Consider the following 57671-nt stretch of genomic DNA (forward strand, 5'->3'; position numbering starts at 1 on the left):
ACGCCTGCACCGCCCTGGGGCTGACGTCCAAGGTGAAGGTGCTGTACGTGATCTTCCCTCAGGCCCTGTTGCGTGCCGTACCGCCACTGCTGTCGAACGTGGTCAGCCTGTTCAAGGAGAGCGCGCTGATCTCCTCGGTAGGCGTCGCCGACCTGATGTTCGTCGGCCAGAACATTTCCAACAGTACCGCACGCCCAGTCGAGTTTCTCTCGGCGGTGGCGGTCATTTACTTCCTCGTAGCCTTCCCACTGACCCGCTTGGTCGGTGTGGTCGAAGGGCGCCTGCTGCGCCGCTATGCCTACTGACGCGACCTGACCGGTCTTGACTACTGTAATAACCCTACGGAGATTCAACATGAAACTGAACGGTATCCTGCCAGCCCTGGTTACCCCATTCGACGCCGCAGGCAAAGTCGACCACGACACCCTGGCCTCGATCCTTGAGCATCAACTGAAGGCAGGCGTGAGCGGCTTCGTTCCGCTGGGCTCGACTGGTGAATACTACGCACTGGCCAACGAAGAACGCCGCCAGATCCTGGCGACCGTCAAGGAAGTGGTCGGTGACCGCGGCACCCTGATCGCCGGCGCCAACGGCTCGTGCACCCGTGAAGTGCTGGAGCAGATCAAGCAGACCGTCGACGCTGGCTACACCAACCTGCTGATCGCCCCGCCTTACTACGCACTGCCGTCCCAGGAAGAGCTGCTGGCCCACTACAACACCATTCTCGAAACCTTCCCCGAGATCAATGTTGTGCTCTACAACTACCCGATCCGCACCAACGTCGAGGTCGGCCTGGACGTGATTGCTGCGCTGCATGAGCACCCGCGTGTGATTGGCATCAAAGAGAGCAGCGGCAACTTGTTGCGCGCCATCGAAATCGGTGAAAAATACAAAGGCATCCAGCTGTCCTGCGGCTCCGACGACCAGGCCCTGGACTTCTACCTGTGGGGCGCCGACAGCTGGATCTGTGGCCCAGCCAACATCTTCCCGGAGAAGGTCGTTGCCTTCCACAAAGCCTTCACCAGCGGCGACATCCGTGGTGCCCAGCAAGTCATGCGCAGCCTGTTCCCGGCCATGGCCAACCTGGAAAGCGGCAAGTTCGTGCAGAAGGTCAAGTACGGCGCCGAACTGGCCGGCTTCAAGGTCGGCAACGCGCGTGCACCGCTGCTGCCGCTGACCGATGATGAAAAAGCCGAATTCCGTAAAGTGTTCGAAGCTTCGCAGCAGTAAAGCAACACGGGGCCGCCTGGCGGCCCCTTCGCAATCTCTCTTGATACGAGACAGACTCATGAACACCCCACAATCGTCATCGCAGAACGCCGTAGTCATCGGCGGCGGTATCGTCGGTGTCTGCTGCGCGCTGTACCTGCAGCGCGAAGGCCACAAGGTCACGCTCATCGACCCCGCCGCACCGGGCGACAGTACCGCCAAGTGGAGTTGCGGTCAGATGGCGGTCAGTGAAGTCATTCCACTGTCCAAGCCTGGCATCCTGATGAAGATCCCGGGCTGGCTGCTGGACCAGAAGGGCCCCCTGGCGCTGCGCCCGAGCGCGCTGCCGGGCATCCTGCCCTGGTTCCTGCGTTTTCTGGCCTGCGCACGTTCGTCGAAGATCAACGAGATCGCCGAGGACATGGCGCGCCTGACTCAACATGTCTACACCGACTACGCCCCGCTGCTGGATGCCTGCCCGGACAAATCCCTGCTCGGTGATCGGCCCATCCTCGAAGTGTTCGACTCGCCAGCTGGCCTGGCTCATGAACGCCCGCACCTGGAGCTGCGCAAACAACTGGGCTTCAAGTCCGAAGAACTGGACGGAGCCGCCATCGGCGACCTGGAGCCGGCACTGGCCGGCAAGTTCCAGCATGGGCTGATGTTCCCTGACTGGCGCGCCGTCAGCGACACCGAAGGTTTCATTGCCGCGCTGACCGAAAGCTTCATCGTCCAAGGTGGCGTGCGCCTGCGTCAGAAGGCCGTGAAAATCGATGAAAACCACGACCGTGCCACGGGTGTAACCCTAGACGACGGCACCCGCCTGCCAGCCGACCACGTGGTAGTCGCGGCGGGGACAGGCGCACGCCCGTTCTTCGACAGCCTTGGGGTGAACATCCCGCTGGCCGGCATTGCCGGCTACCAGGCCGTGTTGCCCACGCCCGATGTCGAAATCCGCCACTCGGTGATCTACGCCGACGGCGGCTTCTGCTTCGCCCCGATGACCCGCGGCCTGCAGATCGGCGGCACCATCGAGTTTGCTGCCCCTGGCGCCGAACCGAACTTCAAGCGCGCCGAAATAATCATGGAAAAGGCGCGTCGAGTACTGCCACAACTCAATACCCAGGGGATGGAGTTCGGCGTCGGCTACCGGCCGTTCCTGCCTGATACCAAACCGGTCATCGACCGCTCGCCCCGCCTGAAAAACGTGATCATGGCCTTCGGCCACGGCCAGCTCGGCCTGACCCTGGGGGCCACCACCGGCCGCCTGGTCGCCGACCTGGCTGCAAACCGTACACCGGCACAAAATCTGTCCGCATTTAGCGCTCGTCGCTTCGCCCTTATTGGAGGTACTGCATGAACCGCTACGACCAGTTCTATATCAATGGCCAATGGGTCAGCCCTGTCAAAGGTGGCAGCTTCAATTCGTATGACCCAAGCGACGAAAGCCTGATCACCAGCGTGGCATCGGGTACCGAAGAAGACATCGATATCGCGGTCAAGGCTGCCCGCGCCGCCTTCGACGAGGGCCCGTGGCCGCGCCTGAGCGGTGCTGAGCGTGGTGAGTACCTGCGCAAGATTGCCGACGGCATCCGCGCCCGCCAGGAAGAGCTGGCCGAACTTGAAGTGCGCGACAACGGCAAGCCGTTCCCGGAAGCCATGTGGGACATCGGCGACACTGCCGGCTGCTTCGACTTCTACGCCAAACTGGCCGAGGAACTCGACCGCCATCGCGAGAAAGACGTCGCGCTGTCCGATGACCGCTTCAGCTCCATCGCCCGCAAGGAGCCGATCGGTGTTGCCGGCGCCATCGTGCCGTGGAACTTCCCGATGCTGATGGCTTCGTGGAAAATCGCCCCTGCGCTGGCCGCCGGTTGCAGCATCATCCTCAAGCCCGCCGAGCAGACCTCGCTGACCGCCCTGGAACTGGCCCGCATCGCCGATGAAGCTGGCCTGCCACCGGGTGTGCTGAACATCGTTACCGGCCCAGGCTCCAAGGTCGGTGCCGCCCTGACCGCGCACCCTGGCGTGGACAAGCTGGCCTTCACCGGCAGCGTGCCGGTCGGCAGCCGCATCATGCAAGCCGCCGCGCAGGACATCAAGAATGTCACCCTGGAGCTGGGCGGCAAGTCGCCGTTCGTGATCTTCGCCGACAGCGACATCGAAAAAGCCGTCGAGTGGATCATGTTCGGCATCTTCTGGAACAAGGGCGAAGTCTGCTCCGCCACCTCCCGCGTGCTGGTCGAGCGCTCGGCCTATGAGCCGCTGCTCGCTCGCCTGGCCGAGGAAACCCGCAAGATCAAGATCGGCAACGGCATGGAAGAAGGCGTGCTGCTGGGCCCGCTGGTCAACCGCAGCCAATACGAAGGTACACTGAAAGCCATCTCCCGCGGCCAGGAAGAAGGCGCACGTCTGGTCTGCGGCGGCGAGCGCCCGGCGCACCTGGACAAAGGCTTCTACCTGCAACCGACCGTATTCGCCGATGTGCCGGAAGACAGCTGGATCTGGAACGAAGAGATCTTCGCCCCGGTCGTGTGCATCCGCCCGTTCGACACCGAAGAGGAAGCGGTCAAGTCGGCCAACAACTCTCGCTTCGGTCTGGGTGCCGCAGTCATGTCCAAAGACATCGAGCGCTGCGAACGCGTCGCACGCAAGTTCCGCGCCGGTATCGTCTGGATCAACTGCTCGCAACCAACCTTCACCGAAGCACCGTGGGGTGGTTACAAGACCAGCGGCATTGGTCGCGAGCTGGGCGAATGGGGCCTGAACAACTACCTGGAAACCAAGCAGATCACCCGCTACGACAGCGAACAGCCTTGGGGCTGGTACATCAAGTGAGGTAACACCCATGCGTTGGAAACAGACGCTTCAGCTGGCTGAGGTGCACTGCGAAGGCGAGATCGGCAAGGTCATCACCGGGGGCGTCATCGGCGTCCCGGGTGCCACCATGCTCGACAAGATGAACTACATCAACGAAGTCGACGACAGCCTGCGCCGCCTGGTCACCCTGGAGCCGCGCGGCTGCCTGCAGATGTCGGTCAACTTGCTGCTGCCGCCCACTCGACCCGAGGCCCACGCCGGCTTCATCGTGCTTCAGGCCGACAAGGCTCACCCTATGTCGGGTAGCAACTGCATCTGCGTCGTCACCGCCTTGCTCGAACTGGGCATGGTGCCGATGCAGGAGCCGGAGACCACGGTGGTTCTGGATACGCCGGCAGGCCTGGTTACCGCTCGCGCCCAGTGCGCGGACGGCCGCTGCCTGAACGTGTCGCTGGACATGGTGCCGGCCTTTGTCGAGCACCTAGACCTGGAGATTGAGACCGAAGCCTTCGGCACGATCAAGATCGATGTGGCGTTCGGCGGTGTGTATTACGCCCTGATCGACGTCGAGCAAGTCGGCCTCTCGATCGCACCGGAAAATGCCCGGCAGCTGGCTGATGCTGGCGTAGCGTTGAGGGCCGTGATCAACCGGCAACTGAACATCCAGCACCCCTTGCTTCCCTCTGTGAACGAGGTGGCGTATGTGATGTTCCGCAACCGCCTGGATGATCGCACCTACCAGACCTGCACCACCCTGCCCCCGGGCCGGGTTGACCGTTCGCCCTGCGGCACTGGCAGCTCGGCAAACCTGGCCACCCTGGCGGCACGCGGCAAAGTGAAGGCCGGGGACCATCTGGTGTCACGCTCGACCATCGGCGGTCAGTTCCAGGTGGCCCTGCTCGGCGACACGGAAGTCGCTGGCAAGCCGGCGGTACTGCCTCGCGTGACCGGGCGGGCCTGGTTGTATGGTCTTCAGCAGCTGGGCGTCGACCCAGATGACCCGCTCGGCGCAGGCTTCATGCTGAGTGATACTTGGGGAGAAGGTTTGCCCCAATGACCCTACAAACGAGCCTGGCCTATGGCCAGGCTCGTTAATAATGCCCAAAACAAACCGTAGCCATGCACAAATGAAGAGGGCTCCATACTGTCCATTACCTGGATGAAGGGTTTTTGATCCAGTGCCTACCAATTCATTAGGGCGGCCGACAGGAGTTGCCTCATGACAAGCCTTGGCCTGTATGATATGAGCCAAGCGCATACGAGACCTGATGATGACTAAAGATAACGATAAAGAAAGTGGCGTCCGCCGCCACAGTGGGCGCTACATCTACGAAGAGCTGCGCAAGCAGATTTTGACCCTGAAACTCAAACCCGGGGTGCAGCTGGACGAAGTGTCCCTTGCCGCTCAATTCGGCCTCTCCCGCTCCCCTGTGCGCGATGCACTGGCTCGGCTGATCACTGAAGGGCTGGTGGTCATCTTGCCAAACCGTACAACCTTGGTGACACCCTTCGAGATCGAAGAGTTTCCAAACTACATCTCGGCGCTGGACCTGATGCAACGTGCGGTCACTCGCCTGGCAGCCATTCAACATCGTGCGGAAGACCTCGAAAAAATTCGCAAAGCCGACGCCGATTACCTCAAAGCAGTAACAGCGGGTGACTTCCAGTCCATGTCGGAGTTGAACAAGGCTTTTCACATGGCCATTGCGCACGCAGGACGCAACCCTTATTTCATCAACTACTACGAACGTCTGTTGGGCGAAGGTCAGCGTTTGCTACACCTGCACTTCGACCATATCGTAAGTTCGGCCAGTACTCACAAACTGGGTCGTGACCATGATGAAATTATCGATGCTATTGCTGCACGTGATGCCGATGCCGCTGAAGCAGCTGCGCATGAGCACACCATGTTGTTCCAGCGGCGTTTTCTGGATTACATGCAGCAGAATCTCACTGCGCGCATGTCGGTTGCTTAAGGATGAATTCTTCAAGCGCGGACAGAAGGCTCAACTAATGAGCTGAAAACCGCGCGCTCCTACCCTGACGCAACCTTTCCCCATCGTCAGATGCTGTACACCCCACCTTTTCGCTTAACCGCTAATTGTCTGCGTCTGTATTGGCCATGTCATGCGATGCTGTCGACGTCGCCAACTCCGTTGCCCAATGATGGCCCCGCCAAAGACCTGCCGCTTTCTCGACAGCTCAACCTTTCTCTCCTTTGGCAATCCCCTATATAGAGATCATGTCAGTGGCCTGACGATGCTGCTGAAGTCAGCCATGGCGACAGTTCGGGGGCATGTCAAAAAATGGCAAGCTTCCGTTCATCCCAGGCTTTTTTCGGGCGACTCAGTTGATTGTACTTTGCCTGTTAACGGCGATTGACAGACTCTCGTATTACTCGATACTTTTTGCACGCAGCACTGCACACACAAAAATAATGTACCGATCACTGTTTACTGGGAGTTCAGAATGAACAGATTCGAGAACAAAGTAGCGATCGTAACTGGAGGCGCTGGCGGTATCGGCTCCGCAATCGCTACACGCCTTGCAAGCGAAGGCGCGACCGTCATAGTCAGTGACGTAAACGTGCTAGCAGCAGAAGGCGTTGTCAAAGCGATCGAGGGCTCCGGTGGCAAGGCAATTGCCATGGCAGCGGACATCGGTTCGGGTGAGGCTTGTCGTGGACTCGTTGAGTCGGTCGTTGCTAAATTCGGACGCATCGACATCCTGGTCAACAATGCCGGTGTCAATCGGCGCGGAAATCTCCTGGCGGTGAGTGAGGAGGATTGGCACACCAGTTTCGCCATTAATCTGGACTCGATGTTCCACCTCTGCCGCGCAGTGCTGCCCGTCATGATCCAGAATGGTGCCGGCGCGATCGTCAACACTGCCTCGCAGTGGGGCTTGTACCCTGCACCTGGCCACATCGCATACAACGTAACCAAAGCAGCTGTGGCTTCATTCACCCAGAACCTGGCGCGGGACTATGCGCCTCAGAACATTCGCGTAAACGCCGTGTGCCCGGGCGAGATACACACTCCAATGCTCGAAGCAGGTGTAGTCAGGTCAGGCCGGACCATCGCCGATCTGGACAAAATGGTACCGTTCGGACGCATCGGTAAGCCTGAGGAAGTCGCTGCATTGGTTGCCTTCCTGGCCTCCGACGAGGCGGCCTTCATGTGCGGCTCACTGGTTGAGATCACAGGCGCACAGGCCGTAGCCTAACTGAACTGCGCCCTGTCGCAATCAATGCGACAGGGCAAGCTTAGACAGCTCACAAACTATCGAAACGCATACTCAAACCCTGTCCCGGCATACCAGGAACGACCGGGCGCTGCCTCGTAATAGCGCCCGTTTCCGTCCCCGACAATTACCGAACCGACGTACTGCCGGTCAAGCAGGTTGTCCAGCCGCACCAGTTGGTGGAAGGTCCACGCCCCGACATGCTGCTCGAACCGCGTGCGCCAGTTGAACACGGCATACGCCGGCGCCGGCTTGGCGTTGTTGCTGTCGTCCACGTACACCTTACTGCGGTACTGCCCTTCAACCCCCATGCTGATGGACGACACAGGCTTCCACACCAGCTCGCCATACAGATTGTCGAGCGGCACACCTGGCAGCCGGTTACCACGTTCTATGGTCTGGCTGACGTCATCGGCATAGCGGGCGTCGGTGCGGGTATACACCCATGTGGTCTGCCACTGCTCGCTCAAGTCACTCTGCAGGCTTGCCTCAAAGCCGCGTCGTACTGTGCGCCCCGCATTGCGATAGCTGGTTCGCCCCGCGGTCGCGCTGGCCACGACGATTTCGTCACCGGTATGAATCTCATACACCGCCGCATTCAGGCGCGTGCGTTCGCCAAGCCGGTATTTCAAACCTATTTCGTACTGCATGCTGGTGGCTGGCTTCAAACCGAAGTTGAAGCTTTCGACCTCGCCTGGCGCATAGGCCATCTCGGCCTGCGTGGGGGTTTCGAAGCCTTTGCCAACGCTCACATAGCCGCGCAGGTCGGGTGTGAACGCGTACATCACCGACAAGGATGGCGACGCCTGCTGGTACTGCTTCGAGCCGCTGGAGTCGCCGTTGGCCAGGTAATGATCGTCAACACGCATTTCCATGGTGCTGTAGCGCAGCCCCAATTCGCTGGTCCAGTTGCCGATTTCCCAATGCGCCTGCAGGTACGGGTCCAGGCTGGTGGCGGTGTCCTGCTCGTCACGGCGCAGTTCGCCCTTCACGCCCAGTTGGTCGCCGCTGAAGTTCTGGTACCCGCGGCGGTCGTCTTTGCTCTGGTCATAGTCGACGCCCACGGTAAGGGTGAAGTTACCAGGCACGTCGGCAATCGGCTGGATCCACCGCAGCGTACCGCCGTGGAACTCACGGTCGAAGTCCACCACTCCGCCACCCCGCTGGCTGTTGGAGGCCACCGTTCGGGGGATGGACAAGTACTGCACCACGGTGCGCCGGCCCGCATACAGGTTGAACTGCAGCGTGGCATCGCCAAAGTAGCGCTCGTAGTTCATGCCCAGTTGCTGGTGGTCGATACTTTTGCGGGTGTTGTAGGTTTCAGCCACAGCCGCCGTGGAACGCGGGTCATGCTTGTAGGCCTCCCAGGTCTGCCCCAGCGGGTCCTGCGTATTGTTCTGCTCCAGGCTGCTGTAGATCAGCGCCATGCGCGAGTCTTCATCAGGCTTGAAATGGACCTTGGCAAAGGTCTGGTCACGGCGCGCGGCACTGTGGTCGCGGTAGCCATCGGTATCCAGGCGCGAGACATCCAGCACGAAACCGGCGGTATCGCTGCCACCCTCGGCAGACAAGTGGTTCTTGTTGAAACCGTCGCTGCCAAAGGTGGTTTCGGCACCCACATGGGCCGGCCCCTGCCCGTCCCGGCTGAACATCTGGATCACGCCGCCGGCGTTGCTGCCATACAGCGTCGCGGCCGGACCGCGCAGCACCTCAAGCCGGTCGGCCACATCCAGGTTGAGCGTGGCTGCCTGGCCTTGCCCGTCCGGCGTACTGGCTGGAATACCATCGCTCAGCAACTTGATGCCGCGCACCCCGAATGCTGAGCGAGCACCATAGCCCCGCGAGGATATCTGCAGGTCCTGGGCATAGTTCTGGCGATTCTGTACCACCAGCCCAGGTACTTTGGTCAATACTTCTGACAGATTGACGCCAAGCTGGCCACCCGTGCCTTGGGACAGGTCCACGGTATCGACTGAAAACGGCAAGTCGAAACTGGCGGTCGGCGCATATGACCCGGTAACTACGGTCGGCTCGACGACAACGCTTGTCGGGCTGTTCGAATCGGCGTGGACCTGGGCGCTCACGCTCCCGGCCAAGAGCACGGTGAGGCCTGCCCTGAGGCAGACAGGCAAAGATGAAGAAGTTTGGTGCATAAGACAGAATCGAATCGTTGGAAGAAGAAACGGCCCAGGTCGGTATGTCGCCGAGCCTGGGCCGTCCGTGACAATGCCGTTAGTCTTGCTTATGGCAAGGCGTAGGCAATCACGCTGTCGCTGCGTTTGTCAGAGTGCGGCGAACCACCGGCGAAGATAACCACGTACTGCTTGCCAGTCTTCTGCGAACGGTAAGTGATCGGGCCGCTCTGACTGCCAGCAGGCAGGCGCGACTTCCACACTTCATCACCGGTGCGGCTGTTGTAGGCGCGCAGGTAGAAGTCTTGGGTGCCAGCGAAGAACAGCAGACCGGATTTGGTGGCCAGCGATGGGCCGAGCGTCGGCATGCCGAGCGGCAATTGCAGGCCAGTGGCGATGTTCAGCGGACCGGTGTCCTGCACTGTACCTACCGGGACCTGCCAGACCAGTTTATGGGTCTTCAGGTTAATGGCCGACAGCGTGCCAAAAGGCGGTGCTTGGCAAGGTACGCCCAACGGCGACATGAAGCGTTCACGCCAGGTGCCGAACGGCGTCCCTTTCTGCACGATGATGCCCATGCCTTCACTGCTGCCGGTACCAGGCGGAATGTCCTTGGCCGGGACCATGTTGTAGTGCAGGCCCAGACGCAGGTCGTTGACGAACATCAGGTTGGTGGTCGGGTCGACCGATACGCCGCCCCAGTTCATGCCACCCAGCGAGCCTGGGTACTGGATTGCCCAATCTTCACCCGGCGGTGTGAAGATGCCGTCATACCGGCTCGACTTGAAGATGATGCGGCACATCAGCTGATCGAACGGCGTTGCGCCCCACATGTCGGACTCTTTGAGCGTTTCGTTGCCGATGTTCGGCATGCCCACGGAGTGCGGCTGAGTCGGCGAGTAACGCTCACCGGGCAGGTTGCCCTGCGGCACCGGAAGCTCTTTGATGTCGGCAAGCGGTTTACCGTTGGTACGGTCCAGCAGGTAGATCATGCCGGTCTTGGAAGTGACCGAAACTGCCTTGGACACGGAGCCATCGTCGTTCGGAATGTCATAGATCAGCGGCTGACCGGTGACGTCGAAGTCCCAGATGTCATGGTGAACGGTCTGGAAAGACCATACTGGGCGACCGGTGGCAACGTTGACCGCTACAATCGAGGAGCCATACTTATCGTCTGCTTCAGTGCGGAAGCCCGCCCAGAAGTCAGGCGTGGCGTTGCCGGTAGGCAGATACACCATGCCGAGCTCGGCATCGTACGAGGCTGCAACCCAGACGTTCGGCGTGCCACGGGTGTACCCTTCTGGCGACAGCGGTTCACGGGTCACTTCAGGATTGCCCGGATCCCATGCCCATACCAGGGTACCGGTGACAGCGTCATAGGCACGCACGACTCCCGGTGGCTCACCGGTCTCGAAGTTATCGATCACACGGCCACCGACGATGACCAGGTTGCCTGCCAGCAGAGGGGTAGACGACTGCTGGTAGTAACCAGGTTTGACTTCGCCCATGCCGACTTTCAGATCGACCGCGCCGTTGTCGCCGAAGTTGGCGACCGGTTTGCCGGTGTGAGCGTCGATGGCCATCAAACGACCATCACCCGTCGGGAAGATCAGACGCTGTGGGCTGACCGATGCGTCCAGCGCAGCACCTGGTTCAGCGCCTGGAACATCAACGACCTTCTTCGCGGTGGTGGCGTCGAAGTACGCCATCCCTCGGCAACGCTGGTAGGTCGAATTGCCTTTGCCGGCAGCGAAGCGCCAGTTTTCTTTACCCGTATCGATGTCGTAGGAGATGACAGTGCTGTAGGTCGTGCAGACATAGAGGCTGTCACCAATCTGGAGCGGCGTATTCTGGTCTTCTGCGTCACCAAGACCAGGTACTACAGCTTCGCCGGTGTGAGCAGTCCAGGCCACCTGCAAGTCCCTGACGTTCGCTGGCGTGATGTCACCCAGACGCGAGAAGCGCGAACCGTGAGTATCCCCCGCCCAGGCCTTCCAGTCGCCTGGTTCGCCTTCGGCCTTCTCTACTGCAACGTCCTGCGCAGCCGCGACCGACTCAGCATCACGAATGATGTTCTTGGGTTGGAAAGCGCTGAACGCCGTGATCACGATACCAACCGACGCGACGGCCCCTAGTGCCATGCCGGTAATTCGGGCTTTGCGGGCCCGCGTGAAAAGCGGTACCGAAAACGCTACGGCAGCACCAATGAACGCGAAAGCGAACACCCGCGAAAGAAGCGGCCAGAACTTCAGGCCGACATCAAGCAGAGCCCAGATAGCGGTGTACGAAACGACTATCGCAATTAGCAGTACGCCGAGGAAACGGCGTCGAATGATCATGGCACCTGCTGCAATCAACAGGACGCCGGCGATCATGAAGTACCAGCTACCGCCCAGCGACGCCAGCCACGCACCGCCACCGACAAAGTAAAGACCCGCCAGCAGAATTATCGCGCCGAGGGTCGCGAGCCACACGCGTCCCACGCGGCTCGGAATCACATCGTTTACCACGTTTAAAGTCCTTCCAAGGTTACCGAAGGACAGATTGTCGCATGCATGCAACACAGCATACAAACATGAAGACCCATTTGAGTGCAGAGATTTCAATTTATTACGCCGCTCACAATTACCCGCGCTAGCTGGGCTTTAGCGCCGGCCTGAGCACGAGACCTTGGAAGGTAGAGACGACATTTAGTCTGGACGCAGCAAAACGGTGCATCACGCTGAGGGCGCGATGCACACCTGTCATCCAGTTCTTCAGGAGAAGAGAATGCTTAAGCTTAGGCGGTCGTACGAAGGTCGCAGAGGTAACTCATCACGACGTTAGAGGCGTGCTTCAAACGAGATGCTTTTCGCTCAGGCGAATTGAGATCCACATCGAGAACGTAGGAAAGGGTGTAGCGATTTGTGATGGCGTAAGCACCAAGGCCGGAAATCGACACATAAAGGTCAACCCAATCCGCGTCTTGGCGGAATACCCCTTGGTCCTTGCCCTGCTGCAAAATCTCCGACAGTGCCGCCCGCAACGGGTTGAACATCTGCGAAATGACACTGGACTTGCGAATATGGGCCGCCTTGTGAAGGTTCTCGGTCGAAAGCAGCAGGTGAAAATCGGGTTGGTCGATGAAGTGCTGTACGGTCTTCTCGACCAGCTCGCGCATGTCGCGCACAGGATCGCCTGACAGAGTCAGCTGGTTCTGCCGCTCACGCATAGCACCGTAAGCCCGCTCCATGACTTCGATGAATAAGCCCTCCTTGCTATCGAAGTAGTGGTAGATCAGGTTTTTGCTGATCTTGCAGCACAAAACGATCGCTTCGATGCTGGCTCCGTCGTAGCCGCGCTCGGCAAATTCTTGGGTGGCGACCTTCAGAATGTTTTCCCGCGTCAGCGCGGCATTGCGAGTCCTTGGCTTGGCAGCCGTAGGGGCGTCATTTTTCATTGCCGATGAGGTCCTTGTTCTAGCCATACCTGGCGAGTGTACCAGCGCCAATCTTGATCATCCTTCATCAACGTTCCATTTGACAGCTCCGGAAATTGATCCTAGCTTACCACTAACTAACTGAACGTCCAGTTAGTTAGCACAAATGATCAACCAGCTGATGGAGCAATCATGAGCACTGCACCAAAAACAAAAAACAGCAGAGGCGTAAGGGTGGGATGCGATATCGGTGGTACGTTCACCGATGTTGTACTTGCAATGCCGGACGGCCGCCTGTTCGTGAACAAGACCTCGACCACCCCAGAGAACCTGGGCGAAGCGATCGTTCAAGGGCTGAGCGTGCTGCTCCAGCAAGCAGGCGTAGCGCCTGAAGAAATTACCGAAATCGTGCATGGCACGACCACTGCGTCGAACACCATCCTTCAGAAGGTTGGGGCGAAGACTGGTGTACTCACTACCGCGGGCTTCAGGGATGTGTTGGAAATCGGCCGCATCCGTACGCCCACGATGTTCGACTTGTCGTGGAGTAAGCCTGAACCCCTGGCTACTCGCCGCTGGAGGCGGGGTATTCACGAGCGAATGAGCGCCACCGGCGATGTGGTCACCGCACTGGACGAAGAACAGCTGCTGCGTGAAGCCAAATCATTGATCGACGAAGGCGTAACGGCAATCGCGATCGCCTTCATCAACAGCTACATCAACCCAGCGCACGAGCGCCGCGCCAAACAGCTCCTCCAACAGCACTTCCCACAGGTGTTAGTCAGCGCTTCATTCGAAGTACTCCCAGAAATCAAAGAGTATGAGCGCACCAGTACCACCGTGGTGAACGCCTACATTCTCCCAGCCATGCGAACCTATCTGGCCCGACTGCGCCAAGACCTGGAAGCGATGGGTGTCCGCGCCTCGTTGCAGGTTATGGCCTCCAACGGCGGCATGATGGGTATCGCTTCAGCGAGCGAAAAACCAGTATTCGCAGTTGCCTCCGGCCCCGCAGGTGGTGTGACTGGGGCAGCCCGTATCGGGGCACTGGCCGGCGACAGCAACCAGATCATCTTCGATATGGGCGGCACCACCGCCAAGGCAGCACTGGTAGTCGATGGCCAACCGTCGCTTACCAATGAGTACGAGTTCCGCGACGGCATCAGCGCCCCGAGTCGCTTTGTCAAAGGTGGCGGTTACGTGCTGAAAGTCCCGGCCATCGACATTGCCGAAGTGGGCGCAGGCGGCGGCTCCATTGCCTGGATCGACGCTGGCGGCCTGCTCTGCGTAGGCCCTGAGTCGGCAGGCTCGTCCCCAGGGCCGGCCTGCTACAACAAAGGTAACGCGCAACCAACGGTCACCGATGCCAACATGGTGCTGGGCTATCTCAATCCGGTCGCACTGGCCGGCGGCAGCCTGCCGGTGTTCCCGGATCTCTCCGCAAAGGCGGTCACCGATTACATCGCAACACCTCTGCAACTGGACCTCCTAAAGGCCGCACACGGTATTCGCCATCTAGCTAACGTCAACATGGCCCGGGCAATCCGTGCAGTGACTGTCGAGCGCGGCTTGGACCCACGTGAAATGTCGATGATGGCGTTTGGCGGCGGCGGCCCGCTGCATGCCGTAGCCGTGGCCCGCCTGCTGGGGATTCGACGCGTGGTGGCGCCAATCATGGCCGGTGTCTTCTGCTCTGCCGGCATGCTAACTGCCGATGCTGAGCACAACTTCGTCAAGGCGATCCTGAAACCCTTCGCTCAATGTGATCTCCCCACCCTGTCGAGCGAAGCTATTGCCCTTGGCGACCAAGGCTTCACGGTGCTGGCCAGCGAAGGCTACAGCGCCGAAGCCGCGGAAGTTGCCTATTCGGCCGATGTTCGTTACCTCGGGCAGAGCTCTGAACTGACCGTAGCCCTGCATAGCTCGCAACTCGACACCCTTGCGTTGCAACAACTAGCCAAAGATTTCAATGCGCAGTATTTGCAGACCTTCGGCTACAACAGCGACGAGCCACTGGAATTGGTCAACCTGCGCGTCAGCGCCCGTGGCCGCAGCGCGCATCGTTTGGAGTTCGCTAACTGCAAAGTCGACGTTACCGCGCTGCAAGGCACTCAGGGCGAGCGCTTGGTCAGCTTCGATGCCGACAAGCCTCACCAACCCACCCCTGTAGTGCCTCGGGCAAGTATCGGCGTCAATCCGGTACAGGGCCCGCTGATCATCGAATCCTACGACACCACCATCGTTGTCCCACCTGGCTGTAGCGCGCACGCCGACAGCATCGGAAACATCACCATCGACATCCAGGAGATCCGCGCATGAGCCAGGCCATCGACCCCATCACTTTTGCCGTCGTCAAAAACGCCATGGACTCGATCGTCGACGAAGTGGCTTACACGGTGCTGCGCACTGCCCGCTCGGAAATCGTCAAAGATGTCATGGACTACTCGGCGGCGATCTGTGACCGCCACGGCCAAATGATCGCCCAGGCCAAAACCATCGCCCTGCACCTGGGTGCCATCCCTGAGGCAATGGCTCAGGTCAAGCTGCAGTACGGCGACGACTTGCAGCCCGGCGATGCGGTAATCGTCAACGACCCGTACCAGGGCGGCATGCACTTGCCAGACATCTTCATGTTCGCGCCTTTCTTCTACAAAGGCGAAATCGAAGGCTACAGCGTGGTGATCTGCCACCACACTGACGTTGGGGGGCGCGTTCCAGGATCGAATGCCAGCGACTCAACCGAGATCTACCAGGAAGGTCTGCGAATCCCGGTGGTCAAGTTGTATGAAGCAGGCAAGATCAACGACATCATGGAGCGCATCATCGCGCAGAACGTACGAGTACCCGACCGAGTGCTCGGCGACCTACGCGCCCAATATGCCGCTTGCCAAGTGGGTAGCCGCGAACTGACCCGACTACTCGACCGCTATGGCCGTGACGATAGCCGCCGCTACTTCGCCGAACTACTGGACTACGCCGAACGTTTGACCCGCGAAGAAATCCGCAAGTGGCCGAAAGGCACCTTCGTGTTCGAGGACTTCATTGATGATGATGGGCTTTCGGAGGATCCGATCCCGCTGAAAGTCGCTGTCACAGTCCATGAGGACCGCGTCAGCGTCGACTACACCGGTAGCGCGCCGCAAGTGCGTGCTGCAATCAACTCAACACTGTCCTACACCAAGTCCTGTTCCTATCTCAGCGTGCGCTGTGCACTCAAAGGTGATGTGCCAAACAACGAAGGTTTGTTCCGCTGTGTCGATGTGTACGTCCCCGAAGGTACCGTACTCAACCCTGTGGAACCAGCGGCGGTGGCTGCGCGGGCACTGACCGGATACCGGGTATTCGACACTATGCTCGGGGCACTGGCGCAGGTTGTTCCGGACCGCATACCGGCCGCTGGCGAAGGCGGCAATACCGTCGTTTGCCTTTCAGGCAAGAAAGACAACGGCGAGGGTTACATCATCGTCGACATGATCTGCGGTTCTTGGGGTGCCAGGCCACACGCGGATGGTGTCGAGGCTATCACCAACGCATCTCAAAACCTTTCGAACACACCAGTTGAAACCCTGGAAGCGCAGCACCCAGTGCGGGTCGAGTCCTACGAACTGGTACCAGACAGCTGTGGCGCGGGGCGTTATCGCGGGGGACTAGGCGTGACCCGTAGCTACCGCGTGCTGGCCGATGATGTATTCCTTCAATTGCGCGCCGATCGCATGAAGTTCCGTCCATACGGGCTTCAAGGAGGCCTGCCCGCCAGTGCTGCGATCAACGCACTGGAGCATGGCGGGGAGACGCACTATCTGCCTAGCAAAGTCGGGATGACCATCCAACGCAGTGATGTTGTGTCGCACACCCAACCTGGCGGCGGCGGTTTCGGCAACCCGCTCGATCGCTCACTTTCGGCAATCGAGGAGGATGTGTGGAACCATAAACTCACGGCATCGTTTGTTCGAGAACACTATCGGGCGGTCGTCGACCCAGCTACGGGAAAAGTCGATGAGCTAGCCACCAGAGAGCTACGCGCAATGGCCAACTGATCGGTGGGGCGTTGGCCCCACTTCCCTTACCTAGCCACGCGAGTACAAGAAGATGAATAAGAACGTGCTAGATGTGCATACCTTTCTGGACAACCGTCCGATTGGAAAACAACAAAAAACCGTGATCATCCTCGGCCTGTTGATCCTGATGCTGGACGGCTTCGATACCATGATGATGGGGTTCGTGGCGCCTGCATTGTTGGCCGATTGGGGTATCGAACGATCAGAGCTGGGACCTCTGATGATGAGTGGAATCGTGGGACTTTCACTAGGGTCACTGATCGCAGGCCCGCTGGCAGATCGCTTCGGTCGTCGCTGGGTGATCATTGCTGCGGTTACATTCGTGGGCATTTTTTGTCTGGCATGCGCGTTTACCCATAACCTCTACACCCTGACCGCTGCACGCTTTCTCACCGGTGTGGCTCTGGGTGCAACCATGCCGAACATCACGACGCTTTTGGCAGAGTGCGCACCATTGCGCCGACGGTCTTTGCTCGTCACGTCAGCCTGGTGCGGCTTTGGGATGGGCGGCGCGTTGTGCGGGCTAGTCAGTGAGCATTTGATCCAGCTCTACAGTTGGCGCTCTGTATTCGTATCAGGGGGAGTACTTCCTCTGTTGCTGGTAATTGCACTGCTGCTGTGGTTACCAGAGTCCTTACGCTACCGGCTTCAAAGCAATCAGGACCATGACCGCCTGGTTGCCGCGGCGAATGCCCTGGTGCCGGATAGCGCCTCTGCTGCCACGCGGTTCATCAACAGCGAGCTAGACACTACAACGGAAGTTGCCCGCGGGCCCGCTGCACTACTCAGCCGGCGCTACAGAATTGGAACGATCACCATTTGGCTCGCAATGTTCATGGGTTTCTTCCATCTGTACTTCTTGAGTAATTGGTTACCGCTAACTGCACATGCGGCAGGCATGACCTTCGCACAGGCTGCGATGCTGGGCATTATCCTCCAGGTTGGCGGGGCAATCGGCAACTTCACGGTGGGCCTGAAGATGGATCGCTTCGAGCCAAACCGGATCGTGAGCTTGATGTTTGCCAGTTGTGCACTGTTCACCGTACTCATAGCAGCCTTCAGCAGCTCATTCGCCCTGGTCGGGACATTGGTATTTTTCATGGGTTATGTACTTATGTCGGCCAACGCAGGGTGCTTCGCACTTGGAGCCGCCCATTACCCAACGCCTATTCGTGCAACCGGTGTGAGCTGGGTGTTTGGCGTCGGCCGAGTGGGAGCGATTCTGGGGGCTGGTTCGGGGGCGATAATTACCAACTGGGCATGGTCATTTGCCGATATCTTTATGTTTTTGAGTGTGCCCGTTATAGCTGCCGCAGCGGCAATCCACCTTAAGAGGCGCGGAAAGGCCCATACGCTATCGCGCGTAGCGGACTAGCATTTTCGACATAGGGTCGGGGCGTAAAGGGTAACCAGATCGCCCTACCCTGCTTCAATGCTGGTAAGTGCGCTCGATGCGCTCTAAATAGGCGGCTAACGCAATGGGGGCCTCTGTCAGGACCAACGACTGCGCAAGCTCTTGACTCCCGTGCAGATCAGTCGTGAGAAAGCCAACCGGCAATTGATGGAGTGCAAGTGCATGCCGGGAGATGCTGGCATCATCTGCTTGTGGTAAGCGTATGCGCAGAATGGATTCATACAACGCGACGATGCCACGTTTCACTTTATTCGCCGCTTCATTCCGAAACCTTCCCTCGTTCCACAAAATCACCACATCAGGGTGCCCACGCACGTAGTTCACATTCAGTAGAAATAACTCAGTAATCACCTGATCTACCGACATGGCCGCCCACTGGTCAGCAGGGGTGCGTTCTAGCATTTCTAGTAGCGCAGCCCCCGCAGCAACGTGCCGACCTGCGAGGGCCTGGAGCACGCCGTCCTTATCAGCGAAGAAGTGATAGAGAGACCCTGTTGACGTCTTCGCTCGTTTCGCCAAACGTTGCATGGTAAAAGCCGAGCTCGAATCTTCGATCAACAATTGCGCGCATGCCTCGAGAATGCACTCCACCCGCTGTTTTCCGCGCGGTTGAGCGGGCAGCCTTTTTATTGCAGTTGTCAAATTGAACACTCCTCCCATCTTGCCGTGACAGCTTACTTACGCCTGCCGTAACGCCAATCTTCGATCATTGCGCTTGGCACACACAAGCCCTGATGCTACCGGCCAGCCTTACCGAAAAAACTAGACGAAATATTCTAGTTTTTTTACCCTGTCGGCCCCGGTAGGGACCTGAAGCCTGGTTCCACCCGAGCCACTCCCCAACCGAGCGTATGCGTACAATGCCGCACACCCGCACAGAGCTGATCATTTGCGAACACTGCGACAGTGTTTTCACCCGCATACCGCTTGACGCTGGACAAACGGCGTACTGCACCTGCTGCGATGGGGTATTGGCCAAGGGGTATCGTCTTGACTATCAGCAATTGTTGGCCTTGACGATTACGGCGGCGCTGCTACTGGTCTTCAGTAATGCGTTTCCGGTGATTCAGATCAGTTTCGAGGGGCTGGCGAACGAGACAACCTTGGCGGACTCGGTAAGAGTCCTGGCGCAGGGCGAGATCACACCTATCGCGGCGGTGGCTGGCCTAACAATCATCTTGGCGCCGGCCCTGCAAATTGGCGTACTCGGATGGCTCCTTGCGCATGCCATTCAAGGCCGCCGTGCGCCTGGGTTCAAACGCTGCATGAAAACGCTCGAACACATTCGCCCCTGGAGCATGCTTGAAGTCTGCCTGCTAGGCATCCTGGTCGCGATCGTCAAATTGGCGGGCATGCTTGAAGTGCATCCTGGCCTCGGCTTGTGGACGCTGGCGATGCTGACCGTGCTGATGATCTTGATGTCCGGCAAGAGCATCCGCCGGCTGTGGCGAGAACTGCCGGAGCCCGACGAGTGAATGCACGACGCGCCAGCGACATTGGGCTTGCCCTGTGTCACGTCTGCGAACAGGCCTGTCATCAGCAAATCAGTCACTGCCCACGTTGCGATTCGCCAGTGCATGTGCGCAAACCCAAGAGCCTGTCGCGAACATGGGCCCTGTTGATCGCCAGCCTGATCTGCTACCTCCCCGCCAACCTGCTACCGGTCATGCGCACCAACATGCTCGGAAGCGTCGAAGCCAACACCATCATGAGTGGTGTCATCGAGTTCTGGCACAGCGGCTCCTGGGACATCGCCGTGCTGATCTTCATCGCCAGCGTGGTAGTGCCATGCGGCAAATTCCTAGGCCTAAGTCTGCTTTTGGTGACCTGTCAAAACAACTGTGCCTGGAAAAGAAAGGAACGCGCGCGCCTTTACCGCTTTATCGAAGTGATCGGCTACTGGTCGATGCTCGATGTCATTGTCGTCGCCCTGGTGGCGGCACTTGTTCAATTCCGTGGTTTGAGCACCATCGAACCCTTGCCGGGCATCGTGTTCTTCGGCCTGGTCGTGGTGCTGACGATGTTCGCGGCCATGAGCTTCGACCCGCGGCTGATCTGGGATGCTGAGGAAATACATGCCTGATACTGGCAATACCGCACACTACGCAGATAGTCGCCCGGCGGTGCGAGCACGCAAGTTCAACATATCACTAGTATGGCTGGTACCCATTATCGCTGCACTGGTCGGCCTATCGATGGTCATCCATAACGCGATGAATGCCGGGCCGGTCATTCATATCAGCTTCCAGACTGCTGATGGCCTGGAGGCCAACAAGACGCAGGTCAAGTACAAAAACGTCGTCATCGGTGTAGTCACGGGCATCGCCTTGAGCCCCGATCGCAGCCAAGTAATCGCGTCCGTTGAACTCGACCACAACAGCGAGGCCTTCACCTCCGAGGACTCTAAGTTTTGGGTCGTTCGCCCTCGCATCGGCAGTGGTGGCGTGAGTGGCGTTGAGACCCTGCTGTCAGGCGCCTTCGTAGGCGCCGATCCCGGGCAGTCGGAACGCACCCAGCTCGATTTCACAGGCCTGGAATCACCGCCCCCGGTAACCATGGGTCAGGCGGGCACGCACTTTCAGTTGCACACAGAAGACCTCGGCTCGCTCGATGTCGGCTCGCCAGTGTCTTATCGACGCATGCAAGTCGGCCAAGTGGTGTCCTACAAGCTTGATGACGACGGCAAAGGGGTGCTGCTGGACATCTTCGTCAACGCACCGGTCGATCGATTCGTCAGCCACGATACCCGCTTCTGGAACGCCAGTGGTGTCGACGTCTCGCTCGACGCCAATGGTCTGAAGGTCAATACCCAATCGTTCTCGACGCTGTTGGCCGGGGGGATCGCGTTCGTCGAACCCAAGTACAGTCCTCAAAGCGTGCGGGCCGACGAAAACGCACGCTTCGAACTCTACAAGGATCAGGACAGCGCACTGGCCAGACCCGACGGCCAACCGCGTTACTTCCGTATGCGCTTCACTCAACCCTTGCGTGGTCTCGCGGTAGGCGCGCCGGTCGAGTTCATGGGCGTGAACCTGGGCAAGGTGGTGTCACTGGACCTCGATTATGACCCCGGTAAACGTACGTTTTCCAGCATGGTCGGCGCCGTCATTTACCCCGAGCGACTAGGTAAGGCGCACGAAAAGATCCTGGTACAGATGGCCGGCGACGATGACGCCAAGGTAGCCAGCATGATGGGTTTGCTGGTTCGCGAAGGCCTTAGGGCACAGGTGAGGACCGGCAACCTATTGACCGGGCAGTTGTACATTGCGCTTGATTTTATTGCCGATGCAACACCGGTGTCGTTCGATGTGGCGCAACGCCCGCTGCTCATTCCCACCGCACCTGGCGATTTCGACAAAATGCAAGAGCAGCTCAAGGCCGTGGTGAACAAGATAGCTGCACTGCCCCTGGACAGGATCGCCAACAACCTTGATCGGAATCTGGTGTCGCTGAACAACGTGCTTCGTCAGGTAGATGGCCAGGTGCTGCCGCACATGCAAGCGACTTTCACCCAAGCCGAACTCACGCTAAAAGCGGTAAACCGTAGCCTGTATGAAGACTCCCCAGAACGTCAGCAACTGGCCCAGGCGCTGCAGGAGTTTCAACGCACCGCCAGATCGATACGTCTTCTGACGGACTTCCTAGGCAGGCAACCTGAGTCTCTGGTTCGGGGTCGGCTCAAAGAGGGCCAACCGGACGTCCTGAGCCTGCACTCGAACCAATCCCGTGCAATCGCTGACGAGCCAATTCAATGAACATCCGCCCCCCCCTGCTGCTGTGCGCAGTTGCTTTGGCGAGCTGCAGCTCGCCACCGGTCAACTTCTACACGCTTTCGAGCCCCATGCTGTCTGAGACAACAAGCAGCATAAACATTATTCCTTTCGAACTGCGCCCTGTACGTGTCCCCTTACAAGTGGACCAGCCGCAACTGGTTCTGAATACCAGTAACACCACCCTCGCCGTGAGGGAAAATGACCGTTGGGGCGCACCGCTGGCTGACGAATTTCATGACGCACTGATGCAACGATTAGAACAAGGTTTCAACAGCCGCAACCTGTCTGGACTGCCCAAACCTAGCTCGACAGAAGTGCTAAGAGTGCAGGTAACGTTGCGTCGTTTCGAATCGGCGCCCACTCAGCATGCGGCGATTGATGCAGTCTGGAATCTGGCGCTGAGTCGCCAGCAGGAAACATCTCGAAGCCTAACCTGTTCCAGCCGGATCATCATGCCGGCCGGTGAAACACTGTCAGCACTTGTGCAGGCGCACCAGCAAGCACTGGATGAATTGGCCAAAGTCTTAACGCGCACGGGCTCGGCCTGGTACGTGAACGAACACACCTCGTGCCCGCCGAGTCGCCCTGCATGAGCGCACCTCCGCTATAGCACTTCTGGTGAAAAGGGATTCCGCCTCGCCATTTAATATACTACTCTTCGGGATGAGGATACGCGCCATGCATCCGCCAACCTAAGCACAAGCTATTGCCGCTATGAATCAAAACCGCCAAATGGATGACAAAAACAATGAAATACGTACGTCTTGGCAACACCGGACTCAAAGTCTCAAAGCTCTGCCTGGGCTGCATGAGCTATGGCAAAGGGAACTATCACGCTGGCTGGACCTTGGATGAAGAGCAAAGCGCGCCCTTGTTCAAGCGCGCTTTCGAGCACGGCATCAACTTCTTCGACACCGCCGATGCCTACGCCGAAGGGGCCAGCGAGGCGCTACTGGGCAAGATGATCAAAACCTACGCTCGCCGCGACGAGGTGGTCATTGCCAGCAAGTTTTTCGGCCCAATGGGCCCGGGTCAAAACGAACGGGGCGCCTCTCGCAAACACATCATGTCTGCGGTCGATGCCAGCCTGCGTAGACTTGGCACTGACCACATCGATCTTTACCAACTGCATCGTTGGGACTACGAAACGCCCTTCGAGGAGACCGCACAAGCTCTCGATGACCTGGTGCGGGCCGGTAAAGTGCTCTACCTAGGCGCATCGTCGATGCACACTTGGCAATTCGCCAAAGCGCTGGGCATCCAAGCGCAAAACGGCTTTGCCCGCTTCGTTTCAATGCAGCCTCAGTACAACCTCGTGTACCGCGAGGAAGAGCGCGAGATGCTGCCCTTCTGCCTTGATCAAGGCATCGGTGTCATTCCTTGGTCGCCGCTGGCCCGTGGTTTTCTTGCCGGCAACCGCAGCAAAGACGGTAGTGGCGAAACCGCCCGAGCAAAGGCTGACGACTTTGCGCGCGGCCTGTACTTCCGCGAGGACGACTTCGAGGTGCAGCAACGCCTCGCGCAAGTGGCTGCCGATAAGGGTATTCCCGCGATGCAGGTCGCGCTGGCATGGGTCGCCACTCGCGCAGCGGTCACCGCCCCAATCATTGGCGCCACACGTTTGGAACAACTCGACCAAGCCGTGGAATCGCTGGAAGTGGTACTGACCGACGAAGAAGTTACTCGGCTCGAGGCACCCTACAAACCGCACCCCGTGCTCGGTCACCAGTAGCGAAGTACGCTCGACGGGCTCAACGTCTATCGAGCGACCCATCATGCCCCACACCGCCCCAATAACGGCCAAAGCGCCGGGATGATGCCAACATGGTGAAACAACAGACCATCACCTTCGCTGCACTGCGGTCTCAGCAAGGTGAGCTCTCAGGTACCTCGCACTGGATCACCATCGACCAGCCCATGCTGAGTGCATTCGCCCAGATCACAGGGGACGATGCCTTCATTCATACCGATCCAGCACGTGCCGCCATGACTCGATTTGGCGGCACTATCGCCCACGGTCTACTCCTGCTCTCCCTGCTGCCCGCCATGTTACGCACGGCTCTGCCTGCCATTGCCGACAAGAAAATGGGCGTCAATTACGGGTACGATCGCGTGAGATTCACAGGTTCCGTCCCGGTTAACAGTCGGGTTCGAGGTAGCTTCACCTTTCAGCGCAGCACGGCGCGCAACCGTCGTTTCCATGTTCTGGATTACGACGTGCGCATAGAGATCGAAGGCAGCGACCAGCCCGTTCTGGTGGCCGCTTGGAAGCTCGGCGCGTGGATCGCTGCCGACCCCTGATCTACCCCCTTGGCATGCGACTACATAGCTGCCACCCGTCCCACACCGAATATTGGAGTCCGCAACAGGCTGAATGGGGCCTGGCAGTGGAGTGCACCCTGTTGGAAATGACCGTCAGAGGAGGGCCAGCACACAAGTTGACAAACTTAGGTATATAAGTTGACTATTATCCCCATCAACACCGTGGTGACCTGAACCATGGAAACATTCGAAAAAAAACCGGCGCCCATCCACAGACGTCCGGACTTAACAAGAAATCGAGGAGTAGGCAGCAATGGCCCGGATTACCTTCATTGAACACAATGGCAAGACCACCGAAGTGGAGGCTCAGCCTGGCGATTCGCTGATGAAAACAGCGCTAGCCAACGGCGTCGAAGGCCTCACCGCCGAGTGTGGGGGCTGCCTGAGCTGCGCTACTTGCCATTGCTACGTTGACGAAGAATGGACCAACCGCCTGCCCTCGCCGTCTGACGAGGAGCAGGTCATGGTGGAATGCGCGGTCGATGCGCGGCCGAACAGCCGGCTTTCCTGCCAAGTCGTGGTATCTGATGACATGGATGGCCTGGTCATCCATATCCCAGCATCCCAGTACTGATTGATCAGGAGGTGATGATGTCCAAGTCACTTGCGGGCTTGCGCGTGCTGGAAATGGGACGGATCGTCTCCGCGCCTTGGTGTGGCCAAACCCTGGGCGACCTGGGTGCTGACGTGATCAAGGTCGAGCGCCCCGGCATTGGCGATGACATGCGTAGCTATGGCCCCTCCTACGCCGTTAATGAGCAAGGCGAGCAGACTCCAGAGTCAGGCCATTACCTGTGCTCCAATCGCAACAAGCGCTCCGTCACCGTGGATATCACGACGCCAGAAGGCCAGGAAATCATCCGCAAGCTTGCGGCCGAGTCCGACGTGCTGATCGAGAACTACAAGGTTGGTGACCTGGCTCGCTATGGCCTGGACTACGACAGCCTGGCAAAGGTCAACCCCGAGCTCGTCTATTGCTCGATCACTGGCTTCGGGCAAAGCGGGCCATACGCCAAACGCCCCGGCTATGACGCCGCGTTCCAAGGCATGAGCGGCATGATGGCAGTCACCGGTGAGCCGGAGGGTGGACCTCAGCGAGTCGGGGTTTTCATCATCGATGAAATGACCGGGCTCTACGCCACAGTAGCCATCCTCGCAGCGTTGCGTCATCGCGACGCCGGAGGCGGCGGTCAGTACATTGACCTGGCACTGCTCGACGTTGGCATTGCGGCGATGGCGCCACGCACCATCGAGTGGACCTTGGAGGGCAAGATTCCCGAACGCCTCGGCACCAAATCTCCAGGCTCATGCCCGGCGCAAGTGTTCGAGTGCGCTGACGGTTACCTGAACATCCAGGCTGGCGCCGAGGTGCACTACCGCAAACTGTGCGATGCGCTGGGCCTTGAGGAGTTGAAGGAAGACCCCCGCTTCGCCGTGCGCAAAGACCGGGTGGTCAATCAGGACCTGCTGGTTTCGATACTTGAAGAAAAGATACGCCAGCGGGGTACACGGGAGCTGTTCGACGATCTGGTCGCTAGGGGGGTGGTAGTCGCCCCGATCTACCGAGCCAACGAAGTAGTAACGGACCCGCAGGTACTACACCGTGAACTCTTCTTCGAAGTACCCCACGCCACTGTCCGCAAGGTCCCACTGGTGAAGAGCCCTATGCGGCTGTCGAAGACACCGGTCGATAGCTACATGGCGCCGCCGACCATCGGTGAACACACACGAGAGGTGCTGGGCCAGGTTCTCGGCTACGACGACACGCAAATCGAGATGCTGTCGAGCAAAGGTGCGATCTGAGCGTCAACCCTGTAACTCCCCTGGCTTCTACTACAACAACTGACAACCGAGAAATCCAGATGACTTCAGCCTCACCTGAGAAGCAGCTTTATCGGACTTACCCGGAGCTGACCGACCCGCCACCCCACGTACCACCGGAACTGGTCTACGACGTGGACATTTTCAACTTGCCGGGCGCAAAAGACAGCCCGCACGCCGCTTGGAAGAAAATCCAGCAGGATAAGCCACGCATTTTCTGGACTCCCCGCCACGGCGGCTACTGGATGGTCACGCGCGGTGAAGACATCCTGGCAGTGCAAAATGACGCTGTCAGCTTCTCGATGCGTGCCGCCTTGGTGCCGAACAACCCGCGTCCCTTCCCTGCCCCGCCGATGGAGAAGGATCCACCCGAGCACGCAAAATGGCGGATCCTGATTTCTCCGGCCTTCTCGCCGAAGGTGGTGCAGGCGGCAGAGGAAATGGTGCGCAAGTTCGCGGTCGATCTGATCGAGGGTTTCAAGGATAAGGGCGAATGCGAATTCGTATCCGAATTCACCTCGGTCCTGCCAATCGTGGTGTTCCTGACGATGATGGACCTTCCGCTCGAAGACCGTGAGCGCCTGCTGCCACCGGCCAACGAAATCGCGCGCTCGCCGGACCCGACCAAGATCCACCACGCGCGCATGGCACTGAAGGCCTATATCGAAGACGCCGTTTCCGAGCGAGAAAAGAACCCGCGGGACGATCTGATCACCAAGATACTCAACTCGAAGGTAGACGGCGAACAGATCCCCCACGAGGTGGCGGTCGGCATGCTTACGTTGCTGCTGTCTGGCGGGCTGGACACAGTCAAGAACTTGATGGGTTTTTGCTGCCTGGCGCTGGCGAAGGAACCCGAACTCCAACGCCGCCTGCGTGAAGACCCCTCGATCATTCCCAACGCGGCAGAAGAACTGATCCGCCGCCATGGCGTATCGATGACTGCTCGTCTGGTCACCCGCGATATGGACTTCCTCGGCGTGCAACTCAAGGAAGGTGATCAGATACAGCAGTTCAGCTATCTCTATGGCCTGGACGACACCACTGTACCGAATCCGATGAAGATCGATTTTGATCGGCCGGCTCCGATCCCTCACGCGACCTTCGGCAATGGCCCACACCGCTGCCCGGGCTCGATTCTGGCCAAGAAAGAAATGCTGGTCTGGCTGGAGGAGTGGTTCAAGCGCATGCCTGAATTCTGCGTCAAGCCAGGTACCGTGCCACAGCAGGACTCCAGCATGGTACTGGTGCTGTCGGAGCTGTGGCTTTCCTGGAAAACGCAGTGAGCGCATGACCCGCTGGGCATCTGCTTGAGTTACCGGGCGCTCATGCTTCATCCAACGTTGCGCGCCAACGCCTGAGCGGCAGCTACCCAAGGTAGCTGCCGTCTTGCTTACGACCATCCGCGCGCCCAAATAAACTCTTTCCCTAAACCGCAACAAGGAATGCCAGGATGATCGACCCCGAGCGCATACCCGTGATAGTTGGCATCGGTGAATGCATCGATCGCGACAACCGCCACGAACCCCGTACTTTGCTGGCCAAAGCCGCGCATCTGGCTGGAGCAGAGGCGGCGGGACTGTTGCAATACGCCGACTCGATCGATGTGGTGTCGATCATCAGTTGCCAGTACGACGACATTGGCCAACTGCTCGCCCAGGATCTGGGCATTTCTCCTGAACGCACCAGGGAAAGCTTTGCTGGTGGCGAAAAACCGGTCCGTCTGCTGGGCGAAGCAGCGCAGCGAGTCGCATCGGGTGCCTCCCAAGTCGCCCTTGTATGCGGTGCGGAAGCACTCGGAACACTCGCACGCGCGACCAAAGAGAAAACGCCACTCGATTGGGGACCGGTAGCCCCCAACGCAAGGCAACTGACTGCATTGGACTTTGTTACGCCCCATGCCGCGCGCTATGGACTGGTGCAGCCTGCCCACGTCTATCCACTGTATGAGAATGCCACCCGCCATGCCTGGGGGCAGACCTTCGAGCAGGCCCAGCAAGAGTCGGGACAGATCTGGAGCCGGAACGCGGAAGTAGCGCAGCACAACCCCACCGCCTGGCTCGGCAAACCCCACAGTGCAGAACAAATCGTCGAGGACAGCCCTGGCAACCGTATGATCGCCTACCCCTATCGCAAGCTGATGGTGGCCAATCCGCTGGTTAACCAGGCCGGGGCGATCTTGATTACCAGCCTGGCGCGTGCGCGCACTGCGGGCATTCCAGCATCGCAGATCGTTTACATCTGGAGCGGTACCCATGCCGACGAGCCAAAAGATTTCCTGAAGCGTGACCGCTTCGATCGCAGCACAGCACAGCAGGTCGTTCTACAAAGCACCCTGGACCGATGCAAGCTGCCTCCCGCAGAGGTCGACCTGGTGGAATTCTACAGTTGCTTCCCTGTAGTTCCCAAAATGGCCCGCCGTACACTCGAGCTGCCCCCCGAGAAGCAGTTGAGTCTTGCCGGCGGCCTAACCTTTTATGGCGGCCCGGCAAACAACTACATGACCCATGCACTGGCTGCAGCTGTCCGCGAACTGCGTAACCGCACGGGACAGTCAGCACTTATCTATGGTCAAGGCGAGTTCGTAACCAAGCATGCAGCCATTGTACTCGCCACTACCCCACCATCAGTATCGCCACAGATGTGTGATGTCCAGGCATGTGTTGATGCCACCATGGGGGCGCAACCGCAACTGCTGGATAGCTACGAGGGTACCGCGACGATCGAGACCTTCACGGTCCTGTATGACCGTAACGCAGCAGCCACGCACGCGCCAGTAGTGGCTCGAACACCTGCCGGAGATCGAACCGTGGCACTGATACCTGGTCATGACTTAGCTGCTATAGCCTGGTTACTGCAAGGCGATGCCATTGGATGTACTGGCCATATCAGAACGGACGCGTCAGGCCTACTCCGCTTCTATGTCGACGCTTCCAGTTGAGCCATTCGCGAGCCAGTATGATGCTTGCCAACCAGCTGCTCGACAGCCATTGGGCAATGCCTGTCGAGCACAACACGAATGACACAGCGGCGCCATCACCACCATTTGCTAATATCGATTTCAATGCCAATGGCTTTTATCCCCTGGGTTGACGCCCTTCATGTTGCAGAAAAATCGAAGCTGGCGTAGCCACCGCGGGTCTCGGCATCACACTTGCTACGGAATGGCCCTACACCGCCGACGTACGGCATGAACACCCGCGGCTTGCCTGGAATGTTCGCTCCGACATACCAGGAATTGGCTTGCGGAATCAGCGTCGAGTTAGCTACCTGGTTGACGTGTTCCACCCAATCAACCACTGCCTGTTCCTTGACCTCCACTTGTGACCAGCCTGCGTCATGCATGTAGCGCATACAGTCGGTCACCCAATCCACATGCTGCTCGATCGACATCACGACGTTGGAAAAGACTGAAGGGCTGCCCGGCCCGGTGATCATGAAGAAGTTGGGGAACTCGGAAACACAAACACCCAGATAATTCAGCGGCCCGGCCGCCCACTTATCCGCCAAGCGCCGCCCGCGTCGCCCACGGATATCGACATCGAGCAGCGCGCCGGTCATGGCGTCATAGCCGGTAGCGAAGACGATGGCGTCGAGTGGGTAGAGCCCATCTTGAGTTCGAATGCCTTCAGGCTCGACAGCGGTGATGGGTGACTTGCGCACGTTGACCAACGTAACGTTGTCGCGGTTGTAGGTCTCGAAGTAATCGGTGCCTACACAGATGCGCTTGGCACCCACCGGATAATCATGGGCGCAAAGCTCGTCGGCGACCTCGGGCCGAGTGACGATGCTACGGATTTTTCCATGCAGGAAATCCACGGCATGCTGGTTAGCCTCCTTGCTGGTCAGCATATCCTGGTAGGTGAACATGAACTGCGGTCCACCCACAGTCCATTGATGTTCAAATGCCTGCTCCCGCGCTTCGGGCGTTACCTGCAAAGCCGACTCGGTCGGCCGCGGGTACAAGCCAAGCCCCTGTTGGCGCGCTGCGGCCCTGATCTCGGAGTAGTCGGCCTTGATCTTGCCGACGTACCCTGCGTCGAGCGGTGCGTTGCGCGCAGGCACCACGAAGGCCGGCGTCCGTTGAAACACATGCAGGTGTTCAGCCTTCTGGGCTAGCACGGGAATGAGCTGGACTCCCGTCGATCCCGTACCGATGATACCCACGCGCTTGCCGGTGAAATCGACACCTGCCTTGGGCCAGTCGACAGTGTGGTAGCAATCGCCTTCGAAGGTTTCCAGGCCCTCGAAGTTAGGCAGCCGCGCCGAGGACAGGCAACCGCCGGCCATGATGAAAAAGCGGGCGCTAACCACGTTGCCTTGGTCAGTCACGACCTGCCAACGACCTGTGGCCTCATCGAAGCTGGCCGATGTGACTCGTGTAGAAAATTGAATATGGCGGCGCAGGTCAAAACGCTCGGCCACATGGCGGATGTAGCTCAGAATCTCCGGCTGGGTCGCGAAGCGCTCGCTCCAGCACCATTCCTGCTGCAGCGCTTCGGACCAGGAATAGGAGTACTCCACACTCTCGGCATCACACCGTAAGCCGGGGTAGCGGTTCGCGTACCAGGTCCCGCCCACGTCGGCGTTCGTGTCGAATACCTGAACCTGCAGCCCGAGGGCTCGCAGCCTGTGCAGCATGTAAAGGCCGGCAAAACCGGCACCCACTACGACAGCATCGACTTCACCCGGTACATTCAACGGGAACATCGGACGGGAAGAAAGTTGTTCGGACATAGTCTGGAAACCCTGTTGGAGAGTTTTGAACAGCCGACGGCATACTGCCTCGGGCTACGCTTACAGCCAGGAATGGGTATCAGGTGCGTTAATGACTCTGGGTCGGCTGCTGCCTACACAGCGACTCCCGCCGACCGAACAGTCGAGTCAATCAGCCAATCGATCGTCAACGAATCGGCCAATGTGTTCGATGGCTACCGTGCTTGCTGGAAGCACGTTCACGAATGAGACAAAGCCATGGAACTGCCCCGCATAGCGCTCGAACGCTGTTGGCACCCCCGCCGCGACCAGTCGTGCTGCATAGGTCTCGCCTTCGTCACGCAGCGGGTCGTATTCTGCGGTAATCAATAAAGTCGCCGGCAGCCCCCGCAGATCCTTGGCCAGCAGCGGCGAAGCGTCTGGGTGTTGACGTTGAGCGGCGTCAGGTAGGTAGTGATGCCAGTACCAGCGCATCATCTCGCCTGTCAGCAGTGGCTGCAGTTGCGGATCGAGATAAGAGGGGCGCTCGAAGTTGGCATCAGTGACCGGGTAGAGCAACACCTGTGCTGCAATCTCTGGCTTACCTTGATCCCTCGCCTTACGCGCGACTACGGTGGCGATGTTGCCACCGGCACTGTCACCGGCCACGATCAATGGCAGCATCGTGCTCGCGCCAAGCAGCTCCCTGCCTTCGCGGGCGGCCCACTGCAGGGCAGTCATCGCATCATCGATTGCCGCAGGGAAAGGATGCTCAGGCGCAAGTCGATAGTTCACCAACAACACGGCACAGCAGCATCGCAGCACCAGTTTTCGAGCGAGCACATCGAAATCGTCAATGTGCCCGGTAACCCAGCCGCCACCGTGAAAATAGACGATCAACGCCTTCGGCTCCACCTGCGGTACCAGCAGGCGTGCCTCGAATGCCGCATTGCCGGTGCCCAGCACCAATGCATGGACATCACCAATTTCCGGCCCCTGCCCATACATTGACCTTAGCTTCGAGGCGCCTTCACGCACCTCAACTGCCGTCATCTCGCTTAATTGTCTGGTTCGGGCTTTTGCGAAGAGCGCCGCCAGTTCGGCACTCGCGTTATCTAGAGGCATCTGAGGCGATCCTTTTCAGCTGCGAAGGGCCTTGGCCGGAAGGCATCTACCGATCCGGCCGCTGGCCTACAGTGCTTTCAGCCAACGTAGCGAATGGCAAACACTGAGCCGTCTGGATACTTGAAGTTACCCGAGGAGTAGCTGTGCCCCATGTTGGTCACGATCATGCGATCCCCTGCGAAGCCAATCAGGTTCTGCCCAGCCTGAATATTGGACGCGAACACATGTTCCTTACCTTCACCATCGCGATGGATGATGGACGTGGTGTAAGGTAACGCCGCACTGGGATCACCTTCGGCCCAGTGGACCGAGGACATGAAACCCGCGTACTCGGGACGAAACGCCTCACCCGCCAGCGGCCCGAAACCCTTAGGTGCACGCAAGGTCGCGCCACCTTGCAACGCCTCAATCGGCTGCGGATGGATGGTGCCCCCGGCGATTCGGTAGTGGGCAGTGCGGAACTCATGGGTTTGCTCACCGCCGAAGTTGGTACTCCACTTACCCTCAAGCACCAATACGTTTTCCTCCCCCACTACCTGCGGATCAGCGTAGAAAAGGCGATACGGCATCACCGGGCCTGGTCCCTGCTCACCATCCATCACCAGCCAGGGAGTGACCGAACCATCCGGCCGCACGGCATAGATGGTGCTGTTATGCATGGAGAAGATCAGCAGAAGCCCTTCTTCCGCCGTACCCTCGCGCCCAAATACACCGGGCAGCAATGCGCCTGAGACCTGTTCCTTGCCTGAGCGTGGCGCAACGGCGAAAGGATAGGGAACGCTCTGGCCAGGTGCCAAGGCATAAATCATGTGGTCCATGACCGCGCCCCGGCGATGGGGAACGACTTGGCTGCAGAAGAAGATGTGGTTAGCCCAATCCCCCCAGTTGGCCGGCGCAATGATTGGGCGGAACACGCCTGCCTGACGCCCTACCCCCGGCGCCATCAGGGTTTCCCAGCGATTATCGGCATGCAGGCGATACAGACCGCCATGCCCCATCGACCAATCGGTTTCCGCTTGGGGCTGGCCACCGATTTCGGAGATGAGGATCGAGCCTTCGGGTTGCCCCCAAGCGCAGTCTTCACGCCAATCCCAGAAAACCTGCGGGTCGTAGAGAAATTCGCCGCCCGTGACGATGGGCTCGACAACATAGCGTGGGTCGTGAACCTGCACCTGAAAACGAGTCATTTCCCGCAGCTGCTCTGCGGTGAATCGAGCGTTGCTCATGGCCGTGCATCCTTTTCTTGTTGTAGCCATTGACGTTAACCCAACAAATTAAACCACGTCAACTTATATAACCATGTCGTTTCGGGCGTATTCGTCGCAGCTCCCCATGAGCTTTGGATGCTTGAAACGTAGATATAATAGTTATATAAGTTCAACAACGTAACAGCATCAAGGACCTGCAACGATGAGCAATGAAGTCAAGACCACGTTGGCCAGCGGAGCGCCCGAGGCCCCTGCCGCGCCGGTACAACTGAATAGCGTTCCCCACAGCATGACGCGCCTGACCATCGCCCGCCGACTCACCGAGTCCAAGCAGCAGGTGCCTCATTTTTACGTCAAGGGCGCTTGCCGAATCGACGCCCTGCTGTCTCTGCGCAAAAGGATCAACGAACAGGCGCCGATCAAGACATCCCTCAACGACCTCATCGTGCGCGCCGTTGCATTGGCGTTGCGTGAGGTTCCGGAGGCGAATGTATCCTGGGGGGACAAAGCCATGCTCAAACACCAGCAAGTCGATGTTGCCGTTGCCGTAGCGACGCCGCGCGGCCTGGTCACCCCTATCGTTCGCAATGTCGAGCAAAAAGGTGTACAGGAAATCGCCAGCGAAATTCAGGAGCTGGCCACCCGTGCGCGGACTGGTAGGTTAAAGCCGCACGAATACCAAGGTGGAACCGTGACCGTTTCCAACCTCGGTATGTTCGGTGTCGAGGAGTTCAGCGCAATCATCAACCCGCCACAATCCATGATTTTCGCGGTCGGAGCAGGCACTGAACAGGTCATCGCACAGGCCGGCCAGATCGAGATCGGCACCCTGATGAACGTCACCGTTTCTGTCGACCATCGCGCTGTGGATGGCGCCGTGGCCGCCCAGGTGTTCGCGGCTTTCAAACGCCTGATCGAATCACCTGAGACGTTGAACGCTGCTTGACTCTCAGTGTGCCCTGCATCGCATGCTGATACAGGGCACACTGCGCTCATGCTTCGAGCACTGAGCAAAGATCGCCAAATGCGTCGGCGAACTCGCGCTTGAAGGTTTCAACGACCTCGCGTGAAGATCGGATACCGTCCACCAGACCAACGCCTTGCCCCACAAAATACGTGACTAACTCGCGCGCCAGCAGGTTGCCCGCATCCGCAGCTCGGTCTACCGCTGCCAAGGGTTTAGTGCTGAGCATGGGCATGAGTGGCATGGGTAAGGCTCCTGGGCTGTCGGGAGCCTCCCAGGCGTCGTGCCAGGCCGAACGCAACTGCCTGCAGGGCTTGCCGGTTCGGGCGCTGGAGCGGACAGTATCCCGCGAAGTGGCCTGGACCATTTTCTCGCGGAAGGTCAAACCGGTTTCCGCCTCGGTGGTGGCCAACCAGATCGAACCTGTCCACGCGCCTTGCGCTCCCATGGCCATGCAGCCTGCCATCTGCTGACCGGTCATGATGCCGCCTGCAGCCAGTACCGGAACGTTGCGCACAGGCTTGATCGCACGAATCACTTCCGGTACCAGCACCAGGGTCGACACGTCTCCACAATGCCCTCCAGCCTCGCCGCCTTGCGCCACGATGATATCAACACCCGCATTGACCTGGCGGATGGCGTGCTCCTTTGCACCAACCAAGGCGGCTACCGGTACACCATACTGGCGCCCTCGCTCGATCATGGATTCTGGCGCGATCCCAAGCGCATTCGCGATGAGCCGGATCGGATGCTGGAAAGCGACGTCCATCAGCGCTTCACCCACATCTGACAGGGTCGGCGGTCGACGGCGATTGATGACGTTTTCCGGAGTGATTTTAACGTCGTGCCTGGCTAGCAACTTGACCACAAAATCACAATGTTCCGCGGGTATCTTCTCGACCAGCTCTTCGAAAGTGATCGTTGAGGACACCGCCTGGTGCTCGGGGATGAGGATGTCGATACCATAAGGTCTACCATCGACATGCGCATCAATCCAGTCGAGCTCCATCTTCAAGGTTTCTGGCGTGAAGCTGCTTCCGCCGAGCACCCCGAACCCGCCGGCACGACTAACGGCTGCAACGACATCGCGACAATGACTGAACGCAAACAGCGGGAACTGCGCACCGGTCATCTGACACAATTCATTGTTCATGAGCACCTCAACTCATTGATGGCCGGATTGCCAGATGGCGAGCGCATCCAGCGCTTCGACGTCAGCGCCGTCGACACGCAGTGGGTTGACTTCCAGCGCATCCAGATCCTCACCCAACGCAAGCGCCGCATCACCGATGCTGGCGATGACCCAGGCGAGCTTGTCCAGGTCCGCTGGCTTCGCGCCACGGTAGCCGGTCAGCAGCTTGCTGGCCTTCAGGCTGCAGAGCATTTGCCTGGCCTCAGCCACCGTCACGGGAAGCAGGCGCAGTTGAGTGTCGTCCAGTAATTCAACCCAGACACCGCCTAGTCCCACTGCCAGTACCGGCCCCCACACCGGATCACGGGCGACACCGACCAACAGCTCAATACCCCCCTCTCGCATGGGCGAGAGGATGATTCCTTCGATGCGTGCATCAGGCTTGGCTGCTTTTACGCTCTCCATGATGCGATCGAAGCCAGCGACGATTGCGTCGGGCCCGTGCAGATCAAGAATAACGCCACCAACCTCGGTCTTGTGCGCGATATCCGGAGAAAGAACCTTGAGCACCGCGCGGCCTTCGAACCTTTCAGCTAACTCCTGCGCCTCGCTTCGACTACTCACAACCTGTTGCGCAATAACCGGCACACCTAGCGATTGCAGAAATGCCAAAGTATCGCGCTCGGTTACAGGCTTGATCTTGCTCGCCACCAAAGCAGCACGCTCAGGTGGTAGCTCCCGACGCTGGTTGCGGGACCAGCGATACAAGTGACCGATGGCGCGTACAGCGTGATCGATCCCGCCAGTCAATGCAGGCAAGTTGTGGGATGCGAGCACTTCAAGGCCATAAGCGGTAACCGGCTTGAGCACTTGCTGAACGATGCACCCACGGGCCCCAGCAGCGCGCAAACCCGAGGACACCTCACGCATGTAGCCGGCTGCCATGGGGGATGCAGTTTCAGCAGATGCCGGAATTTCTGCGACCACGCCAATGAACCCGATCCCGGGGTCCTGGCTGATAGCCCTGATAGCACCGGAATAGATTTCGGGGTTGCGCATCACGGCCCCCGTCACATCCAGGGGATTATGTGCGGCACCGAAGTCCGGTAGTACACCCGAAAGTGCCTCCAGGGTCGCTGGCGCGAACTGCGGGAACGGTATGCCCGCTTCCTCACCACGGTCAGCGAAAAGTTCACACGCCCCACCGGACGGAGAAACCAATGCGAAGCCCTTGCTGGCATCGATAGGGCCGGTAGCAGCCAACAAATCGGCAGTAATGACCAAATCTTCGAGCGAGGACACCCGGACGATATTGTAGGCATCGCAGACTGCCTGGAATACCCGATCATCTCCGACCAAGGCTCCGGTATGCGCCTGAGCGACGGTAGCAGTGAGCTCACCAGTGCCTATTTTCACGATAACAATGGGTTTGCCGGCGTTAGCCGCCGAGCGTGCCGCCGCTTCGAAACGCCGAGGATCACGGATCGACTCTGCAAAAACCGCGATGGAGCGGGTCGCCTCGTCTTCCACCAGGTACTGAATGACGTCCGCCATATCCACCATGGCTTCATTACCCATGGCTACCGAGTACGTGAGGCTAACGCCCTGTTGATGGGCGAACGCGCTGATCATGGCCGCCGTCGCGCCACTCTGGCTGACCAGGCCCACCCGCGGATTGGGCAGGGCGGGCAGCTTGATAGGCATGCCGGACAACGAAACCTTGTCGACGAAATTGGAGAACCCAAGGCTGTTCGGCCCCAGCAACGTGACCCCAAGTTCTTTGGCGCGGCTGAACAATGCCTGCTGTTGCGCCGCCCCCTCGACACCGGTCTCGGCAAAGCCTGACGTGACCACTGCACCAAAACGGATACCCGCTGCGGCCATGTCTTCGATGGCATCGAGCAACGCAGCGGCAGGTACGGCAATGAACGCTGCATCGACATCAGCCAGCGCAGTACAGGAATGCACTGTTCTTTGCCCGAGCGCATCACTGCCGCGGCGATTCACCAAATGAACAGCCCCCTGAAACCCTAATGCCTGCAGGCTTCTAGCAACCAGCAAAGACCAGGGGTTCTTGTCCGATGCACCGATGATCGCGACTGCTCGCGGCCGAAAGAGCTTTGCCAACTCCATACGCACGCCTCTTATTATTAGATAAATTAGCTAACTAGGTTATAAGCGTGCTCGCGGCACAAATCAAGCGAAACGCTTTGACGCAGCCTGCTATTGCATCCACATACAATTAACACTACATTCCAGACATAGCTAACGAGGTTATCGACATAAACCATCTGCGAGATTCGCCCTCTACCACACCGATCAGGTCGTGGAGGCGTTTTCGCCAGCGCCTGAGGAACAGTGATGCCAGTAAACGTTCAACGCCACGGCGACGTAGTAGAGGTCACCCTCGACTGGCCTGAAGTGCGCAACGCGCTTGGTCCTGCTGAAGGGCGAGCCCTGCGCCTCGCGCTCGAAGCCTGTAACGTCGACGATAGCGTCGCTGCCGTAGTACTTACCGCCAACGGCAAGGCGTTTTGCGCCGGCGGCAATCTTCCGGAAATCGTCCGCTTGGCCCAGGAAGGAGCGGACACGGTAAAAACCGCCATCTACGGCGAGTTTCAAGGCGTGTTTCGGGCGATTGGAGAATGCCCGGTACCCTTCATCACTGCGGTCAACGGTGCGGCAGTCGGATTCGGCTGCGACCTCGCGCTGGCCGGTAATGCCACCTTCATCGGCAGCCACGGCTGGCTTGCCCAGGGCTGGATCAAAGCAGGGCTCATCCCGGCAACCGGTGGCACCCAGTACGTAGTTCGTCGCGGTGGTCAACAAGCCCTGTGGCGCCTGCTGCAAGCAGACAAGGTCGATGGCCCTACTGCAGAGCAGTGGGGGCTGGCAATCGCCTGTGAAGATGCGCGCAAGGCAGCGTTGGAAATGGCCACGAAATACGCCTCGTACGCCAGACCAGCACTTAGGGCGCTGACCCATCTAGCGAAAATCCCCGACACGCAGCAGCATCTGGCGACTGCGCTTGACTATCAGGTTGGCCTGCTGACCCATCCGCACTTCGCCGAGCAGGCACAGAAGCTGCTGAATCACTGAACCGGGTGATGACCGCGCCCGACGCGAAAATGATCCATACAACAACGACTAGACATGAGGATCAACTATGGAAAAGCAAAACACAGGCTGCCCGATCAGCATGACCGACCCCAAGGTCATGGGGTGTCCATTCAGCGCCTACGATGCCGTCCGCGAACAGCAGGAAATCTACGTGGACCCTGTCAGCGGTTTCTATGTCGTCACGCGCTACGACGACGTCAAAGCGATCGCCGACGATCCTCATACCTTCTCCAACAGCACCGGGCAGCTGGGTACACGCTCACAGCAGGCGAGCCAGAAAGTCGCGCAGTTGTATCGCAGCGAAGGCTTCCTGCATGTCGATACCCTGGTCACCAACGATCCACCCTCCCACACCCGCTACCGCTCGCTGGTGGACAAAGCGTTCAATGCCCTGCGTATTCGTTCTGCAGAGGGCACCATCTTGTCGGTCACCAACGGCTTGATTGAGAATTTTCCAGAAGGACCCTTCGACTTCGCCCAGGCATTTTCGATACCGCTTCCGGTACGGATGATTGCTGAACAGCTGGGTATCCCTGCGGAAAAAGGCGCTGACTTCAAGCGCTGGTCCGACGCGCTGCTGCAGCAATCCAACCCCGCGTTGAACGAGCAGCAGATGCTGGACGTTGCCAAAGTCGTGATCGAAATGCAGAACTTCTTTGCACAGATGATCCGTGCTACTCGTGAGCAGCCAACCGGTACACTGCTAAGCGACCTAGCCAACCTGGACATCGATGGCGAACCGCTGAGCGAAGGCGAACTGGTTTCGATCCTGATGCAGTTGCTGGTCGCCGGCAACGAAACCACCACCAATACCCTATCGGCAGCCGTGCTGCGTCTGGCGCAGGATCCCGACTTGCAAGACCACCTGCGCAAGAATCCGCAGCAGATCCGCAATTTCTACGAAGAAGTGCTGCGCCTCGATGCCCCACTGCAAGGCCTGTTCAGACGCGCGACCAAAGCCACCCAGGTAGGCACCACGGCGATCCCCGAGGGCGCAATTCTCAATCTGCGCTGGGGTGCAGGCAACCGCGACCCACAGCGCTACGAGAACCGAGATCAGCTTGACCTTGATCGCAAGGCTGTTACCCAGCACCTGGCCTTTGGTCACGGGATTCATTTCTGTCTCGGCAACCAGTTGGCGCGTGCCGAACTGCGGATTGGACTGACCCGCCTGTTGGAAGAAACCACCTCCATTCGGCTTGCCGATTGCGAAGACAACGTGGTGCGGCCGCCCCATTTCATCGCTTATGGCATCAGCAAACTGATGATCGAAGCGACCCGGGCTTAATTCGATTCCACCCTTCTTGAACAATAACAATCAAGCGCTCGAGCGAAGGTGTATGTGATGCTGAGTAACTACACGGACTTTTTCACCCTGGCCCACCCGGAAGCCTTCTATATCGATGGGCAATGGGTAAAACCGGCCGGCGACCAACGCCTGGAAGTCATCTATCCCGCCAATGAACAGATCATAGCCCGGCCACCAGAGGCCTCGGTTGCCGATATCAATAAAGCCGTAGAAGCCGCGCGACGCGCCTTCGAAATTGGCCCATGGGCGCGGATGAGCTATGCCGAACGTGGCGCCAAGCTGCTGGAGGCCGCACAAATAATGCACCGGCGTGCCGGTGAATTCAGCAAAAGCTGGACGGCCGAAATGGGCTGCGCAGTTAGCCTTGCCGGCCCCGGTGGCTTTTCCCCCTTCGGCCTGTTCAGCTATTACGCCAATCTGGCCATGAACGGCACCTTCGAAGACGTGCGACCACAAAGCCGAGGCAACGGTGTAGGCATCGTGGTCAAGGAGCCCGTTGGTGTGGTCGCGGCGATTACCCCGTGGAACGCGCCCGCGTCACTCTCCTGCAAGATCATCGCCCCGGCGCTCGCAGCTGGATGCTCGGTCATTCTCAAGCCAGCACCTGAAACCCCACTCTTCGCTTGGCAGATCGCAGAATGCCTGGAAGAAGCCGGCATTCCACCTGGGGTTTTCAACTTCGTACCAGCCGGCCGCGAGGTGGGAGATCACCTCGTCCGTCATCCACACGTCGACAAGGTGAGCCTGATCGGTTCAACCGCCGCCGGGCGACATATCGCGTCCGTATGCGGCGATCGCCTAGCACGCGTCAGCCTGGAGCTCGGCGGCAAGTCGCCTGCGGTCATTCTCGACGACATCGATCCGGAACAGGTAGTACCCAACCTGATCCCTCATTTCACGATGAACGCAGGCCAGATGTGTGCAGGCTTGACGCGCATCATCGTACCGGAACGCCGCCACGACGAGTTCGCCGAAGCTATTGCTGCGGGCTTGAGAAATTTGAAAGTCGGTGACCCGTTTGACCCGCAGACCGCCTATGGGCCAATCGCCATGAAACGCCAATATGACAAGGTGATGGGTTACCTCGAGCAAGGCAAGCGCGAAGGCGCGCGCCTGATTACCGGAGGCAGCCGCCCCAGCGACCTGGATCTTGGCTACTTCGTGGCGCCGACCTTGTTTTCCGGTGACAACGACATGGTCATCGCTCGCGAAGAAATCTTCGGCCCTGTCGCCGTCCTGATCAAGCACAAGGGCGAGGAAGATGCCGTCCGCATCGCCAACGACACAGCCTACGGCCTCAACGGCGCAGTCTACACGAGCGATGCCGAGCGGGCCTACCGTGTTTGCCGGCAAATTCGTGCAGGCAACATGACCCACAATACCTGGGTCAACGACCCGGCATTTCCTTTCGGCGGCTTCAAGCATTCCGGTATCGGTCGCGATGGCGGACCAGAAGGCTTGGCTTCCTACCAGGAAACCAAAGTCGTATTCATGGCCGAAGCGCCGAAGTCCATCACCGGCTAAGCCCAAGGAAGCCCAACGTGGAAAAGTATGATTACGTCATCGTTGGCGGGGGGTCGGCTGGTTGCGTACTGGCCAGCCGACTGAGCCAAGACCCCGACTGCAAGGTGCTACTACTGGAAGCAGGTGGTGATGCCGCCAGCCTGAAAGTGCGCCTGGCATTCGGGTTCGCCCTAATGCTCAACAAGCCCCGTTATGACTGGTGCTACCAAACCGAGAAAGAAGCTCATCTCAATGACCGTGCAATGCCCTACCCGCGCGGCAAGCTGATCGGCGGCTCAAGTTCGATCAACGCCATGCTTTATGTGCGCGGGTTGAAGGACGACTACGATGCCTGGGCCGCTGAAGGCCTGACTGGATGGGGCTGGGAAGGCGTTGAGCCTTACCTGCTCAAGCTCGAGCATTATCACGGCGCCTCCCCCTGGCAGCGCGGTGACTCAGGCCCGGTCAAGGTCAATCCAGCGCCTAACTTCCACCCGGTCAGCGCGCGAATCGTCAAGGCAGCTGGACAGTCAAGCGTTGGTAGCACCAGGGATTACAATGGCGTGGAGGCCTCCGGCATCGGCCAGGCTCAAGTCTTTTATCACAACGGTCGACGGTGTGGCTCTGCAGCTGCCTACCTAGAACCGGTCATGGACCGACCCAATCTCACGGTTGAAGTCCATGCCAGAGCCGAGCGAATAGTGTTCGAAGGCAAGCAGGCGGTCGGTGTTCAGTACCAGCACGATGGCCTCAGCAAGATCGTGCATGGCAAGGAAATCATCATCAGCGCCGGAGCCATTGGCTCACCCCAGCTCCTGGAGCTGTCAGGCGTGGGCCAGACCGCTCGGCTGCGCGACCTTGGCATCGAGATGGTCCACGACCTGCCAGCTGTCGGCGAGCACTTGCAAGACCACTTCCTGGTCTTCGTCGTCCAGGCCCTCAAGAATATTCGCGGCATGGGTGCCGAGTTGAATGGCTGGCGCGCCGCAGTGAACGCAGCCAACTACCTGTTCTTCAAACGTGGCCACATGAACGGGACGCCAACCCAGATCTGCGGCCACGGCAACGTGGAGGTGGATGGCCAAGAGGTAGGCATTCAGTTCATGGGCATGCCGCTGAGCTTCATCCGGGACCCAGTGCGCAAGACCGTGGTACAGAACCCGGACGCGGCGATGATGCTGGGCATGAATGTGTGCCGTCCGCATAGCCGCGGGCATGTGCATATTCGCAGCAGCCAAGCCGACGACACGCCCGAGATTGTCACCAATTTCCTGGCTGATGAGCGCGACGTCAAGGCGACCATCGCTGGACTTCGACTGTGCCGAGAAGTAATCGCACAACCTGCCCTCGATGACATACGTGGGGATGAAACCGCGCCCGGCGAAAAAGCTCAGAGCGATGAAGCCCTGATTGCCTATATTCGTGCAGCGGGAGCTTCGGCCTATCATCCAGTGGGCAGTTGCCGCATGGGGACTGATCCACTCACCAGCGTTGTCGACGGTACCTTGCGCGTTCACGGGCTCGAAGGGCTCAGGGTGGTCGATGCCTCTGTCATGCCACGTCTGGTTTCAGCAAACACTCATGCGCCGACGGTGATGATTGCCGAGAAAGCAGCAGACATCATCCGCACCCAGCGTAACAGCACCAAAGCTTGACGCACTGAACGGGGGAAGCGTTCGCTTCCCCCTCCGCCTCCTAATCAGCGTACACCACGCCCGGCCATGGTCTCCGGCGTGAACACATTGTTCGGCAATTTGTCCACAGGCAGGTAATACGCCTTCGGGTCACCCTGGCTGGCAACGAAGGTATAGCCGCCTCGAGCAAGATCATAGCCGGTCAACGATGATACGAAGTCCACACTGCCCATGCCGGACACGTAGTTGGACCCCATATGGCCCAGCAAAACACGGAAGACTTTACCGCCTTGGTCATAGCCTTCGCTGGCGACAATCGACCAGCTATCTTCCTCGATGTAGTACCGGCGCTTGGACGCCGCGTGGCGCATCCCATTCTTCAACGACGCCTCTACGACCCACACCCGGCGCAACTCCCAACGCATGTCATCAGGGTTCACATGTTGCTTCCCTATGACATGGTTGATCGGAGCGATGACTGTCTTGTAGGCATTGGCCGGCACATACATCTCCTGTTTGCCAACCAGTTTGAAGTCGAAACGATCCATCCGCCCCGCGAACATGTTCGCCTCATCGAAGAACAGCACACCCCCCAGCTGGGTGATCGGCGTGTCATAGGAAAACTCAGGGGCCAGACGCACACGGCGCTGGCCGGTGCTGTAGCTCCAGCTACGTTGATCCTTCTCGTCATAACGCAGTGGATACCAGATCAGCAATTTACCACCCGCATCGCGTGCGGGAGACAACGTCGTGGTCAGGCTGTAGTAGTAGTAATCATTCTTTCCTGACCAATAGGGTGAAGTGCCATAGAGACTAAAAACCTGAGGCGTGGCCAGATTGCCAGCCGCGTCGACGACCAGGTTGGTGCCGCGCCCCTCGAAGCCGCCTGGCATCCTCTCTCGCAAGGCATGATTCCACATCACTTGGTAACCGTCGCTGGGAATCGGGAATGGCACACCGTTGCTGCATCCGGCTATGCCCACCCCATTGGCGACCGTCTTGCACTCTGGGTTAGTCGCATTCTTCAACGTGGCGGCCGCACGTTCGGCGCTCATCTGCGGATAGGTGCGGTGGGTCGGATATATATCGACGCGATAGGTATCCGGCCAGCGCTTGATCAGCGTTTGTACTCCTGGTGTCAGCTTGTCTCCGTACTGGGCCATATTTTTCGCGTTAATCGAGAACAGCGGCTTTTCCTCGGCAAACGGGTCTACCCAGCGCCCTGACCCTTTCACGTAGTTGGCGGGAGGCTGTGTCATGCCACCTGTGTACTCGGGGATGGTGCCATCCGCGTTGCCCTTTTTTTCAGAGCCCCAAGGCGTCAAGGTGGTTCCCAGCTTTGCCGCTTCCTCGGCGCTGACGTTAGCCTGGGCGGTGCTGGCGAAGAGTGAAAGCAAGGCGAGCGATATCGTGACGTTGCTGTTCATGGGAATGCGTCCTCTTGTTGTTGTAGAACCACGATGTGAAGCAGACCAGCTCTGCCGCTTGCAGCCGGATGCACACCGGCAGGCACAGAGCAGCAGTTGGTCGCTGTGAGCGGTAGAGAGATGGAAAGCGCCGAATACCAAGACGCAGGTTTTGCCTTCAGCTTGCGCCGGACGGGCGCAGGCGGCGCCTGGCGGGTTTGTCTACCAAGAAGAGAAAGAAAGAGGCCGGAGGGTCACAGATCATGACTCCGAGCGAGGGAAGCGGGCGTGCGGTCATATTCATGTCGTCTCTGTTGTTATTGTACAAACATGCAAAGCGCAACCTATATAACTACGTTATCATAGTTATACTAAAAATAACCTTGTGTAAAATGATTTCGATGGCCGCCGGCGCCTTGCGGCACGCCTAGCGAGGCTCGATACCCAACATGCCAGAACGGTTGTTCAGGACCCGCATATCGCGTGGCATAGGCCTGCATGGGCGGCCTTGCAGCCACATGCGTAGCAGCAAGCGTTTTTGCCCAGGACCGTCTCCGTCGATAAATGCCGTGCGGCTATGGAGCATCTCCATGTTGTTGATGAACACCGCCTCTCCTGGCTCGAGCATCTGCTTGAGTCGAAGCTCCGGCCGCTGTAGCACCTCACCGAGATAGGTCAGTGCAGCCCTGTCCTTCTCGTCAAGCAATTCGCTGAACGAACGCTCGACACTAGGCAACATGGCGTTGCCCCCGAAGTAGCAAGAACGCACACCCTGAGCTTCACCGAAAATGGGTACCCGATAGGGTGTGACAGGGCTGTCGCCTTCCGGCTGTTCCCCGTTGCGGACTTGCGGAAATCCTTTGAGCAAGATCGGCAGCAGGTCAGGGCGCTCGGATTCAATGAGTTCCCACACCTTGAGCGAGCTGACAAATGCGTTTTCGCCGCCTTGTTTGGCGCGGTGAATACACAGCAGCGACAGTATGTCGATACGATCACTGTGCAAGGGCGCTTCGGACGCGACGCCATACACCCTTTCACCGACCACACCAGGTTGGACCGTCACGGTACCTTGCAACTGGCCTTGAAGATTCTGTGATACCCCGATGCCGAAATGCGCGCCGATGCCCCAATACATCCGCCAGATATCATCCAGCGGCAACTCGGCCACGGGGAAGCCTTTGATCACCAACAATCCCTGACCTTGCTTGAAGCGGCTGACCCAGCTGGCTAACGCCGCGTGCAGCACTGGATGGTCGAAGAATTCCCGGGTGATCTGCGTGACGGCCAGGTCTAGGCGCTTGCTGCGCTCAACCAGTTCCAGCATCACCGCCAGTTGCGTTGAGGTGAAACTGACCGTCGCAGCCGCGGTATCGAACTCGTCGGCCTGCCAGCCTTTTTTCGTGACCGCAGGCCAGCCATCCTCCCTCTGGTAATCCAATGCATCGCTGGGTTTGAGTTCAGGCATCATCGTTCTCCCCTGTTACGCCTGGCAGAACGTACCAGGCGGCCAGGCAGCGCTCCGGTCGGCAGATCATGCCGGTGCACGATCTGTCCACTGACCACCGTCGCCACATACCCAGTCGCACCCTGCACAAGACGTGCGCCTCCGGCCGGAAGGTCGTGGACCAGCCGTGGCAGGTGAAGCGACAGGCGCTCATAGTCGATGACATTGATGTCGGCCTTGAGGCCTTCCTTGATCAGCCCGCGGTCATCCAGACCGAGCGTGCGGCACGAGTCGCTGGTCAACCACTTGACCACCTGGGGCAGAGGCAGTTTCGGCCCTCGCGTGCGCTGCCGGGTCCAGTAGCTCAACATGTACGTCGATATGCTGCAGTCGCAGATGATGCTCGAGTGCGCCCCCGCATCGCCCAGGCCCGGCACACTGTATGGGTTTTCAAGCATCGCCCGTGCCGCCTCCAACGAGTAATCGGCGAAATTACCCCCAGCCAGCAGTAGCAATTGCTTGCCGTCTTTTTCCAGCAACAAATCGTAGATCAGTTCTGCTGCCGGTACGCCACAGGCTTCGGCTTGGGCCTGCAGGCTCTCGCTAGCTTTGGGTTCGTAATCAGGTGGATCATTGAAAGGGAACACGAAACGGTAACCGCGTACCCGTTCAGGACGCTTGAGCTGTGCCTCAGCCTCCTCGGCCAACAGTTTCCGGCGCAACTCGGAGGACTGCATGGCCTCAACCTTCTGTGTCAGCTCAAGGCCCTTGAGCGGGGCGAAGCTCGGGCAGCGGGAGAAAGGATGCATGGTCGTCTGCAAGCCCATGATCGCGCCCGTGGGGCGGCCGAGCACCTGTGGATACAAGGTGACCCCGTCGGCATTCGCACGGTCGCTGATTGCCAGCAACTCACGCCAACCATCAGGCGTTTTGTTGGTCTGTTTGAGCGAAAACATCACCGGTCGCCCACTGGCCTTCCCTACTCGAACGAACATTTCCAACTCTTCGCAGGCGAGCGGGAACTGGTTGAATTCCACCGCCGTCTGGATCACTCCGCGCCCCGCCTGCGCCATGCCTTGGGCAATGGCGGTGAATTCCGCTTCATCTGCATGCACACTCGGTATGTGGCGGCCATCGCTGGTTTTCTGGTCGCGCAGGGTAGAGGTGCCAAAGCCAAGCGCCCCTGCCTGTACAGCAGCCGCAGCCAACGCAGCCATCTGTTCGCGGTCAGCGGCACTTGCCGGTTCGCTCAGGCTGCGTTCCCCCATTACATAAGCACGCAACGTTGAATGCGGTAGCAATGTACCGACGTCCATGTTGAATTGCCGTTGCTCAAGGGTATCGAGGTATTCGGGAAAGGAAGACCAGGTCCAGGGTAATCCCTCGGCCAGGTCTGCGTAGTCGATGTCTTCCACCGTCTCCATTAAGCGGATGATGGTGTCATGGTCCTCTTTGCGGGCAGGTGCAAAACCCACACCGCAATTGCCCGTTACCACTGTAGTGACACCGTGACCTGTCACCGGATACAGCATCGACTCCCACGTCACATGGCCATCCAAGTGCGTGTGCAGATCAATGAAGCCGGGCGTCACGATCTTACCCTTCGCGTTGATTTCCTCATGGCCCGCTTGCGCGATGTAACCCACGGCTTCAATCCGCGAGCCACGCACACCCACGTCCGCCGTGTATGGCTGTCCGCCACTGCCATCGACAACAAGACCGCCTCGAATCACCAAGTCGTAACGTTGCATATCGCCCCCTTCGCAGGTGTGGTGCTTCGATCATTGGCCAATATATGTGACACGTCAACTAAATTACCGATACAAGAACGTAATATTTTGTTTTTAAAGCTTTTTATAAATCTGAATGCCGTTATTCAATCGAGAATAAACTGCACCAGGTCGGCGTGGGCGATACCCATAATGGAGGATGCCAACTCGCTGCTTCGCCGGGCGCCGACGATCTGGCTTGCCAAGCTGTCGAACTTTTTCAACAGGCCTTGCAGCAAGTGCGATGAGCAACCTTTGGCTGTCGAGGTCCCCGTCTCCAGGTACTCAAACTGGCGGGCCCTCACGACAAGCCTGCAGCCATTGAGGGGCAAACCTTCGTCGAGCAGGACACCTACCCGCGCTTGCAAGGCAAGATGCTCAACGGTGTTTACCGAGGCATCGCTGAAGGCCGCAGGAGCGGACATATCCACGCCTGAAAATGCCATCGCGACAGTTGCTCGCAGGCTGAATTTCGCCTGCAATCCTGTAAGCGGCGTGTCGATAGTGCATATGGTTTGCAGGCGTGGATTGACCCACACCTGTACCTGCTCGATATCCCGCTCTTGCAACGCATGGGTGGAACGTAGGTGCAAGGCGGCACGGATGGCTGGATGGGTCAATCCGCACGAAGCGAACTGTTTGAACGTTACCGCCATCATATGTGAGCCATCCACTGGTGGTGCCAGCGCCGAACGAACATCCAGCTCACCGGCCAATGCCTGCATGCCGCAGCGGTCGCCAAGGATGTCCAGTGGCCCATCGTAGCCACGTTGCGCCCATCGAGCTGCGGTATAACCATTGAGCGCAGCCCAACCTGCATGTAGCGCCTTGCCACCCGTGCCAAACGAAGCCCTAAGGCCTGCTGCACGGGTCGCCGCTAGACCGATGGCGATCAAGCTTTGCTGCTCCCCGAGGCGCAACAACCGCGCACAGCCGGCGGCGGCGGCGATCGCCCCAAGCGTACCGGTGGCATGGAACCCACGCTCATAGTGCTGTTCGCTCATCAGCAAACCCACGCGAGCAGCCATCTCGACACTGAGCACGATGGCGTCTAGCAATTCTGCACCGCTGCATGCCTGTCCAACGGCCACAGCCAGTAACGCCGGCAAGATGGCGACCGAGGGATGGCCCATCATCGGTGCAAGCCCATCGTCGTAATCGAGGACGTGGCCGGCCACACCACTGACCAGCACGAAATCGCGCAACCGGACCCGCTCAACACGTCCTGGCAACCGCCATTCGCCCACGCCGTGCTCGGCAATGGCATCGTTGGCCAGCACTGTGACCAACGCATGATCGCTGCCTGCCAAGGTCACACCAAGCCAATCGAGTAGACAACAAGCCGCCCGCTGCCGGGCATTGGGCAACGCCTGGTCGGCAATAGACCTGCTGGCGTCGAGCAGTGCTTGGGTAACAGGCCCTGTCCAGGTATTGTCGACGCTCACTAAGGCTGCACCTGACGGGTACTCACGTTGGCAGCATGTCGACGGGTTTTGTGCAGGATCAATGCGGCCAGCAGGCCAGTTCCGGCGAAAACGCCGAACAACAACTGATAGGCCTCAGCCGAGGGGTACTGGCGTCCACCCAGTGTGACTGCGGACATCATCAGCACGGCAACGGCAGCCTGAGCACCGACACCACCCGACAGATTACGCACCACGATGGAAAACCCTACCAGCTCCCCGGTGCGTGCAGCCGGGGCGTTCTCGATGATGAGGTTGGGGATGCTGGTCAATATTGCAGCGCCCATCATGGCAATCACAGCCATACTGCCGACGACCACCCACAACTGATCAGGCATTGCTGCCATCAGCAGCCAGCATGCCGCGTTAAGCAGGCAGGCACCGCGCAGCACTCCACGAGCTCCGAACTTGCCAGCCAGATGCCCTGCAATTGGCGAAGAGATGACGCCCAGCAATGTGCCTGGCATGTGCACCAACCCGTAGAAGGTCGCGCTCTTGCCGAAGCCGATACCCGTTTCAGCGGGCTGCTGGATCAGCAGCGAACCCAGCAGGCTTACCTGGAACACTGAAGTGGCAATCAACACCATTACCAGATTGGCCAAACCGACCTGCCCGCTGAACACCGTCCGCACATCGATCAATGGGCTGGCGTGCCGACGTTCATAGGCGTACCAAGATGCCAGGCACAGCATGCCAAGCGATAACGGCAGTAGTACTAGAGGATCGCTGACACTGTTTTCCTTGAGCGCGTTCAGCCCATAGAGCACGCCGCCGACGCCGGGTACGAAAAGTACACCACCCACGATGTCGAAAGACTCGCGCGATGCTGGCGTCAGCGATTTCGGTACGGCGATCGCCACGATGACCATGGCCAGCAGGGCCAATGCACCGCTGACATAGAAGAGGGTCGGCCAATCGAAGCGGTCGACGATATATCCCCCCAGGAACAAGCCTGCACCGGTACCGGTTGCGGCGCTGGCCAACAACAGACCAACCCCCAATGCCACGCGCTGCGGCGGCAAAGCCTCGCGAACCAATGCAATGCCCAATGGCAATACACAAGCTGCACAACCTTGCACCGTCCGCCCTATGAAAACGCCGACAAAATCGCTAGACAGCGCACTGATCGCAGACCCGATCACGGCCAGTGCCAGCGCATACTGCAGCACGCGACGTCTGCCATAAAGATCGCCAAGCCGCCCACCCACAGCCGCAGATGCAGCCGAGACCATCATGAAGCCAGTGATCAACCACCCGGCTTTGGCGTGATCGCCAAATACCTCGCTCAAACGTGGCACCGCCGCGAAAATCATTGAAATTTCATAGCTCAAGGCCAGCTCCGCCACAATCAATGCGGCGACCGCTGTCCATACGTGGCGCTGTGGGGTATTTGTCATTGTTTTTCTCCGCCTCTTTTTCAAGCCCTCAGGCTAACCCGATCAGGTTGGCTCAATGCATCCAGGGCCTGCGTTTTCTGAAAGCTTGTTCATGCTGCTCAATGACCGCGAGCGATTTGAGCGTGTAACCGATCTCATCCATCCCCTGAAGCATCAGCTGGCGACGGTGCTCATCCAGGCTGAATCCTTCGTGCAAGCCGCTCTCGGCAGTCACCTCAAGGGCCTGAAGGTCGACGCTGAAGCGCGTTTCAGGTTGGTCGGTAGCCTGCTGCAAGGCCGCTTTCGCGAACGCAAGGGATACGCGTACAGGCAGCAGACCATTGGCACAGGCATTGGAGAAGAAGATGTCGCCGAAACTGGGTGCAATCACACACCTGAAGCCCATGTCGAGCAATGCCCAGACGGCCATCTCACGAGAAGAGCCACAAGCAAAATTTTCCAACGCCAAAAGAATACGTGCGCCCTGGTAACACGGCAGGTTGAACAGGCATGTTGGGTCGACGCTGCCCTGTTTGTCATAACGCAGGTTGGCAAAACCATTTTCCTTGTAGAACGAGCTATTGCGCTCCAGCGTCAGGCTGTTCATCCGCTCGGCGCCCAGGCTGGGGAAAATCATGTCGGTATCGACATTGTTCAGCGCAAGCGGAACGGCAATCGAATCAACACGCACAAACCGCTCCATCATTCGTGCTCCCTGTCCAGGTGCCGAATATCGACGAAATGGCCGAACAACGCCGCAGCGGCTGCCATGGCGGGACTAACCAGATGCGTGCGGGCTCCTCGCCCTTGCCGATTCTCAAAGTTGCGGTTGGAAGTCGAGGCGATGCGCAGCACGGCATCGACTCGATCGGCCCCCCCGCAGCAAAGCGAGCAGCCCGGCCCCCGCCACTCGAAACCGGCTGCGATGAACAAACGATCGAGGCCCTCAGCCTCAGCAGCTTTCTTCACCAGCCCAGAACCCGGGACGACCATTGCTCGAACGCCTTGCGCGACGTGTCGACCAGCTATCACCTGGGCTGCCTCGCGAAGATCCGACAGTCTGGCGTTGGTGCAAGAACCAATGAATACCTGGTCGACTGCGATGTCCGTGATGGCCATTCCTGGACTAAGGCCCATGTAATCCAAGGCACGTTCGAAGGCTGGCGTCTCCTGCCCCTCGGCTCGACTGTGGCTAGGCACGTAGCCGTCAACCGGACTGACGTCCTGCGGTGAGGTACCCCAGGTCACCTGAGGCGCCAGCTGCGAGACATCGAGCGTAAACTCACGGTCGAACACCGCGTCTTCATCGGAAGCCAACGAACGCCACCAGGCGGCAGCCTGTTGCCAATGTCGGCCCTGTGGCGCAAGCGGACGCCCCTTCAGATAAGCCAACGTCTTGTGGTCCGGCGCAACCATCCCAGCGCGTGCACCCGCCTCGATCGACATGTTGCACAAGGTCATGCGCTGCTCCATCGACATCGCCGATACCGCTTCGCCTACGTACTCGATGACATGCCCGGTGGCGCCAGCGGTACCAATATGACCGATCAACGCCAAGATGCAGTCCTTGGCCGTCACACCAGGCGTCAGTCGGCCGGTCAGCACCACGCGATAGGTTTTTGCCGGCCACTGCACCACCGTGCTGCTCGCTAGCACGTGCTCCACTTCACTGGTGCCGATGCCGAATGCCAAAGAACCGAATGCACCCAAGGTCGAGGTATGGCTGTCGCCGCACACAAGGGTGGTACCTGGCAATGAAAAACCTTGTTCAGGAGCAATGACGTGACAAATTCCTTGCCGCTCGTCAAGGAATGGGATGTAGGGTATTCCGTGGAAGGCTGCGTTGCGCTCTAGTTGCTCCATCATGCGCTTGGCACGCTCAGGTGGGTCATGCCGCAGCGATGTCAGCGTCGGCGTTACATGATCAGCAACCGCCAGTATATTGCCAGGGTGACGTACCTTTCGACCCTGCGCCATCAGCCCAACGAAGGCCTGCACACTACTGCCCTCGTTGACGATATGCCGATCAATCGCCAGCAAGCAGGAGCCGTCAGGTCTGCGTTCGATCAGGTGATCATCCCAGATCTTCTGGAACAGCGTCCTGGCAGGCGTCACCGCTGACTCGTCACGCATCCGAAGTCAACACGCGAGTCCATTTCAACCGGACCCACCGTTCCTTGCCTTGCACTACGGCTTTGGGTGACACCAGCCACATGCAATCACCTTCCAGCTCGATGTAACGCACATAGTCGGATCCGACATCGTTCTCGAACGAGCTGACTTGCAGGTGATGCACCAGCTTCGCCCCTTCACGGGTGTAGCAACCGGCATAGGCGGTGAACGTCGCCGCCGCCTGAGCAAGCTCGGCTTGCGGAGAACGATAGCGATCGCCGGAGAGCAGAGCCCTACCATCGTGCGCGATCAATACCGCCATGCGTTGGCCGGAAAGGTAGTGAATCAGGCCATTTGGCTGGACGCCGTTGAGATGCGGGTCGGCCAGCTGGCCATCAACCCAGGCTTCAACGGCGAGCAGACGCCAGGTCCCCTCAATGTCGAACGTGCTGGCTGTAATGGGTGACGACGGTTGCAGTGAAGCGCTCATCTCGCTTGTATCCTCGTCCGCAGGGGGAAGTACGGCAGGCTTGCGGTGTCACTGCCCGGAGTATGTAGAGCAATATTTGACGCGTCAACTAAATCGCCTGACTTCTCGCGCCCTTGTTTCCCATGCCCGCCACTGCACTCACACGGCTTGCGATGATCTCCTGCACAAAACAGCCAGCGATCGTTGTATTCTCGATGCTAGGTAGAAAGGGTGAAATGCAGCCCGCCATCCAATACTCATTGATCGGAATCGTCGTGAACGAACACACAGCCAATGTGCGCAAGCGCCAAGCTTCTAAGCTGCATGCCGATAACGACCCGAGCCTGGCCAGCGGACCAAGCAGGCGTGCCGGCCGGGCGGAGCAAGCGGAGCTCGAGCTTTCCAGCCGCTTCTACGAAGCGTTCATCAGCAAACGACCCTCTCTCTTGAATGAGCAACAGCCGGACCGACGAAACGCAATCGCTCTGATCCAGAACATCGCCACCGACATTGGTCAGTTGGCGCAACGAAGTGCAGAACGTGTCGGCATCCATGTTTCCGACTTCTACGTGCTACTGCTGCTGGAAAACAACACCTCCAGCCCTCCATCACAGGTGGCCGACCTGCAAAAGGCATTGGGCTTTACGGCCGGAGGCATGAGTCGGCGCCTGGATCGGATGGAGGAGGCAGGGCTGGTCAAGCGCATCCGCGACCCCAAGGATGCGCGCGCCTGGCTTGCCAAGCTGACCCGAAAGGGCCAGATGCTCGCGACGCGCATTCGCAGCCAACGCAGCCCTCAACTAGAGGCCGCCTATGCCGAGCTTAGCCAGCAGGAATGGGCTGAACTCGCCAAGCTTTTGCGGCGACTGAACGTGGCCATGCAGCCATTGGCAGAGGACCTCTAGGCCGATGGCGAGCAGCTCTCTTTTGTCCTATCTGGAGTTTTACGGCAAAGCCCTGGCGGCACCCTCCTCCAAAATCAAGCTGGCAGAACGTATTGCCGGGCTCATCGAAGATCGGATCGTCGTCGAGGCATGGCCTGTCGGCTATCCGCTGGGGCGAGAAGCAGACTTGGCCGCCGCGGCCCAGGTCAGCCGATGGAGCCTACGCGAAGCCATTGCCCTACTGGAACAGATCGGCATGGTTGAGTCACGCCGTGGCCGCAACGGCGGTCTGTATGTCGCTTCGACCCTGTTCGACGCGGTGCGTACGGGTCTGAGTAACTATCTGGAATTCCTCGGGCCTAGCCCGGCCCAGATTCGTGCGGCACGCCGGGCACTGGAGTCGCTGTTGCTAAAACAGGCAGCCCGCCACCTCGACGAACATGCCCGACAACGCCTGACAGTTCAGCTCGCAGCGGTGGGAAACAGCTTCGGCAGCGAAATGCTGGCGGCAACTGCGCAGCTTCGCAGCACACTCATCGACCTGTCTGCCAACCCTGCATTGAGCCTGTTCATCCACGCCATGGGCCAAACCCTCATCCATGCTTGCTGGTATTCAACGCTGGATGACGTAGCGTTCCGCAAGCTGATGCACGCCATGTCGCGTTCGACCTGCAGTACTGTGGAGGCATTGCTAGACGGAGATCTTTTGCGAGCACAGGAGTGGGAAGACGAATTTTTGGAGCATTTCGAGCATGTCTTCCAACACTCGGCGATGATTACCCTGGCCTCTACCCGCGAAGGTGCCCTGGAACGGGTCGACACGCTTTTTCCTATAAGCCGGCCACCGAAAAAAGCCGAACATATCGCTCGCAGTCTTCGTCAGCAGATCCTCGAGGCTGGCTGGCCGGTTGGCCTGGTATTAGGCTCCGAAGCCGACCTGATGACGCGCTTCAAGGTGGGCAGAGCAGTCATCAGAGAAGCAATTCGGTCACTGGAGCGACTGGGCGTGGTCGAAATGGGACGTGGCGGCGCGAGCGGTTTACGCGTCGTCCAGCCCGACCCGGCACAGATGATCGGAGCCTGCTCACGTTACCTGCGTCGCGCTAGCCTATCCGTGGATGATCGCGCCGATATTCGTGAAGCCCTGCTGAAACCAGAATTAGCGACTGACAACCCGATTGCCCAGATCCTACTCAAAGTTCTCGAGCAACTATAATCCTCTTCCCTCCTTCAGCCCGCTCCTTCGCGATTCACGCAGACGGGCCAGGTGAGGGCGAAAAAATTATCGCCCTCATCAAAATCTATCCGATTGAAATATAAGGCTTTAAAGCCAAGTAGCCCACTTCCTGCTCCACGCCCCTCCGCCAGTACTTTATTTCGCCCATTGATTTCGCCAAGACTTTAATATACTACTCTTCGAAAGCGATGCAGCACCTGCCTGCTGATACCGCTGTCAAAACACAATAAAAAGCCGAGGCAACACCATGCAGATCGATGTGGAACACTTCATCCAGCTTGCCCAGCAGGATGCCGAGTTACGTTACAAATTTCGCGACTTGAGCGCTTCGATTCACCTGGCGCTTGGAGATGTGGCGATCCACCTGCAGGTGGCAGACGGCATGCTGACGACCCGCAAAGATGTGAGTTCGCAAGCGGATATCGAAATCAAAGGCCCTGACAGCTTCTGGACTCAGGCACTGGTCGTTCAACCCTCGGTCGGTTACGAGAGCCTGTCGATGGTGCAGATGCATGGCGGTACTCTGGAGGGCGATTTCGAACGCCATCTGGCCCCCTATCAGGGTGCACTGCAACGCCTGTTCATCGTTCTGCGCCACGCCGTTGCCGGCGCTGCCCAACGCCCCGACCCCGCGTTCGAGCCCTACTGGGAAACCGACTGCGCCATCGGTCGTTATGTATTCGTTCGCAAAGGCGATGCCAAAGCACGGGTGTACTACGAAGAGGCTGGCCATGGCCCGGTGACCCTGGTTTTGCAGCACACCGCCGGGGCTGACAGCCGCCAGTACCGTCACATGCTGGCCAATCCTGAGCTGCAAAAGCGTTTTCACATGATTGCCTGGGACCTGCCCAGCCACGGCAAATCCTTACCACCCACCGGTGAGCGTTGGTGGGAACAGGACTACCGACCGTCCAAGCAAGAACTGCTGGAGTGGAGCACAGCCATCGTCAACACCCTGGAGCTGGATCGCCCCATCTATCTGGGCTGCTCAGTCGGCGGGCAACTGGCTTTGGACCTTGCCGCGCACCATGCCGATCACTACCGAGCATTCGTGGCACTGAACGGTTGGTATGAAATCCGCTCGAGGGGGCGCTACAACAACGACATTCATCGCAAGCCCACTACTTCGACAGATTTTTTCGCCTCCAAGATCCTCGCTGCCACAGCGCCTGAAGCCCCGGAGTATTCGGCACAGGAAGTGTACTGGGTGTATCGCTCCAACTACCCGGGCGTCTACGCCGGGGACAACGACTACTTCATGAACGAACACGATTTGCGCGAAGACGGGCACCTGATCGACACCCGCAAGACACCCGTAGTGGTGGTTACTGGAGAGTACGACGGCAGCCAACTGTACCCAGAAAACGGAGGTGCCGCGGTAGCAAGGCATATCCCCGGCGTGGATCACATCGTACTCCCAGGCCTGGGACATTTCGCCCCGTCGGATGACCCTGTCCGATTCTGCGAAGCCATCCTTCCAATCCTCGACGACCTCGTGCAACGGAGCCGGTAAGCCATGGTCAAGCTCATCCTGTTGGTCAAGCGCAAACCCTCGCTTAGCTTCGAGGCCTTCCGCGAGTATTACGAGTTGACGCATGCGCCACTGGCGGCAAGCAAACTCAAACACTTGCGTCACTACTGTCGCAACTTCCTGACTTCGTTCCCTGGCCAGCCTGAACCTGCCTACGACTGCGTGACCGAGTTCTGGTTCGACGACCACGACGCACTTGCGCAGACCATGGCATTTGCCCGCTCCTCTGAAGGCCAGGTGCTGGCCGAAGATGAGGAGCGCTTCATGGACCGAGCGTCCATGCGCACGTACATCGCTGATGAACACACAACAACAATCGACCGGTAAGCCGCCATGACCGATAAATGCATCATCAACTTCGACCATCACACTCCCCAATACCGTGACGACTGGGACGTCAAGGCTCAAGAGCGCGCCAGCAAATGTCCGGTCGCCTGGTCCGAAGCCCATGGCGGTTACTGGATCCTCAGCAGCCATGAAGACGTCAAACGTGCTGCCGGCGACCCTGATAGCTTCTCCTCCGCGCACAACTCGCCAGAAAAGCCGTGGTCGAAGGGCATTCTGATCCCTGAACTGCCCTACACCCTGGCGCTGTCCGAGTCGGACCCGCCCATCCACCCGGCTCGACGCCTGATCGAGGCACCGTTTTTCGCCCCCATGGCCGTGCGGCAGTTGGCGGATGTAGCCAAACGTCATGTCGAGGAGGCCATTACCCGCATTATCGACCGCGGTGAACTGGACTTTGCCTATGACTTCGCAATGCGAGTGGCGGCGAAGACCACCATGGAGCTGGTGGGCATCGACCCTGAGCGCTGGGAAGAATTCATGCTTTCAGCGCACAAGGCATCGCTGCTGCCATCGGACCACCCCGATTACCCGATAGAAGAAATTCGTCAGGTACAGACCAAGATGCGTGAGCTGTTGACCGAGCGCAAGGCCAACCCGCGCAAGGACATCCTCAGTGCCTTGGCAACCAAAAAAGCGCTGGGCGAACCGCTGACGATGGATGTGCAAGTTGGCATGCTATCAGCGGCCATCTTCGGCGGCTTCGGCACGGTGATGTCAGCGACGTTGAGCGTG

48 protein-coding genes (2 of these 48 running past the window's edge) are annotated in these 57671 nt (G+C 58.9%); 31 read left to right on the forward strand and 17 right to left on the reverse strand.

Going from position 1 to position 57671, the window contains the following annotated elements; all coding sequences use genetic code 11:
• The 7 genes from ACKLLE_RS02960 to ACKLLE_RS02990 form a co-directional block, all read left to right on the forward strand.
• Positions 1-305 carry the end of an amino acid ABC transporter permease gene (locus tag ACKLLE_RS02960; RefSeq protein ID WP_420056744.1) on the forward strand. 361 nt of this gene lie to the left of the window's left edge, so the window shows 305 of its 666 coding nt (coding positions 362-666); its start codon lies off the left edge, out of view; its stop codon occupies positions 303-305.
• Between the two features lie 49 nt (positions 306-354).
• Positions 355-1230 (forward strand): 4-hydroxy-tetrahydrodipicolinate synthase, encoded by an 876-nt coding sequence (dapA, locus tag ACKLLE_RS02965; protein WP_420056745.1) that lies wholly within the window; start codon positions 355-357, stop codon positions 1228-1230.
• A gap of 58 nt (positions 1231-1288) precedes the next feature.
• Positions 1289-2569 carry an NAD(P)/FAD-dependent oxidoreductase gene (locus ACKLLE_RS02970; RefSeq protein WP_420056746.1) on the forward strand — a complete coding sequence of 427 codons (1281 nt, stop codon included), beginning with the start codon at positions 1289-1291 and terminating at the stop codon, positions 2567-2569.
• A complete protein-coding gene (locus ACKLLE_RS02975; RefSeq protein WP_420056747.1) occupies positions 2566-4047 on the forward strand; it encodes an aldehyde dehydrogenase family protein in 1482 nt (493 codons plus the stop codon). The genes ACKLLE_RS02970 and ACKLLE_RS02975 overlap by 4 nt, the downstream gene beginning before the upstream one ends.
• A 10-nt stretch (positions 4048-4057) precedes the next feature.
• Positions 4058-5086, forward strand: a complete 1029-nt coding sequence (locus ACKLLE_RS02980; RefSeq protein WP_420056748.1) for a proline racemase family protein — start codon at positions 4058-4060, stop codon at positions 5084-5086.
• A 214-nt stretch (positions 5087-5300) separates the two neighbouring features.
• Positions 5301-6005: a GntR family transcriptional regulator gene (locus tag ACKLLE_RS02985; protein WP_420056749.1), complete on the forward strand. Its 705-nt coding sequence runs from the start codon at positions 5301-5303 to the stop codon at positions 6003-6005.
• 493 nt (positions 6006-6498) lie between these two features.
• Positions 6499-7254, forward strand: a complete 756-nt coding sequence (locus ACKLLE_RS02990; RefSeq protein ID WP_420056750.1) for an SDR family NAD(P)-dependent oxidoreductase — start codon at positions 6499-6501, stop codon at positions 7252-7254.
• 56 nt (positions 7255-7310) lie between these two features.
• On the opposite strand, the gene ACKLLE_RS02995 is transcribed toward ACKLLE_RS02990, so the two are convergent.
• From ACKLLE_RS02995 to ACKLLE_RS03005, 3 genes are all read right to left on the reverse strand, one after another.
• Positions 7311-9425: a TonB-dependent receptor family protein gene (locus ACKLLE_RS02995; RefSeq protein WP_420056751.1), complete on the reverse strand. Its 2115-nt coding sequence runs from the start codon at positions 9423-9425 to the stop codon at positions 7311-7313.
• 89 nt (positions 9426-9514) lie between these two features.
• On the reverse strand, positions 9515-11914 hold the full coding sequence (locus tag ACKLLE_RS03000) for a membrane-bound PQQ-dependent dehydrogenase, glucose/quinate/shikimate family (protein WP_420056752.1): 2400 nt from the start codon (positions 11912-11914) through the stop codon (positions 9515-9517).
• A gap of 269 nt (positions 11915-12183) precedes the next feature.
• A complete protein-coding gene (locus tag ACKLLE_RS03005) occupies positions 12184-12843 on the reverse strand; it encodes a TetR/AcrR family transcriptional regulator (protein ID WP_420056753.1) in 660 nt (219 codons plus the stop codon).
• 171 nt (positions 12844-13014) lie between these two features.
• Here ACKLLE_RS03005 and ACKLLE_RS03010 point away from each other — a divergent pair, with 171 nt between their 5' ends.
• The 3 genes from ACKLLE_RS03010 to ACKLLE_RS03020 are packed head-to-tail and all read left to right on the forward strand — an operon-like array spanning position 13015 to position 18255.
• Entirely contained in the window at positions 13015-15141 is a 2127-nt protein-coding gene (locus ACKLLE_RS03010) for a hydantoinase/oxoprolinase family protein (protein WP_420056754.1), read from the forward strand.
• Entirely contained in the window at positions 15138-16859 is a 1722-nt protein-coding gene (locus ACKLLE_RS03015; protein ID WP_420056755.1) for a hydantoinase B/oxoprolinase family protein, read from the forward strand. The genes ACKLLE_RS03010 and ACKLLE_RS03015 overlap by 4 nt, the downstream gene beginning before the upstream one ends.
• A gap of 52 nt (positions 16860-16911) precedes the next feature.
• Entirely contained in the window at positions 16912-18255 is a 1344-nt protein-coding gene (locus ACKLLE_RS03020) for an MFS transporter (RefSeq protein WP_420056756.1), read from the forward strand.
• Between the two features lie 54 nt (positions 18256-18309).
• Here the strand turns inward: ACKLLE_RS03020 and ACKLLE_RS03025 are convergent, their stop codons facing one another.
• A complete protein-coding gene (locus ACKLLE_RS03025) occupies positions 18310-18936 on the reverse strand; it encodes a TetR/AcrR family transcriptional regulator (RefSeq protein ID WP_420056757.1) in 627 nt (208 codons plus the stop codon).
• Between the two features lie 218 nt (positions 18937-19154).
• Here ACKLLE_RS03025 and ACKLLE_RS03030 point away from each other — a divergent pair, with 218 nt between their 5' ends.
• The 11 genes from ACKLLE_RS03030 to ACKLLE_RS03080 all read left to right on the forward strand — a co-directional run bounded on the left by ACKLLE_RS03030 (position 19155) and on the right by ACKLLE_RS03080 (position 29303).
• Positions 19155-19769 (forward strand): paraquat-inducible protein A, encoded by a 615-nt coding sequence (locus ACKLLE_RS03030; protein WP_420056758.1) that lies wholly within the window; start codon positions 19155-19157, stop codon positions 19767-19769.
• The gene (locus ACKLLE_RS03035) at positions 19766-20377 is read left to right on the forward strand and encodes a paraquat-inducible protein A (RefSeq protein WP_420056759.1); all 612 of its coding nucleotides are present in this window, start codon (positions 19766-19768) and stop codon (positions 20375-20377) included. The genes ACKLLE_RS03030 and ACKLLE_RS03035 overlap by 4 nt, the downstream gene beginning before the upstream one ends.
• A complete protein-coding gene (locus ACKLLE_RS03040; protein WP_420056760.1) occupies positions 20370-22049 on the forward strand; it encodes a PqiB family protein in 1680 nt (559 codons plus the stop codon). The genes ACKLLE_RS03035 and ACKLLE_RS03040 overlap by 8 nt, the downstream gene beginning before the upstream one ends.
• Complete coding sequence (locus ACKLLE_RS03045) at positions 22046-22660, forward strand: PqiC family protein (protein ID WP_420056761.1); 615 nt, start codon at positions 22046-22048, stop codon at positions 22658-22660. Before ACKLLE_RS03040 ends, ACKLLE_RS03045 begins: the two co-directional genes overlap by 4 nt.
• Before the next feature lie 155 nt (positions 22661-22815).
• Entirely contained in the window at positions 22816-23799 is a 984-nt protein-coding gene (locus ACKLLE_RS03050) for an aldo/keto reductase (RefSeq protein WP_420056762.1), read from the forward strand.
• A gap of 92 nt (positions 23800-23891) precedes the next feature.
• On the forward strand, positions 23892-24368 hold the full coding sequence (locus tag ACKLLE_RS03055) for a MaoC family dehydratase (RefSeq protein WP_420056763.1): 477 nt from the start codon (positions 23892-23894) through the stop codon (positions 24366-24368).
• 274 nt (positions 24369-24642) lie between these two features.
• Complete coding sequence (locus tag ACKLLE_RS03060; protein ID WP_420056764.1) at positions 24643-24963, forward strand: 2Fe-2S iron-sulfur cluster-binding protein; 321 nt, start codon at positions 24643-24645, stop codon at positions 24961-24963.
• A gap of 17 nt (positions 24964-24980) precedes the next feature.
• Positions 24981-26192 (forward strand): CaiB/BaiF CoA transferase family protein, encoded by a 1212-nt coding sequence (locus ACKLLE_RS03065; protein ID WP_420056765.1) that lies wholly within the window; start codon positions 24981-24983, stop codon positions 26190-26192.
• 59 nt (positions 26193-26251) lie between these two features.
• Entirely contained in the window at positions 26252-27496 is a 1245-nt protein-coding gene (locus tag ACKLLE_RS03070) for a cytochrome P450 (RefSeq protein ID WP_420056766.1), read from the forward strand.
• Positions 27497-27663: 167 nt separating this feature from the next.
• Positions 27664-29151, forward strand: a complete 1488-nt coding sequence (locus ACKLLE_RS03075; RefSeq protein WP_420056767.1) for a hypothetical protein — start codon at positions 27664-27666, stop codon at positions 29149-29151.
• A 17-nt stretch (positions 29152-29168) separates the two neighbouring features.
• Positions 29169-29303 (forward strand): hypothetical protein, encoded by a 135-nt coding sequence (locus tag ACKLLE_RS03080; protein WP_420056768.1) that lies wholly within the window; start codon positions 29169-29171, stop codon positions 29301-29303.
• A gap of 6 nt (positions 29304-29309) precedes the next feature.
• On the opposite strand, the gene ACKLLE_RS03085 is transcribed toward ACKLLE_RS03080, so the two are convergent.
• The 3 genes from ACKLLE_RS03085 to ACKLLE_RS03095 form a co-directional block, all read right to left on the reverse strand.
• A complete protein-coding gene (locus tag ACKLLE_RS03085) occupies positions 29310-30947 on the reverse strand; it encodes a flavin-containing monooxygenase (protein WP_420056769.1) in 1638 nt (545 codons plus the stop codon).
• A gap of 147 nt (positions 30948-31094) precedes the next feature.
• Positions 31095-32030, reverse strand: a complete 936-nt coding sequence (locus ACKLLE_RS03090; RefSeq protein ID WP_420056770.1) for an alpha/beta hydrolase — start codon at positions 32028-32030, stop codon at positions 31095-31097.
• Positions 32031-32107: 77 nt separating this feature from the next.
• Positions 32108-33256 carry a hypothetical protein gene (locus ACKLLE_RS03095; RefSeq protein ID WP_420056771.1) on the reverse strand — a complete coding sequence of 383 codons (1149 nt, stop codon included), beginning with the start codon at positions 33254-33256 and terminating at the stop codon, positions 32108-32110.
• Positions 33257-33440: 184 nt separating this feature from the next.
• Between ACKLLE_RS03095 and ACKLLE_RS03100 the strand changes: the two genes are divergently transcribed.
• Positions 33441-34184, forward strand: a complete 744-nt coding sequence (locus ACKLLE_RS03100; protein ID WP_420056772.1) for a 2-oxo acid dehydrogenase subunit E2 — start codon at positions 33441-33443, stop codon at positions 34182-34184.
• A gap of 46 nt (positions 34185-34230) precedes the next feature.
• Here ACKLLE_RS03100 and ACKLLE_RS03105 read toward each other — a convergent pair whose 3' ends face one another.
• Positions 34231-35355: a nitronate monooxygenase gene (locus tag ACKLLE_RS03105; RefSeq protein ID WP_420056773.1), complete on the reverse strand. Its 1125-nt coding sequence runs from the start codon at positions 35353-35355 to the stop codon at positions 34231-34233.
• 12 nt (positions 35356-35367) lie between these two features.
• Positions 35368-37467: an acetate--CoA ligase family protein gene (locus ACKLLE_RS03110; protein ID WP_420056774.1), complete on the reverse strand. Its 2100-nt coding sequence runs from the start codon at positions 37465-37467 to the stop codon at positions 35368-35370.
• A 228-nt stretch (positions 37468-37695) separates the two neighbouring features.
• Between ACKLLE_RS03110 and ACKLLE_RS03115 the strand changes: the two genes are divergently transcribed.
• The 4 genes from ACKLLE_RS03115 to ACKLLE_RS03130 all read left to right on the forward strand — a co-directional run bounded on the left by ACKLLE_RS03115 (position 37696) and on the right by ACKLLE_RS03130 (position 42921).
• Positions 37696-38433 carry an enoyl-CoA hydratase/isomerase family protein gene (locus tag ACKLLE_RS03115; RefSeq protein WP_420056775.1) on the forward strand — a complete coding sequence of 246 codons (738 nt, stop codon included), beginning with the start codon at positions 37696-37698 and terminating at the stop codon, positions 38431-38433.
• A gap of 67 nt (positions 38434-38500) precedes the next feature.
• Positions 38501-39742, forward strand: a complete 1242-nt coding sequence (locus ACKLLE_RS03120) for a cytochrome P450 (RefSeq protein ID WP_420056776.1) — start codon at positions 38501-38503, stop codon at positions 39740-39742.
• Positions 39743-39799: 57 nt separating this feature from the next.
• A complete protein-coding gene (locus ACKLLE_RS03125; protein WP_420056777.1) occupies positions 39800-41287 on the forward strand; it encodes an aldehyde dehydrogenase in 1488 nt (495 codons plus the stop codon).
• A 17-nt stretch (positions 41288-41304) separates the two neighbouring features.
• On the forward strand, positions 41305-42921 hold the full coding sequence (locus ACKLLE_RS03130; RefSeq protein WP_420056778.1) for a GMC family oxidoreductase: 1617 nt from the start codon (positions 41305-41307) through the stop codon (positions 42919-42921).
• 44 nt (positions 42922-42965) lie between these two features.
• Here the strand turns inward: ACKLLE_RS03130 and ACKLLE_RS03135 are convergent, their stop codons facing one another.
• The 8 genes from ACKLLE_RS03135 to ACKLLE_RS03170 form a co-directional block, all read right to left on the reverse strand.
• Positions 42966-44327 (reverse strand): DUF1329 domain-containing protein, encoded by a 1362-nt coding sequence (locus ACKLLE_RS03135; RefSeq protein WP_420056779.1) that lies wholly within the window; start codon positions 44325-44327, stop codon positions 42966-42968.
• A 406-nt stretch (positions 44328-44733) separates the two neighbouring features.
• Positions 44734-45771 (reverse strand): TauD/TfdA family dioxygenase, encoded by a 1038-nt coding sequence (locus tag ACKLLE_RS03140; RefSeq protein WP_420056780.1) that lies wholly within the window; start codon positions 45769-45771, stop codon positions 44734-44736.
• Complete coding sequence (locus tag ACKLLE_RS03145) at positions 45771-47501, reverse strand: N-acyl-D-amino-acid deacylase family protein (RefSeq protein WP_420056781.1); 1731 nt, start codon at positions 47499-47501, stop codon at positions 45771-45773. Before ACKLLE_RS03145 ends, ACKLLE_RS03140 begins: the two co-directional genes overlap by 1 nt.
• 125 nt (positions 47502-47626) lie before the next feature.
• The gene (locus tag ACKLLE_RS03150; protein ID WP_420056782.1) at positions 47627-48964 is read right to left on the reverse strand and encodes an MmgE/PrpD family protein; all 1338 of its coding nucleotides are present in this window, start codon (positions 48962-48964) and stop codon (positions 47627-47629) included.
• Entirely contained in the window at positions 48964-50379 is a 1416-nt protein-coding gene (locus tag ACKLLE_RS03155; RefSeq protein WP_420056783.1) for an MFS transporter, read from the reverse strand. Before ACKLLE_RS03155 ends, ACKLLE_RS03150 begins: the two co-directional genes overlap by 1 nt.
• A 52-nt stretch (positions 50380-50431) precedes the next feature.
• A complete protein-coding gene (gene leuD / locus ACKLLE_RS03160; protein WP_420056784.1) occupies positions 50432-51064 on the reverse strand; it encodes a 3-isopropylmalate dehydratase small subunit in 633 nt (210 codons plus the stop codon).
• Entirely contained in the window at positions 51061-52491 is a 1431-nt protein-coding gene (leuC, locus tag ACKLLE_RS03165; RefSeq protein WP_420056785.1) for a 3-isopropylmalate dehydratase large subunit, read from the reverse strand. The genes leuD and leuC overlap by 4 nt, the downstream gene beginning before the upstream one ends.
• Positions 52484-52960 carry a lipocalin-like domain-containing protein gene (locus tag ACKLLE_RS03170; protein WP_420056786.1) on the reverse strand — a complete coding sequence of 159 codons (477 nt, stop codon included), beginning with the start codon at positions 52958-52960 and terminating at the stop codon, positions 52484-52486. Before ACKLLE_RS03170 ends, leuC begins: the two co-directional genes overlap by 8 nt.
• A gap of 215 nt (positions 52961-53175) precedes the next feature.
• On the opposite strand from ACKLLE_RS03170, the gene ACKLLE_RS03175 reads away from it, so the two are divergent.
• The 5 genes from ACKLLE_RS03175 to ACKLLE_RS03195 all read left to right on the forward strand — a co-directional run.
• Complete coding sequence (locus tag ACKLLE_RS03175; RefSeq protein ID WP_420056787.1) at positions 53176-53844, forward strand: MarR family winged helix-turn-helix transcriptional regulator; 669 nt, start codon at positions 53176-53178, stop codon at positions 53842-53844.
• Between the two features lie 4 nt (positions 53845-53848).
• On the forward strand, positions 53849-55039 hold the full coding sequence (locus ACKLLE_RS03180; RefSeq protein WP_420056788.1) for a FadR/GntR family transcriptional regulator: 1191 nt from the start codon (positions 53849-53851) through the stop codon (positions 55037-55039).
• Positions 55040-55307: 268 nt separating this feature from the next.
• Positions 55308-56573 carry an alpha/beta fold hydrolase gene (locus tag ACKLLE_RS03185; protein WP_420056789.1) on the forward strand — a complete coding sequence of 422 codons (1266 nt, stop codon included), beginning with the start codon at positions 55308-55310 and terminating at the stop codon, positions 56571-56573.
• 3 nt (positions 56574-56576) lie between these two features.
• Entirely contained in the window at positions 56577-56918 is a 342-nt protein-coding gene (locus ACKLLE_RS03190) for an EthD domain-containing protein (protein WP_420056790.1), read from the forward strand.
• A 6-nt stretch (positions 56919-56924) separates the two neighbouring features.
• Positions 56925-57671 carry the 5' portion of a cytochrome P450 gene (locus tag ACKLLE_RS03195; protein ID WP_420056791.1) on the forward strand. Its footprint extends 471 nt past the window's final position, so 747 of the gene's 1218 nt are visible here — the first part of the coding sequence; the start codon lies at positions 56925-56927; the stop codon falls past the right edge of the window.

Origin of the sequence: Pseudomonas bharatica, from assembly GCF_048586865.1 — a bacterium.
GTDB classification, from domain to species: Bacteria; Pseudomonadota; Gammaproteobacteria; order Pseudomonadales; family Pseudomonadaceae; genus Aquipseudomonas; species Aquipseudomonas bharatica.

Bases quoted from the DNA above. Each gene is read 5' to 3' on its own strand.
- ACKLLE_RS02985 (WP_420056749.1), top strand. From the start codon at position 5,301: ATGACTAAAGATAACGATAAAGAAAGTGGCGTCCGCCGCCACAGTGGG.
- ACKLLE_RS03050 (WP_420056762.1), top strand. From the start codon at position 22,816: ATGAAATACGTACGTCTTGGCAACACCGGACTCAAAGTCTCAAAGCTC.
- ACKLLE_RS03110 (WP_420056774.1), bottom strand. From the start codon at position 37,467: ATGGAGTTGGCAAAGCTCTTTCGGCCGCGAGCAGTCGCGATCATCGGT.
- ACKLLE_RS02980 (WP_420056748.1), top strand. From the start codon at position 4,058: ATGCGTTGGAAACAGACGCTTCAGCTGGCTGAGGTGCACTGCGAAGGC.
- ACKLLE_RS03090 (WP_420056770.1), bottom strand. From the start codon at position 32,030: ATGCCTCTAGATAACGCGAGTGCCGAACTGGCGGCGCTCTTCGCAAAA.
- ACKLLE_RS03095 (WP_420056771.1), bottom strand. From the start codon at position 33,256: ATGAGCAACGCTCGATTCACCGCAGAGCAGCTGCGGGAAATGACTCGT.
- dapA (WP_420056745.1), top strand. From the start codon at position 355: ATGAAACTGAACGGTATCCTGCCAGCCCTGGTTACCCCATTCGACGCC.
- ACKLLE_RS03135 (WP_420056779.1), bottom strand. From the start codon at position 44,327: ATGAACAGCAACGTCACGATATCGCTCGCCTTGCTTTCACTCTTCGCC.
- ACKLLE_RS02990 (WP_420056750.1), top strand. From the start codon at position 6,499: ATGAACAGATTCGAGAACAAAGTAGCGATCGTAACTGGAGGCGCTGGC.
- ACKLLE_RS03115 (WP_420056775.1), top strand. From the start codon at position 37,696: ATGCCAGTAAACGTTCAACGCCACGGCGACGTAGTAGAGGTCACCCTC.
- ACKLLE_RS03060 (WP_420056764.1), top strand. From the start codon at position 24,643: ATGGCCCGGATTACCTTCATTGAACACAATGGCAAGACCACCGAAGTG.
- ACKLLE_RS03045 (WP_420056761.1), top strand. From the start codon at position 22,046: ATGAACATCCGCCCCCCCCTGCTGCTGTGCGCAGTTGCTTTGGCGAGC.
- ACKLLE_RS03030 (WP_420056758.1), top strand. From the start codon at position 19,155: ATGCCGCACACCCGCACAGAGCTGATCATTTGCGAACACTGCGACAGT.
- ACKLLE_RS03040 (WP_420056760.1), top strand. From the start codon at position 20,370: ATGCCTGATACTGGCAATACCGCACACTACGCAGATAGTCGCCCGGCG.
- ACKLLE_RS03170 (WP_420056786.1), bottom strand. From the start codon at position 52,960: ATGAGCGCTTCACTGCAACCGTCGTCACCCATTACAGCCAGCACGTTC.
- ACKLLE_RS03005 (WP_420056753.1), bottom strand. From the start codon at position 12,843: ATGAAAAATGACGCCCCTACGGCTGCCAAGCCAAGGACTCGCAATGCC.
- ACKLLE_RS03125 (WP_420056777.1), top strand. From the start codon at position 39,800: ATGCTGAGTAACTACACGGACTTTTTCACCCTGGCCCACCCGGAAGCC.
- ACKLLE_RS03010 (WP_420056754.1), top strand. From the start codon at position 13,015: ATGAGCACTGCACCAAAAACAAAAAACAGCAGAGGCGTAAGGGTGGGA.
- leuD (WP_420056784.1), bottom strand. From the start codon at position 51,064: ATGATGGAGCGGTTTGTGCGTGTTGATTCGATTGCCGTTCCGCTTGCG.
- ACKLLE_RS03075 (WP_420056767.1), top strand. From the start codon at position 27,664: ATGATCGACCCCGAGCGCATACCCGTGATAGTTGGCATCGGTGAATGC.
- ACKLLE_RS03120 (WP_420056776.1), top strand. From the start codon at position 38,501: ATGGAAAAGCAAAACACAGGCTGCCCGATCAGCATGACCGACCCCAAG.
- ACKLLE_RS03155 (WP_420056783.1), bottom strand. From the start codon at position 50,379: ATGACAAATACCCCACAGCGCCACGTATGGACAGCGGTCGCCGCATTG.
- ACKLLE_RS03070 (WP_420056766.1), top strand. From the start codon at position 26,252: ATGACTTCAGCCTCACCTGAGAAGCAGCTTTATCGGACTTACCCGGAG.
- ACKLLE_RS03175 (WP_420056787.1), top strand. From the start codon at position 53,176: ATGCAGCCCGCCATCCAATACTCATTGATCGGAATCGTCGTGAACGAA.
- ACKLLE_RS03185 (WP_420056789.1), top strand. From the start codon at position 55,308: ATGCAGATCGATGTGGAACACTTCATCCAGCTTGCCCAGCAGGATGCC.
- ACKLLE_RS03105 (WP_420056773.1), bottom strand. From the start codon at position 35,355: ATGAACAATGAATTGTGTCAGATGACCGGTGCGCAGTTCCCGCTGTTT.
- ACKLLE_RS03190 (WP_420056790.1), top strand. From the start codon at position 56,577: ATGGTCAAGCTCATCCTGTTGGTCAAGCGCAAACCCTCGCTTAGCTTC.
- ACKLLE_RS02995 (WP_420056751.1), bottom strand. From the start codon at position 9,425: ATGCACCAAACTTCTTCATCTTTGCCTGTCTGCCTCAGGGCAGGCCTC.
- ACKLLE_RS02975 (WP_420056747.1), top strand. From the start codon at position 2,566: ATGAACCGCTACGACCAGTTCTATATCAATGGCCAATGGGTCAGCCCT.
- ACKLLE_RS03085 (WP_420056769.1), bottom strand. From the start codon at position 30,947: ATGTCCGAACAACTTTCTTCCCGTCCGATGTTCCCGTTGAATGTACCG.
- leuC (WP_420056785.1), bottom strand. From the start codon at position 52,491: ATGCGTGACGAGTCAGCGGTGACGCCTGCCAGGACGCTGTTCCAGAAG.
- ACKLLE_RS03140 (WP_420056780.1), bottom strand. From the start codon at position 45,771: ATGCCTGAACTCAAACCCAGCGATGCATTGGATTACCAGAGGGAGGAT.
- ACKLLE_RS03020 (WP_420056756.1), top strand. From the start codon at position 16,912: ATGAATAAGAACGTGCTAGATGTGCATACCTTTCTGGACAACCGTCCG.
- ACKLLE_RS03180 (WP_420056788.1), top strand. From the start codon at position 53,849: ATGGCGAGCAGCTCTCTTTTGTCCTATCTGGAGTTTTACGGCAAAGCC.
- ACKLLE_RS03015 (WP_420056755.1), top strand. From the start codon at position 15,138: ATGAGCCAGGCCATCGACCCCATCACTTTTGCCGTCGTCAAAAACGCC.
- ACKLLE_RS02970 (WP_420056746.1), top strand. From the start codon at position 1,289: ATGAACACCCCACAATCGTCATCGCAGAACGCCGTAGTCATCGGCGGC.
- ACKLLE_RS03065 (WP_420056765.1), top strand. From the start codon at position 24,981: ATGTCCAAGTCACTTGCGGGCTTGCGCGTGCTGGAAATGGGACGGATC.
- ACKLLE_RS03055 (WP_420056763.1), top strand. From the start codon at position 23,892: ATGGTGAAACAACAGACCATCACCTTCGCTGCACTGCGGTCTCAGCAA.
- ACKLLE_RS03145 (WP_420056781.1), bottom strand. From the start codon at position 47,501: ATGCAACGTTACGACTTGGTGATTCGAGGCGGTCTTGTTGTCGATGGC.
- ACKLLE_RS03100 (WP_420056772.1), top strand. From the start codon at position 33,441: ATGAGCAATGAAGTCAAGACCACGTTGGCCAGCGGAGCGCCCGAGGCC.
- ACKLLE_RS03080 (WP_420056768.1), top strand. From the start codon at position 29,169: ATGATGCTTGCCAACCAGCTGCTCGACAGCCATTGGGCAATGCCTGTC.